Origin of the sequence: Halalkalibacter urbisdiaboli, from assembly GCF_002156385.1 — a bacterium.
In the GTDB taxonomy this organism is placed as follows: domain Bacteria; phylum Bacillota; class Bacilli; order Bacillales; family Bacillaceae_D; genus Halalkalibacter_A; species Halalkalibacter_A urbisdiaboli.
Map to the genome: position 1 here is coordinate 1325272 of NZ_MVJM01000002.1, position 43606 is coordinate 1368877.

Here is a 43606-nt window from a genome sequence, read left to right on the forward strand (position 1 = left end):
AGGCTGAAACGTCCATAGCTGCCAAGTCAAGATAATGCTCAACCCTACTAAACCAATGAGTAAGCCAGTCTTGAAATGCTCGTAATTCACGCCTCTCCCCCCCTGAATGTTGAATATGGTAGCGTAAAGTATATCGTTGTTCCTTGCCCATCCTCACTTTCAACCCAGATTTCTCCACCGTGAGCGTGTACCATTTCCTTTGCAATAGCCAAGCCTAATCCAGTCCCGCCGACACTGCGTGCACGCGCTTTATCAACACGATAAAAACGGTCGAAAATTTTCGACTGACTTTCCCGCGGAATGCCCATTCCTTCATCAGAAATGCTAACCCGAACATTATGTCCTTGATGAAGCAATGTTACCGTGATGTTCCCCCCCTCTGGTGAATATTTCATCGCGTTTGAAATAATATTATCGAGTACTTGTGTTAACTTGTCGCGATCAATATCAACATAGGTTGGATGTTCCGTAATTTGTCTTGTAATCACAATGTTCTTATCCTGGGCAACCATTTCAAAACGATCGATAACATCATTAAGAAATTGTCTAAAATCAACCCAGTTAAATGTAAGACGATAATCACGACTATCTAGTTTAGAAAGCTGTAATAGGTCATTAACAAGACGGATCATACGCTCTGTTTCATTTTGTGTAACACTTAAAAAGCGCGGTGCTAGTTCCTCGTCGCGAATGGCGCCATCTTCTAACGCCTCTAAATAACTTTTCATTGTCGTTAAAGGGGTTCTGAGCTCATGTGAAACATTGGCAACAAATTCTCTGCGGTCTGTTTCGATTTTCTCCTGCTCCGTTACATCATGAAGAACAGCAATTAAACCGTTAATTGGACCATCTTCCTCCTGAATAATTGTAAAGTTTGCTTCCAAGAGAAACTCATTAACGTCACTACTAAAATCTAGAATCATTGAATCTGTCTGCTCATATAAATCATCAATTGTTGTTGTGTCTGATAAGCCAAGCACATCAGGTAAAAATGCTCTCATTACTTGACTGCTCGTAACGCCGAGAAGCTCCTCAGCTCGTTTATTCATCAAAATGATTTGACCGGTCTCATCCGTAGCAATCACCCCATCTGTCATATGAGTTAAAACGGAGCTCAGCTTCTTTTGCTCACGGTCCCTTGTCACTGTCGCATCATGAAGCTTAAATGTTAATTCATTGAAAGATTTTGCTAATTGACCAATTTCATCAGTACTATAAACCGTAACCTGTCTTGAAAAGTCTCCATGCCCCATGCGAAGCGCTTGCCTTCTCATATCAACAATAGGACCGGTTATCGTTCGTGCTAATAGGATAATTAACACGACCGTTATTGCCAGGGCAATAAAAGTTCCACTTGCAAAGATATTATTGATTTGCTGCAATTGCTCATAGATTTCTTCCATTGAAGCTTCAATATAAACAGCTCCAATTGTCTCGTCATTTGCTTTAATTGGGACGGCCATGACACGCAACAGATGACCCGTTTTAGGATCACGGAGAACATCCTCATAATCGGTACCAATTAGTGCTCTTTTAACACGTACCTCTGCACTTTGCTGCCCCACAAAATGACGATTCGTAACATTAGATGTACTTAATACAATGCCATTTTTATCAATAACTTGGACCTCTGCATTTTCAATTCCAAAAATTTCACTAAGCAACACATTAATATCTGAACTTAATGTACTTCGTTCCTCACCCGTCTTGACTAATTCCTGAGCAAGATTATAAACAAGGAGATTAACACGTTCATCAACCATCTCAAAGTGATTAGAAACGAGCTGATCTTCTAATTGTCTAGTAAAATAAACGCCTATAATTTGCATCGCAATTAAGATGAGGAGAACATATATGATAATTAACTTAAATTGAACTGACTTAAAAAAGCCAACCTTTCGTTCCATTAAGAATTCTCCTGTTGATCAGGCGGACACAAATAATAGCCAACCCCTCTTCTCGTAATAATCCATGTTGGATAGCTTGGATTATCCTCCACTTTTTCACGTAAACGGCGAACCGTTACGTCAACCGTACGTACATCTCCAAAATAATCATAGCCCCACACAGCTTGAAGAAGGTGCTCTCTTGTCATAACCTGTCCAATATGCTTTGCTAAATAATGAATCAATTCAAATTCGCGATGCGTTAATTCGATTGTTTCCCCACGACGCTTTACTTGATAGGCATCAGGATAAATCGTTAAATCTCCGACTGATAATTCCTTTTGTGATGATAGATCCTCACCACTCACTTTATGTCTGCGTAAATTAGCCTTAACGCGAGCTAAAAGCTCTCTCGTACTAAAAGGCTTCGTGACATAATCGTCTGCGCCAAGCTCTAAGCCCAAAACTTTATCTATCTCCGAATCTTTTGCTGTTAGCATAATAATCGGTATGTCATATTTTTTTCTTACTTCTCGACACACTTCCATACCATCCTTATGGGGAAGCATAATATCAAGTAATATTAAATCTGGCTCAATTTTTTGAACACATTCAATAGCTTCAAGGCCATCGTGTGCGCAAGTCACTTCAAATCCTTCTTTTTCTAAATTAAACTTTAAAATGTCTGCAATTGGTTTTTCATCATCAACGACTAATATATGTTTATCCATGTCAAAATCGCTCCCGTCTCCAATTGAATCTCTCTCCATATTCTAACATAAGTCTACTCATCTCGTCGGTAGGAACCGTTGGTAATTACAATATAACAAAATCGCCCCTGCATAACAGAGACGATTACATACGTTCTTAGTTTAAATAATCCATCGGATCTTTTAAGCTATTATTTTCATAGACTTCAAAATGGAGATGAATCCCCGTTGAATTCCCTGTTGACCCCATCACTCCAATTTTTTGTCCCTTTGTTACCGTTTGGCCAACATTAACATCAATTGAACGCAAATGAGCATATAAGGTTTCCATGCCGTTGTTATGATTAATACGAACCATGTTCCCATAGCCACCATTGTTACCAGCATATGTAACGACACCATTATCAGCTGCTAAAATATTATAATTACTCGGTCTTGCAATGTCTACCCCGCGGTGAAAACGCCCCCAGCGATTGCCTTGATAGCTAGATATATAACCACCTACTGCCGGCCAGCCTAGACTTCCACTTCCACGAGAAGGCATTTCCTTCGTCCCTTTTACAATTGTTTTCGTAACAGGTTCTTCGATGACTTCTTCAGCTATTAACTCTCGTTTGATTGTTTGACCGTTTTTTCGAAGAGTCTCATATTCAGAGATTTGGTAGCCTATTTCTCCTTCTTGCTTTACTGTTTGTTCACCTTTCCACATCGTATCATCTTCAATGACTTCAATTTGAAAAGGAATCTCTTCTTTCACTTTTCGTGCCTCTTCAACGAGGACTTCAATCACTGGCTCATAGGCAGTTACATGAAGCTCCTGACCAATTTGCAACACACTATCTTCTTTTAAATCTTTATTTAACTTTAACAATTCATTAATCGTAAGAGAATGCTTGCTTGCAATGGCTCCTAGGACATCTCCTTCTTTTACCTGATAAAGCTGTTCTTCTAATACTCCTAAATTAAGAAGCTGAAGCCCCTCTTCAATCGATAAAATGTCTTTCGGATCAACGCTAACTGCTTTAAAAGCTACATCACGTGTGAATGATACATCTGTAATACGTTTTTCGTCGACATCTAACGTTTTGGCTTGTCCATTTCGTTCAAATTGCAAATACTGTTCATAATCAGCTTCATCAATATATTGTAATGTAAAAGCATTTAACAGTTGTTCCGCTTTTTCTTCCGATCGCAAATAAAGAACATTTTTATCTTCCACTACAAGTGCAATAGCGTTTGCTTCAACCGATAAACTTGACTTCAAGGTTGAGATTGTTTCTTCTGTATTCGCACGTGCGCTAAAGACGTATTCAGGTATAATGTCGACTTTCTCTCCTATTTGTAAAGATAATCCTGGATCCTTTTCTTCATAGGATTCAAATAACTCTTCAACTAACCGATCGTAATGTTCCTTATTTTCTATCGAACCGATATGCTTTTGATTCACATATACATGGTAAATGACATCAATATCTGAATTTGAGTCCGCAGCCAGCGTAAGTTGACCCCAGCCCCCTAATATCCCTAGCATTAGTATGCTAAATAATACAATAGTAAAACGGTTTATCGTATTAGGGTGACGATCTATTAGATGCTGTTTACGATGCTTTAACAACCACCTCATACCCTTCTCCTCCTACACAGGTCCTAAACCCTTCATTCATAGATTTACTAAATGTTACTCTATCTCTCTAATTTTCTTATTTTTTGACAGCATTCCACAACCTTTTATATTCTAGCATATGTAATCATTCCTGTGCAGATTAAATCATTTTGAAAAAAGATTGTAATGTTTTTGTCATGTATTTTCCATCAGTTTCCCAAAATTGTCATTCCAATAAAAAAAGTTATCCCTAGAGCGTAAGGGATAACCTTTGTACATATTAAGCCATTGCCTTCTTCGATTATGCTTTCACTTATCAACAAACCTGTCATCTGTAGTTTCCTAAACAATAAAAAAAGCGTATGAAACGCTTTAAGGATGCCGGCCAGAGGACTTGAACCCCCAACCTACTGATTACAAGTCAGTTGCTCTACCAATTGAGCTAGACCGGCATGGTTTTATGGATCTCACTTTATGCTTTGTGTCTCTTCCTCTGCTAGCTTTGCTTCGTTGTTTGCTGTGTCGAGACAACTCGACGTTTACCCGACGATGCCACTGCTCGTCTCTACCAATTGAGCTAGACCGGCATGGTTTTATGGATCTCACTTTATGCTTTGTGTCTCTTCCTCTGCTAGCTTTGCTTCGTTGTTTGCTGTGTCGATACAACTCTTAGTCGACGTAAAAAATGCTCGTCTCTACGAAATGAGCTAGACCAGCAAGTATAATAAATGGTGGCTTGGGACGGAATCGAACCGCCGACACATGGATTTTCAGTCCATTGCTCTACCGACTGAGCTACCAAGCCAGATAAAATGAGAAATTAAGCTCATTATTGATTTCTATAAAAATGGCGGTCCGGACGGGACTCGAACCCGCGACCTCCTGCGTGACAGGCAGGCATTCTAACCAACTGAACTACCGGACCAATATAAAGTTAATGGTGACCCGTACGGGATTCGAACCCGTGTTACCGCCGTGAAAGGGCGGTGTCTTAACCGCTTGACCAACGGGCCATTCTAAAATGAATGGTGAGCCATGAAGGACTCGAACCTTCGACCCTCTGATTAAAAGTCAGATGCTCTACCAACTGAGCTAATGGCTCTTGTATTTTGAAGATAATTCACTTTGTGTCTCTTCCTCTGCTAGCTATACTTCGTAGCATGCTGTGTCGAGACAACTCGTTGTAATTCGACGAAGTAATGCTCGTCTCTACCAACTGAGCTAACTTTGTGTCTCAGTCGCTTAACTTGTCTTATCAGCGACAAGATTTATAATAACACAACAAAAAACATGACGCAAGTACTTTTGAAAACTTTTTTTATTCATTATGAAATCAGTGTTTTTTCTTTCTAAAGGATAGCGAATAGTAGGAAAGAACGCAAGTGTTTTCTCGCTTGCGTTCTTTCTAACTTTCAATTAGGCAAAAACACCACGTACTTGATTCGTTTGATTACGGTCAGGACCTACTGAGAAAATTGATAGAGGAATACCTGTTAGCTGTGATACTCGCTCGATGTAATGACGAGCATTTACAGGAAGTTCATCAAGTGATTTCACTCCAGTAATATCTTCATCCCAACCCGGTAATTCTTCATATACAGGCTCACATTCTGCTAATACTTTAAGGCTAGCAGGGAATGATTCAATGATTTCTCCACGGTATTTATATGCCGTACAAATCTTTAGAGTAGGAATGCCTGTTAGTACATCAATTGAATTTAAAGATAAATCAGTTAAACCACTAACACGACGTGCGTGGCGAACAACGACACTATCAAACCAACCAACTCGACGCGGGCGACCTGTTGTCGTACCATACTCATTACCAACCTCACGAATACGGTCACCGATTTCATCATGTAATTCCGTTGGGAAAGGACCATCACCAACACGTGTAGTATAAGCCTTTGAAACCCCAACAACATGATTAATCTTTGATGGACCGACACCTGAACCAATTGTAACTCCACCAGCAATTGGATTAGATGAAGTAACAAATGGATATGTTCCTTGATCGATATCAAGCATCACTCCTTGAGCACCTTCAAAAAGCACACGACGTCCATCATCTAAAGCATCGTTTAGGACAACAGAAGTATCAGTTACGTATTTCGCAATTTGCTGTCCATATTCATAATATTCTTCTAGAATTTCTTCTTTAGTAAAGCCACTAACTTCATAATATTTTTCAAAAAGACGATTCTTTTCAGCAAGGTTACGCTCAAGCTTTTCTTCAAAAGCTTCTTTATCTAATAAATCAGCGATTCGAATTCCATTACGTGCTGCCTTGTCCATGTAAGCAGGGCCAATTCCCTTTTTCGTCGTACCAATTTTGTTTTCACCTTTACGCTCTTCCTCAACAATATCAAGCTTCAAATGATAAGGAAGAATCACATGTGCACGATTACTAATACGAAGATTACTTGTATCTACATTACGTTCATGCAAATAAGCCAACTCTTCGACAATTGCTTTCGGGTCGATAACCATTCCATTACCGATTACACAAATTTTCTCTTTATAAAAAATACCTGATGGAATTAAGTGAAGCTTATACTTTTCTCCACCAAAAACAATCGTATGTCCTGCATTATTTCCACCTTGGTAACGAGCAACGACTTCAGCCTTTTCTGAAAGATAATCTGTAATCTTTCCTTTACCTTCATCGCCCCATTGTGTACCTACAACAACAACTGATGACATCTGTTGCACCTCCGCCTCGACGTACGAGCCGAGAAATTTTCCAAAACCATTACATAGTATACCAAGGTCTGCTAATCAAAGTCAATGAAACACGAACATTATTATTCTTAACTTTTACTTTTGTTCGTATACATAAAAAATGCAAAGCTACCCTGAGAAGCCTTGCACTAAGCAATATAACCTATAAATATTTATGAATCTACGTTAAAGTAATCTCATTATATAATAAAAACCAGCTACATCAAAAGCTGGTTTCATTCACATATTAGGCGCCTGGTGGCATATCTCGTTCATCATGACGACGATCTAAATTAACAAATTTATTATATTCTTTTACAAACGCTAATTCAACTGTACCGACTGGACCATTACGCTGCTTAGCAATAATAATTTCAATAATATTTTGATTTTCTGATTCTTTGTCATAATAATCATCGCGATATAAAAAGGCAACAATATCGGCATCCTGCTCAATACTTCCCGATTCACGAATGTCTGACATCATTGGGCGTTTATCTTGGCGAGATTCTACCCCACGTGAAAGCTGAGAAAGAGCGATAACAGGAACCTCTAGTTCACGGGCAATCGCTTTTAATGTACGGGATATTTCCGAAACTTCTTGTTGGCGGTTTTCTCCGCCACGTCCGCTTCCTTGGATGAGCTGTAAATAGTCTATCATAATCATTCCAAGTCCATGTTCCTGCTTAAGACGGCGGCATTTTGCCCGAATGTCATTGACTTTAACACCAGGTGTATCATCAATATAAATTCCCGCTTTAGCTAGACTCCCCATTGCCATTGTAAGCTTCTGCCAGTCCTCGGCATTAAGTGCTCCGGTCCGCATACGTTGGGCATCAATATTCCCTTCTGCACAAAGCATACGCTGCACAAGCTGGCTCGCTCCCATCTCTAAACTAAAGATTGCCACATTCTCTTGCGTTTTCGTCGCCACATTTTGAGCAATGTTTAAGGCAAAAGCTGTCTTACCAACAGATGGACGAGCGGCAACGATTATTAAATCATTACGTTGGAATCCAGCTGTCATTTTATCTAGCTCTACGAAGCCAGTAGCTATCCCAGTAATATCCCCTTTATGGTTTTGAAGCATTTCAATTTTATCATATGTTTCAACGAGAACATCCTTAATCGAAATAAATGCACTCGTATTTTTACGTTGAGAAACATCCAGAATGGTTTTTTCTGCTTCATTCAGGATGGCATCTACTTCTTCTTCACTTTGATAGCCTTCTGCGGCAATATTGGTCGCTACCTTAATTAAACGGCGCAAAACAGACTTTTCTTCAACGATGCGACTATAGTACTCAATGTTAGCCGCTGTCGGAACAGCATTCGCTAAGTCACTTAAATAAGGAACACCACCAATATCATCTAGCCACTTTCGATCCTGCAGTTCAGATGTAACCGTGACAAGGTCAACAGGTTCACCTTTTCCCGCTAAATCTAGCATCACTTGATACACACGTTGATGCGAAGCACGATAAAAGTCTTCTGGCATTAATCGCTCTGATGCTGTTACAAGCGCTTCATCAGCCAAAAATATAGCCCCTAGCACAGCTTGCTCAGCTTCAATATTTTGAGGAGGGGTACGGTCAGCAAATAAATCGCTCATGTGCGTTCTTCCTTTCTACAATCTATTAGAAGCTATCTACTAGAATAACAGGTTTTCAAGAAAAGTGGGTTTGTATTTTAAGGAAAATGACTAACTTGTCTTATTTATAGAGGTGTAACTTTCAAAAAAGGATGTCACAAAGGTCTGAAATCAACCTTTTGTAACACCCTCTCAAAAGCCTGCTATTATTCCTCAACAACATGTACTTTTACTTTTGCAATCACTTCAGGATGAATCTTAATCGGTACATCGGTATACCCTAGCGTGCGAATTGGGTCATCTAATAAAATCTTACGCTTATCGACCTTCTTTTTCATTTTCGCAAGCGTTTCTGCTATTTGTTTTGTTGAAACAGCCCCAAATAAACGGCCACCTTCACCAGACTTTGCCTTTATCTCAACGGTTAATGCTTCTAGTTCCTCTTTATACGCTTTTGCTGCATCTAACTCTTGCTCTGCTTTTTTTTGTTCGCTCTTTTTTTGAGCTTCTAAATTTTTCATATTTCCTTTTGTTGCCTCAGCAGCTAGATTGTTAGGGAGAAGATAATTTCTTGCGTAACCCTCTGAAACATTTTTAATTTCCCCTTTTTTCCCTTTACCCTTTACATCTTCTAAAAAAATAACTTTCATCGGTCGTTTCCTCCTCCATAATCTATCTCTATTGCTTCTTGAAGCATATGCTTTGCTTCCTCTAACGAAATATCCTCTAATTGGGTAGCTGCATTTGTGAGATGCCCGCCACCATCCAGCCTCTCCATAATGACTTGAACATTAATCTCACCTAATGAGCGTGCACTAATACTAACAATGCCATCCTGTCTTTTCGAAATAACAAACGATGCAACAACATCCTTCATCATTAGTAGCGTATCAGCAGCCTGGGCAATGATAATTTGATTAAAGGTTTCACCTTCTCTTGCTGTCGCAATTGCAAACCCTTCAAGATAATATTCAGCCGATTCTACAAGCCGTGCCCGTTTTACATATTGGTCCAAATCCTCTTTAAGCAGCTTTTGCACGAGTGTTGTATCAGCACCGTTAGAACGTAAAAACGATGCAGCGTCAAATGTACGAGCGCCCGTACGCACGGCAAAGCTCTTTGTATCGACAATTATCCCAGCAAGAAGCGCTGTCGCTTCAAGACGATCCATCTTCAGCTGCTTCGGCTGGTATTCAAGAAGTTCCGTTACCAATTCCGCTGTTGAGGATGCATAGGGCTCCATATAAACGAGAACAGGATCCTCAATAAATTCTTCACCACGACGATGATGATCTAGAACAACAATTCGCTCAACCTGGTCTAAAAGCTTCGGTTCAATAACAAGTGAAGGCTTATGTGTATCAACAACAACTAAAAGCGTTCGGTCTGTAATTTCATTCTCTGCCTCAGCAGGTGTCATAAACTGTGACCATAAATGATCATGCCTTTCAACCTCTTCCATTAACCTTTGAACATCATGGTTAACGTCATCTGGGTCAAGGACGATATAGCCCTCCTTACCATTCACATCCGCAATCTTTAACACACCAATGGCCGCCCCAATCGCATCCATATCAGGATTTTTATGACCCATAATAATAACGCGATCACTTTCAAGAACAAAGTCACGTAACGCATGAGAGATGACCCTTGCCCTCACTCGCGTTCGCTTTTCCATTGCATTTGACTTTCCACCATAAAAGCGGACTTTACCGTTCTTTCTCTTAATTGCAACTTGATCGCCGCCGCGTCCAAGTGCTAAGTCTAGACTTGATTGTGCTAATTTTCCGAGCTCCCGTAACGAGGTTTCGCCTGTCCCAACACCGATACTTAATGTAATCGGTACCTTTTCCTTCGCAGTTGCCTCCCGAATCATATCTAGAATATCAAATTGATGTTCTTCGACGAGTTGTAATGATTTCTGGTTAAGGACTGCGACAAATCGATCCGATGCTGTTCGTCTTAGTAATATGTCAAATTCATTTGCCCACTGATTTAATGATGAGGTAACCTGACTCGTTAACCTACTACGGACCTGGTCATCCATTCCTTGTGTCACTTCATCATAATTATCAAGATAAATAAGGGCTATCACCGTTTTGGTTTCTTCAAATAACTCTTTCGTTTCTTCTTTTTCAGTAACATCAAAGAAATAAATAAGTCGTTCATCTGCTTTAAAATAAACGTGATAATAAACTTCATTTAATTGAATAATTTCTTCACCTATGTCTTCTTCAACAAGAGAAACAAGCTCTTCACTAAGCTCTTCTAACGGCCTATCAACTAAATCTGCCCCGATGTTCGTTGCCACAAATGGATTTACCCATTGAATAATAAATTCCTCGTTATAAAGGACCATTCCAACAGGCATTTTTGTAACAGCCTCTTCCCCGGCTTTATTTACCCTGTAGGAAAGGGTCGAGATATATTTTTCTAAATCGCGTTCAAAGCCGAGTCTTGCTTGAATCGTAAAAATCGCCATTACACCCAATATGAAAAAGCCCAAAACCCCGATTTGCCACTGATATAACGCTAAAATACCAATGAAGAGAGCCGTAATAACATATAGGGTAATAATGTGGTAGCCATGCCACCGTTTCATCAAAAACTTTGGCATAATGTCAGCTCCTATTTTTTCTGACTAGTCAATCGATTTCGTAAATCAAAGCCTAAATCAATAATACCTAAAATCCTTATTAAATAGAGTAGAGGTGATAAAATAAAGGCTGCGAATACAATAAGGATTGGTAATGCCTTATTCATCTTTTTATAGTGACAGTAATAGAAGATGACAGCAAACCCTTGTACTGCCAAAATCATCTCCAGCAGAGGATACAAGTTCCAAATAATTAGAAATAGTGTCGTACCTTCCTCAACCCCTATCATAGCAATAACCATGACAATTAAATAATACCATAGAAATGATTTTGGAAACCTCCACTCACGAAATGGTGGTAAGCCTTTTACTTCATGCCCTAAACGTCGTAATATGAGCGTCGCTAGCGTGATTGTAATGACCGCTAAAATTAGTCCCATCAAAATAATCATAACAGGAGCTAAATAGACGAGCATATCCATTATGTCATACATCGCTTTTAAAGACTCATCTGGTACTTGTCCAAAACTCTCTAATGTTGACTCGGTAAGTTGAATTTGTTCCCGAATGATAGTAGCGAAAAAACGCATTGGGTTTTCATCCATGAACAAAACTAAGGCCAAATAAGCCATTAACATATTAAACGTATAAATCAGACTTCCACCAATAAGAATAGAAAACCCTTCAGCCTTTCTTCGATACAGTTCACCAATCACAAGTCCAGCACTTCCGAAAACAAGCGGTTGCGGTAGTGCAGGTAGACTCCCAACAATTAGTGCGAGTATCAATGTAATCGCCCACAGCATAAGTCCAGGCTTCAATCCTCTTCTTACAACGAAGACAATAAAAGGAAGTGGAAGCACCCATAATGTTACAATACTAATGAGCGGAACATAAAGATTCACTAGTAAAAAAACGGTAAACAGAGACGCTAATATTGCCCCCTCTGTAAGTATTCTCGTTCGTTTCACATATTCACCTCATTTTTTTAAACCAAAAACTGTCTCTTACATATTTTTCACAAGCCCTTTGACAGTTTCCCATATCCTTGTTTATTTTAGCGTACTTAAAGGGAAAATTAAAGTCTAGTCACTATGTCGTCATACAACCTACAAAAAAAGCCTCTCCCCAAATGGAAAGGTCCATACCGAAATACCTAATAAGAAGAAAATCATATTACTTTCGACTCTCTCATCAGCTTAAAAAGCAAGGACTTTTTTATTAATATTTATATTAAACTATTTTTATTATTGTTAATCAAATAAAGCTAGATTATAATCAAATTTGAAATTACCCGATGGTGTTTGTTATCTATATTTGTTAACGCTTACATCAGGGTGATTATTTTTAGGAAAGGAGACCTCTGCAAAAAAAACTTATTAACATGTTAATTAATGGGAGGGATTATGATGCTACATTTAAAGATGAGAGGTAAGTCAATTTTATTAACACTATTTATGGTTTTTGCTCTTTGTCAAACAGTTTCTGCTGACTTTTGGGATTTATCTGGTGAACTGATGTTACATGATCCATCAATTATTAAAGAAGGTAACACATGGTGGGCTTTTGGAACAGGCGAAGTCGATAAAAATGGAATTAGAGTTTTGACATCAAATGACGGAAAAAATTGGTCTGTTGCCCCGACTATCTTTCCACAGCCCCTATCATGGTGGAAAACCTATGTTCCTAACCACACAAGTGCACAATGGGCACCTGATATTCAATTCTACAACGGGAGATATTGGCTCTATTACTCCGTATCTTCGTTCGGCTCCAACACTTCCCTCATTGGTCTTCTTTCAACTACTAGTATTAGCTCAGGAAACTGGAGAGATGATGGACTAGTCATCCGCTCGACAACTTCAAATGACTACAATGCCATCGATGGTGATTTAGTGATAGATGCCAATGGTGACCCATGGCTATCCTTCGGTTCATTTTGGTCCGGTATTAAACTCACGCGTTTAGACAAAAGCACTATGAAACCAACTGGACAGCTTTATTCGATTGCTGCAAGACCTAATCATCCTGAAAAAGCGATTGAAGCTCCTAATATTACGTATAAGGATGGATACTATTATTTATTTGTTTCCTTTGACAAATGCTGCCAAGGTACAGACAGTACGTATAAAATCGCATACGGTCGTTCTACTTCTATTACTGGTCCTTACTTAGATAAAAATGGCGTAAATATGATGAACGGTGGAGGTACGATTTTAGATGCCGGTAATGACCGTTGGATTGGACCTGGACATCAAGATGTGTATAACAATATCCTCGTTCGCCATGCCTATGATGCCGAAAAGAATGGTGAACCAAGACTATTAATAAATGACTTATATTGGGATATAAACGGCTGGCCTACTTATGATAAAAATGCAGCCGTCATTCAGACTGGTTCTAGATATAAATTAGTAAACCGTGCATCTGGTAGATTAGCAGAAGTAAGTGGAAAAAGCACAGCTGACGGAGCCGATGTTGTACAGTGGTCAGATAATGGTGGAACGAATCAACAATGGACGATCACGGATTTATATAACGGGTATCATAAATTAACAAACGTAAACAGTCAAAAAGCGTTAGAAATTTTCCAATGGAGTACAAGCAATGGAGGCGATGCTGTTCAATTTTCAGACCTTGGTGGTAACAACCAACAATGGAGCTTAGTGCCTTTAGGGAATGGCTATTACAGAATCGTAAACCGTCACTCTGGAAAAGCACTTGATGGATACGGTACTTCAAATGGTTCTGATATTATCCAATTTGACTATCACGGTGGTAATAATCAGCAATGGCAACTAGTTAGAATTAACTAATACAAGCACCTAAAAAAGCATGATAGAGGAATCCTCTATCATGCTTTCACTTTATTAGTTAACATCGTTAACATAAGGCAATAAAGCGATTTGACGAGCACGCTTAATTGCAGTTGTTAATTGACGTTGGTATTTTGCAGATGTTCCAGTTACACGACGAGGAAGAATTTTTCCACGCTCTGAAATGAAACGTTTTAGTAAATCTACATCTTTATAGTCAATCTTTTCGATTTTGTTTACAGTAAAGAAACAAACCTTACGACGCTTTGGACGACCACGACGAGCCATTATACAGCACTCCTTTCATTCAAGATTCTATATCGGGTTACTTGTTTGTCTAAGAGTGGAAAAAGGGGTTAGAACGGTAAATCATCATCTGAAATGTCAATCGGTTTGCCATCATTAGCAAATGGATCATCATTAAATCCACCTGATTGACGATTTTGATTTTGATTTGGCTGCTTTCCGAAGTCATTGCCACCCATTGGCCCAGGACCACCGGCTCCACCAAAATAATCGTTTCCTTGCCCTTGCCCTTGGTTTGCACTTCGAGGCTCAAGGAATTGTACACTATCTGCTACAACTTCAGTAACAAAGACTCGACGACCTTCATTGTTGTCATAGCTTCGTGTTTGGATTCGGCCATCAACACCTGCCAAGCTACCCTTTTTTAAATAGTTGGCTACATTTTCTGCTGGTTTTCGCCATACGATACAGTTAATAAAATCTGCTTCGCGCTCCCCCTGCTGGTTAGAAAATGCTCGGTTCACTGCAAGCGTAAAGTTTGCAACTGCCACTCCATTTGGCGTATACCGTAGTTCTGGATCTCGCGTTAAGCGTCCAACAAGTACAACACGGTTTAGCATCCGTACCCCTCCCACATCTATTTATTACGCTTCGTCTTTTGTAATTAAGACACGGATAACGTTGTCGTTAATTTTGATAAGACGATTAAATTCAGCAATCGCTTCTGAGTTAGCTTGTACCTTTAGTAGCACATAGAAACCTTCACGAAAATCATTGATTTCGTATGCTAAACGACGCTTACCCATCTCTTCAACCTTTTCAACTTCAGCACCATTCGTTGTAAGAACACCATTGTAACGTTCAATGATCTCTTTATTAGCTGCTTCTTCTAGGTTGGGAGCGATGATGTACATAATCTCGTACTTACGCATTCCAGTCACCTCCTTTTGGTCTAACGGCTCCAGTTTCGGAGCAAGGAGCAAAACTCATCTTATGAGTCATTTCACTCGCATTATCAGATTATAACAGAACCAATCATCGGGTTCAAGAGAAAAGCAGAGCAATCTTTTCTTGCTCTGCTATTTTAATAAGTTATTTACATCTTTACATGAGATTAACGAACTGAGTTAAGTTAAAACACATTCTGCTATACGTTAAATCTAAAATGAATAACATCTCCATCTTGAACCGTATAATCTTTTCCTTCTAAACGGACTTTTCCTTTTTCTTTAGCTGCGTTCATTGATCCCGCTTCCATTAAATCATCATAAGAAACGACTTCTGCCCGGATAAAACCACGCTCAAAATCGGTGTGAATGATGCCAGCAGCTTGCGGAGCCTTTGTGCCTTTGCGGTATGTCCAAGCACGCACCTCTTGAACCCCAGCTGTGAAATATGTTTCTAGACCTAGTAATTGATACGCTGCACGAATCAACTGATCTAACCCCGATTCCTCAATGCCTAATTCTTCAAGGAACATTTGCTTTTCATCACCATCTAACTCAGCGATTTCTGATTCTATTTTTGCACAGACAACAATGACTTCACTGTTTTCACCAGCTGCAAATTCCTTTACTTGTTTCACATACTCATTGTCTTCATCACCAAGCAAATCTTCTTCACTTACATTCGCAACATAAAGAACAGGCTTACTCGTTAATAGATGGAGCTGCTTTACGATTTTTTGTTGCTCATCTGTGAAGTCAATACTTCTTGCAGGCTTTTCATTTTCAAATGCCTCTTTTAGAAGCTCAAGTACTTCCAATTCAGCAACAGCTTCTTTATCTTTGGCCTTTGCTAGCTTGCCAACCCGTGTAATTCGTTTTTCAATTGATTCATAATCTGCCAAAATTAATTCTAAATTAATAACGGAAATATCACGAAGTGGATTCACACTTCCTGATACGTGGGTAATGTTTTCATCAGCAAAGCAACGTACAACATGAGATATCGCATCTACTTGACGAATATGTGAAAGGAACTTATTTCCTAACCCTTCACCCTTACTTGCCCCTTCAACAATTCCTGCAATATCTGTAAACTCAAATGCAGTTGGTACTGTCTTTTTAGGATCTACTAATTCTGTTAACTTCTGTAGTCGAACGTCAGGGACCTCTACAATCCCGACATTTGGGTCGATAGTACAGAACGGGTAGTTTGCAGATTCAGCACCTGCTTGTGTAATTGCATTAAATAACGTTGATTTCCCGACATTCGGCAAACCAACGATTCCAGTTGTTAACGCCATAACGGCTCACTTCCTTCTTTATATTCAGAGTTTCATCGCTTTTTCATCCCTTCCAATTATAGTGAGAGCTTGTCAAAAAAACAAGGCAATGAAGAGGAATTACTTCCTCATCATTGCCTTTACTTATTATGATTCATTGGCATGCTCAAGTACTTTTTTTAGTTTCTTACTAAATTCTTTTCGTGGCAGCATGACACTATGCTGACAGCCAAGACATTTTATACGAACATCCATTCCCATACGGATGACTTTCCAACGATTTTCCCCACAAGGGTGCTGCTTTTTCATTTCAACAATGTCATGTAGAGCAAATTCCTTTTCTACCATGCATCATGCCTCCCTTCCCGAGCGTCACTTGTTTGTATTATACACGAAAATGGGCAATGATGGGTAATGGATTAGCCAGCTTTGTTTAATGAAGCATGATGAAATATCGGATAGAGTAATATCGATGCAAATACATATAAATTTAAAACACCATATAACGGATATAGAACCGCGATTAAATTGGAAAATCCAAATGTCGTTAATGGGGCCATTAATGCGATTAATAACATTGCAATCATCCAAGCTGGACCTTTAATGTATTCCCTCGCTCTAGAAATTAATCCAAAAACACCTGCTGCGGCTGTTGTATAAATCGCAATCCAAAGTAAGGCTGACATAATTAGAACCATAAAATACGGGTAATATTTTAATATCGCAAATAACGGAATTTCATAAAACATAATATCCCCCGCTACTTGCAAAAGTGATTCATTATATAAAAATGAGATTCCCCCAAGGATTATTCCGCTTCCGACACTACCAATCCAAATTTCTCCTTTTGTTTTAATCTCAGTACCTATCGCCGCTAAAATTGCAATTAACGGTAAAATATTTAAAGCGGTAAATGTAAGAGCCGATGGCCAATTTCCTTGTTCCTGTAACGTAAATTGAATTGGAAACCCCTTTAGTGACTGAAAGGCAAGCAAAAGTCCAATCAATGAGATAATCAATATTGGAATGATGACTGCATTCATGGATGTCATGCCTTTTGTATCCCAAATGAATAAAACAACAACTAGTCCTCCAATAATAATTGTCCCGATCCAATAAGGTAAATGAATAACCTCAAGTGTCGCTCCTCCCCCTGCAAGCATAATGACTGTCGTAGAAAATAAATACAACATAATCATTGTATCGTATAGCTTTGATAACCGTTTTCCTAATAATAGTTCGAGAACTGGCAAATAGTGAACGGTTTTTTTGTTATAGCTGATTGTCATAATAACCGTACAGCAAACACTAAATAAAATGGTAAATAATACAATTGCTAGTCCACTTTCAGCACCAAAAAACTCCCAAAGTTCGCGTCCCGATGCATAACCAGCACCAATCATTGTTCCTATAATCAAAAACATCCATTTAAACCCGCTTGCCCACATATTAACCACTCCCCCCTTCTCTTTTTAGTCTTTTTGGACTCTTTATGTATAGAAAGGAAAAAATATCCGTATACTGTTACTACTATGGTAAAGGAGCCCAAGATATGAGTACAAACCATCGTCTTTTTGGAAAAAAACATGACTCGATTCGAGTTCATATGGATGAGGAAGGAGCTAGTCAACAGCTCGCAGACAAAATTCAACAAATGACTGAAATCTATCACCGACGAGAGTTTGTTATTGTCTGTATTGGGACAGATCGCTCGACTGGTGATTCATTAGGACCACTAGTTGGCTCAAAGCTAGAATCTACTAATTTAAGACGTTTTCAAGTGTACGGTACGCTAGAATCTCCTGTTCATGCTGTCAATCTAAAAGAAAGACTAAATGAAATTTATTTAAAGCATCCACGCCCTTTTATCCTGGCGATTGATGCTTGTTTAGGACAATCTTCAAGTGTTGGTCATATCTCACTTGGACATGGGCCACTTAAGCCTGGGGCTGCGGTGAATAAGCAGCTTCCAGAGGTTGGCGATATTCATATGACTGGGATCGTGAATATTGGTGGAATGATGGAATACTTTGTTTTACAGAATACGAGATTGCACACGGTAATGAAAATGGCTGATATGATTGCTACGGCCATTCAAAAAGCAGATTTAACATTACCAGAACGAAAAGAAACACCAAGTCTTTTAGAAGCATTTAAGCCGAGTATCTTTTTAAAAGCAAAAAAAGAGACGCAACTATAACCACTGGTTATAGTGCGTCTTTTTTCTTTAAATCGGGAAACGATATAATATCGTAACGAGGATGGCCACGACGATAATACTAGGGAGTAGATTAGCAACTCTAATTTTTAAGATACCTAAAATATTTAGACCGATGGCAATAATCATGACTCCGCCAGTTGCTGTCATTTCAACGATAAAAGCATCCATTAAAGCTTGTGGAATAAGTTCGTTAATTTGTGTAGCTAATAGCGCAATACCACCTTGATAAAGGATAACTGGTATCGCCGAAAAGATAACACCATATCCTAAAGTCGATGTGAAAATAATCGCTGAAAATCCATCTAGCATAGCTTTCGTATATAAAATAGAATGATCCCCTCTTATGCCACTATCTAATGCTCCTAAAATCGCCATTGCTCCCACGACATAAATAAGGGTTGTCGTAACAAAAGCCTTGGCTACAGACCCCTCCTGCTTAGAACCCAGCTTTTTCTCTATCCACGTCCCAATATAGTTTAATTTACCTTCTAAATCTAGCTGCTCACCTACAATTCCACCAATGACAAGACTGCCGATAACAATAAGAAATTGTTCACTTTTCAATCCCATTCCAATTCCTAGAACAACAACAGCAAGGCCAATTGCTTGCAAAATCGTCGTTTTCATTTTTTCCGAGATCGTTGGGACGAGTAATCCTAAAAAAACGGCTATAATAATGGCTAATCCATTTACGACTGTACCTGTTAGTACCATTTGTACTCCCCTATCTAATTGAATGCTTGAGCAATTTCTTGTAATGCGTGCAATAATTTTTCGACTTCAGCTGATGTATTATAAGGGCCAAAACTTACCCTTACTAACCCTACATCAACTGTATTTAAATAATGATGCGTTTTAGGTGAACAATGCAAACCTGCACGTACAGCAATATTGTAATGTTCATCTAAAATCATGGCTAGCTCATGACTTTCAATTTCAGCCATACGAAACGGAATAACAGCGACTCGCTTTGATAAGTTAGTTGGCCCATAATAGATGATGCTCTTTATTTCATTTAGACCTGCTATAAATTGCTCCATTAACTTCTGCTCATGTAAATAAATCTGCTCTAACCCGATACGATTTATTTCATCAATCCCAGCTAATAATCCAGCAATTCCAGGTGTATTTAAAGTCCCTGCCTCATAACGATCAGGCCATTTTTGTGGTTGCTCCATAATTTCAGAATAACTACCTGTCCCACCATGAACTAATGGCGCCAATTGGTAATCGGAACGACTTATTAATACTCCTGTTCCTTGTGGTCCTAACAAACTTTTATGACCAGCAAATGCTAGTAAATCAATTCCGATCTCTTCCATATGAATTGGTAGTGTTCCTGCTGTTTGAGAAGCATCGACTACTAGGATAGCACCTGCCTTTTTAGCCACTTCAGCAACTGGTTTTAATGAAATAAATGCACCTGTTACATTTGATGCATGTGATAGTACGATCATTTTCGTATTTGCGTTCAGCTTTTCCTTAACTTCTTCAACTGTAATGACACCATCTTCGCCTGGATCAATATATGTTATATCAATCTGTCTATTCCGTCTTAATTGTTCTAACGGTCTTAAGACAGAATTATGTTCATACGTTGAGGTTATAACATGGTCTCCTTCGTTAAATGGAAAACCAATAATTGCTTGATTTAAAGCCATCGTTGCATTTTGATAAAACCAAACATGCTTCTTACTAGGGGCTCCAAATAAAGTCGCTATTTTTTCTCTCGCTTCGCTAATAACTTCACTTGCTTTTTCAGCTAATTGATGTCCCCCTCTTCCAGGGTTTGCACTGTATTCATTGACTGCTTCAAGCATTGCTGCTCCAACCGATTTTGGTTTCGGATAGGATGATGCTGCATGGTCAAAGTAAATCATGTATTCTTCTCCTTTATAGTTTAACTTTACACGCATTTTCGATATATTTTCAGAAAAATAGCAGTGGCTTCGTTGCACACTGCTTCAAACTTTATTATAAATTTATTGTTCTTCTTGAACAAGAAGTTGTAAAATCCGCTCCAAATCTTCTTCAGAAAAGTAATCAATCTCAATTTTTCCTTTTTTCTTACCTTGTTTAATTGCAACAGATGTTCCTAAATGCGAACGCAAAAAGTCTTGTCTCTCCTTTAACAAAGGAGGTAATTCAACTTTTTTTCGTTTTGTTTCACGTGAAACACGTTCATTTAACTGATTGACCAACTGCTCCACTTCACGAACACTTAATTTCTCTTGAAGTACTTTTTCTAATAGAGCCGACAGCTTTTGCTTTTCTTTTAAACCTAGCAATGCCCGTCCATGACCCATAGTCAGTTTTCCATCTGAAATAAATTGTTGAACGACGTTTGGAAGCTGGAGAAGTCGTAAATGATTTGCAATATGTGGTCGGCTTTTTCCTAATCGCTTCGCTAATTCCTCTTGTGTAATTGATAAATGCTCAAGAAGTTTTTCATAAGCAACTGCTTCTTCAATTGGATTTAAATCTTCACGCTGAAGGTTTTCAATCAGCGCAAGCTCCATCATTTTCTGTTCATTAAGTTCACGAACAACAACAGGTATTGTTTTTAAACCAGCCTTTTTAGCTGCACGAAAACGTCTTTCTCCAACGACGATTTCATACCCTTTTATACTTTTACGTACAATAATCGGCTGTAAAATGCCGTGTTGTTCAATTGAATCAGCTAATTCTTGAATCGCTTCATCTGTAAATGTTTTTCGAGGTTGATACGGATTAGGACGAAGCTGAGACACCGATACATCCTCAACTTTATCCTGTCCTTCATTTTCATGTTCTGGAAAGAATGCTTGCAATCCCTTACCTAACCCTTTAGCCACTAGCCACCACTTCCTTCGCTAAATCTACATACACTTCGGCACCTCGTGACTTTGCGTCGTATATAATAATAGGTTTCCCATGGCTTGGCGCTTCACCTAAGCGAACATTTCTTGGAATAATCGTATCAAAAACTTTTTCGCGAAAATATTTTTTCACTTCGTCTATAACCTGTATTCCTAGATTTGTTCGTGCATCAAGCATCGTCAGTAAGACACCTTCAATTGCTAAATCGGTATTCAAATGTTTTTGTACAAGTCTTACCGTATTCAATAATTGACTTAAACCTTCAAGGGCATAATATTCACACTGTACGGGAATCAATACAGAATCAGCTGCTGTTAATGCATTAATAGTTAATAAGCCCAGTGATGGTGGGCAATCAATAAAAATATAATCATAATTTGTAGCTACACCTGTCAACGCACGCTTTAAACGGACTTCCCTTGAAATCGTTGATACAAGTTCAATCTCTGCACCAGATAATTGAATCGTTGAAGGTAATACATCTAAGTTTTCAACCGCTGTTTTGCGAATAATTTCTTGTGCGTCGACATCCTCAACTAAAATGTCATACACACACTCGTCTACATCACCTTTTTCAACTCCAACACCACTTGTTGCGTTTCCTTGGGGATCTGTATCGACTAAAAGAACTTTTTTTCCTATATAAGCTAAGCATGCACTTAGATTGACAGCTGTCGTCGTTTTTCCGACTCCACCCTTTTGATTTGCTACAGCAATGATTTTGGCCACGCTGTCACCTACTTTCCGTTCAAACATCACATCGCTTTTTATTTTAACACAAAATCTATGAAAACATTTTAGAAATCTATTCGTTCTTTAAAGTTAGTTCTATTTCATCACATTGTTTTAATAACTAGATAAGTCTCCCCTACTACTTGTAAAGTGACAATAGCTAGCGCTGAATTTTTGAATTCTGAAAATACATCAAAAAAATAATCTATCGTTCATCGATAGATTATTTCTTCGGTATACGGATCGTGAATTGATAAAAGTCATCATGTTCTTCTTCATCAGTATCAACATGAAGTCCGCTTTTTAGAACCATATCGACTGACTGTCTTATTGTATTCATTGCAATTCTCATATCTTTAGAAAATGATTTACGAGTCGCCTTTTTTTTGACTGGTTGGTGACCTTCAAGAATTTGTTTGACACGTTCTTCCGTTTGTTTCACATTCAAATGTTTTTCGGTAATTTCACTTAAAAGCTTTGTTTGCAAGTCTGCATCCTTTAAAACAAGAAGTGCCCTTGCATGACGTTCAGAAATTTCACGTTCAAGAATTGCTTGTTGAACGATTTCAGGCAGATGAAGCAAGCGAAGTTTATTGGCAACCGTTGATTGGCCCTTTCCTAATCGTTGCGCTAAGCTTTCTTGAGTTAACCCATGAAGCTCAATTAATTTCGCATACGCAATGGCCTCTTCAATGGCTGTCAATCCTTCTCTTTGGAGGTTCTCAATTAGAGCGATAGAAGCGGTTTGCGAGTCGTTGAATTCCTTAATTAAAGCCGGTATTGAATCCCAACCTAACTTCGTAACAGCTCGCCATCTTCTTTCACCAGCAATAATCTCAAACTTACCATCTCGTTCACGTACGACAATCGGCTGGATAACACCATGTGTTCTAATTGTCTGAGCAAGCTCTTCAATACGCTCTTCATCAAATATTGTTCGTGGCTGAAATCGATTTGGTACAATATCTGCAATAGCAATTTGTCTTACTTCTTCATTCCCACTTGCTTCAATTTCAATTTCTTCATCTTGTTTGTCACTAAAGCCAAATAGGCGTGAAAACGGTTGCTTCATCGCCTGACACCACCTTCTGATAATAACCGTCTTACTATATTCGACATGCCTAGCTACAAATCCTTCTTTTCTTCCTAGTTCTTTTATATCTCGCTATTGACTCGATCGTCAAGTGAAAATTCATCAAATGAAACTTTCCGTTTCACGTGAAACACTATAATGGCTGTTTATTCGGGGTTCCAGGCTTTCTCGGATATTTTTTAGGCGTTTTTTTCTCTTTCTTCACTAATACGATATGCCGCTCACTTTCTTCAATTGGCAATGTAAATCGATAATCACTCATGACCTTTCCACCTAATTGTTTTAAGGCCCCTTCTGCATCTGCTAATTCATCACCACTTCCTGCACCTTTCATTGCTACGAAGTCCCCTCCTACTTTCACTAAAGGTAAACATAGCTCTGAAAGAACCGACATTCTCGCCACTGCACGTGCAGTGGCTACATCATAATTTTCCCGGTGAGCAGGATTTTGTCCAAACGTTTCCGCACGGTCATGAAAAAACGCCACATTTTCTAGTTTTAGTTCTGAAGCTAAATGCTCAAGAAAACCGATTCTCTTTTTTAATGAATCAACAATACTAACGTGAATATCAGGATGTACAATTTTGATTGGGATACTTGGAAAACCAGCTCCTGCGCCGACATCAATAATTCGTTGACCAGGTTGGAAATCATAATAAAAGCTAGCTGAAATGGAATCATAGAAATGTTTTAGATAGACATCATGTTCTTCTGTCAACGCAGTTAAATTCATTTTTTCATTCCATTCAATTAACACTTCAAAATAACGCTCAAATTGAGCTAATTGTGTTGAAGAAAGTGAAATCCCTTTTTCTTTCAAAAAAGGGATGAATTGTTCTTTGCTCATAAGCAACCTTCAAACCTCCTAGTGGATTTTCGCCAGACGTCCTTGTTCTAAATAAACAAGCAAAATAGAAATATCTGCTGGGTTCACACCCGAAACCCTGGAAGCTTGACCAACTGACAGTGGACGTACCTCACTAAGCTTCTGCTTCGCTTCGGTAGCCAGACCATTGATCGCGAAATAATCAAGATCCTCAGGAATTTTTTTACTTTCCATCTTTTTAGAACGTTCAACCTGTTGCAGCTGTTTCTCAATATATCCTTCATATTTAATTTGGATTTCTACCTGTTCAGCAACATCATCATCCATTGCATATGGCGCTTCAGGAATTACTTTCGCTACGTCTTTATAGGTAAGTTCTGGTCTTTTTAATAGTAGAGACGCACGAACAGCTTCTTGCATTGGCGATGAATTTACTTCCTCTAAAAGAGTCTTCACTTCCTCTGAGGGTTTTACAATAATGTCTTGGAGGCGTTTTTTCTCTTTAGCAATTAGCTCTTTCTTATTCAAAAATCGCTCATAGCGTTCCTGAGGAATTAAGCCAATCTCATAACCAATTTCTGTCAAACGCAAATCAGCATTATCATGGCGTAATAACAGTCGATACTCAGCTCGAGATGTTAGCAATCGATAAGGCTCATTTGTCCCTTTTGTTACTAGATCATCGATAAGAACACCAATATACGCTTCGGATCGATCTAAAATTAAAGGATCGCGATTTTGGGATTTTCTAGCTGCATTTATTCCAGCAATAACTCCTTGCCCAGCAGCTTCCTCGTAACCTGATGTCCCATTTATTTGACCTGCTGTAAATAAACCTTCAACCGATTTCGTTTCAAGAGATGGCCATAATTGTGTAGGTACAATAGCATCATATTCAATCGCATAGCCCGGACGCATCATTCGAACATTCTCTAATCCAGCAATCGATTTTAATATGTCTAATTGAACATCCTCAGGTAAACTTGTTGACAAGCCTTGAACATAAACCTCTTGTGTATTGCGTCCTTCAGGCTCTAAGAAGATCTGATGACGTGGTTTATCGTTAAATCGGACAATCTTATCTTCAATCGATGGACAATATCGAGGCCCTGTACCTTCAATCATTCCCGAATACATAGGTGAACGTCCTAAATTATTTGAAATAATTTGATGCGTTTCCTCCCCTGTATACGTCAACCAACAAGGAAGCTGGTCAGTAATATACTTCGTTGTTTCATAAGAGAATGCACGTGGTACATCATCTCCTGGTTGAATTTCTGTTTTATCATAATCAATGGTGCTACTATTAACACGAGGTGGGGTCCCAGTTTTAAATCGGACTAAATCAAAACCTAATTCCTTTAAATGATGAGAAAGCTCAACTGAAGCCTTCATATTATTAGGTCCACTTTCGTATGACAGTTCACCTATAATAATTTTACCTCTTAAATATGTTCCAGTTGTTACGACGACAGCTTTACTATAATATTTAGCCCCCGTATTCGTAATCACTCCACGGCAAACACCATCTTCAACAATGAGGCGTTCTACCATCCCTTGACGAAGAAGTAAATGATCCGTTTCTTCTATCGTTTTCTTCATTTCATGCTGGTACATAAATTTATCCGCTTGTGCACGTAATGCTCGAACTGCAGGCCCCTTCCCTGTATTAAGCATCCGCATTTGAATATGTGTTTTGTCAATATTCCGCGCCATCTCACCGCCAAGAGCATCAATTTCACGTACAACAATCCCCTTTGCCGGACCACCGACTGACGGATTACAAGGCATATAGGCAACAGCGTCAAGGTTTAACGTAAGCATTAATGTATTGGCACCCATTCTCGCTGATGCTAACCCTGCCTCAACACCTGCATGGCCGGCCCCGATGACGATGACATCAAATTCACCACCATTGTAACTCATCTTCATTACCTCCTTTTTTAGATTATTTCCCTAAACAAAATTGTGAAAACAACTGGTCAATTAAGCTTTCATGAACACTATCACCAATGATTTCCCCTAACAGTTCCCAAGCTCTAGTAATATCGATTTGTACTAGGTCAATTGGAACACCTGATTCGATAGCAGCAATTGCATCCCGAATCGTTGTTTTCGCCTGTTCTAACAAAGCAATATGTCTAGAATTAGAGACATACGTTACATCTCCACTTTCAAGTTCCCCTTCAAAGAATAACGAAGCAATTGCCTGTTCTAACTCATCAACACCTTCATCCTCGATTAACGAAGTTGTGACAATCGGACGTCCTTCTGCAAGCTCTTCAACTCGATTTCGATTGATTTGTTGCGGAACATCCGTTTTATTAATAATAACAATAATATTCATATCTTTTACAGCTTCAAATAAGGCTTCATCTTCTTTTGAAAGTGGCTCCCCATTGTTCAATACGAGTAAAATTAACTCAGCCTCTTTTAATACTTGCCTAGATCTCTCAACCCCAATTCGTTCAACAATATCCTCCGTTTCACGAATACCAGCAGTATCAACTAATCGAAGCGGAACCCCTCTAACATTGACATATTCCTCAATGACATCACGCGTCGTTCCTGGAATATCGGTTACAATGGCTTTATTTTCATGAACAAGACTATTTAATAATGATGATTTCCCTACATTTGGACGTCCAATAATAACAGTTGATAAGCCTTCACGCAATATTTTACCTTGAGCTGCTGTGCCGAGAAGCTTATCAATTTCTACAGCAACTTTATTGGCTTTTTCTAAAAGTAGATCATGAGTCATCGTTTCGGCATCATATTCCGGATAGTCAATATTGACTTCTACATGAGCAACCGTTTCTAATAATTCCTGTCTCAATGTTTTTATCTTATGTGAAAGCCGACCTTCAACTTGACTCAACGCAACATTCATTGCTCGGTCCGTTTTGGAACGAATCAAGTCGATAACGCCCTCCGCCTGTGATAAATCAATCCGCCCATTTAAAAAGGCTCGCTTTGTAAATTCACCAGGTTCTGCGAGACGGGCACCGTGCTTAAGAGCTAGTTGAAGCACCCGATTAACAGAAACAAGCCCCCCGTGACAATTAATTTCGACTACATCTTCACGCGTAAAAGTTCGTGGTGCACGCATAACCGAAACCATTGCCTCTTCCACTCGTTTTCCTGACTGCTGGTCAATAATATAACCATAGACAATGGAATGCGATGCTACCTCCGCTAGTGGCGTTTTCCCACTATAAATTTTATCAGCAATCGAAATAGCATCGTCGCCACTTAAACGAACAATACCAATTGCTCCTTCACCTAATGCCGTGGAGATGGCTGCGATTGTATCAAATTCCATTTAATCCACCTCACAATCGTTATTTCGTTCTTCCTTATATTATTGACATATATCATACGATTCTAAGCTTCATTTTTAAATACTCCTAAATAATTAGGATAGCATAGCACTGTTTGAAAAGCTACGACAGTACATAGAAAATCCTCTACCTTTTAGTCAGGTAGAGGATTCGTCATCCTACTTCGGTGCAATAATAATGTGGCGATTGGCCCCTTGGCCTTGTGAATAAGTTTGAACACCACGTTCTTTTTGTAATGCAGCATGGATAATTTTCCGTTCAGCTGCATTCATTGGTTCAAGTTTTGTTTCTTCATTAGAAGAACGAACTTTATTTGCCACCCGATTCGCTAACTGAATCAACACTTGCCTCCGCTTCTCACGGTAATTCTCCGCATCTAATTCAATCCGAAGATAAGACTCCTTTTGACGATTGGCAACAAGGTTGGTTAAATACTCAAGGGCATCTAATGTTTGTCCTCTTTTTCCAATCACACGACCAACATCTTCAGGTCCAGTAATTTCAAACTTATTTATATCACCTTTTAAACTTTTAGAAACGTTTGCCTTGATGTTCATTTTCTCAAGCGTTTCTTCTAGGAAGTAAAGTGCTTCTTCGACAGGATCAGGTTTGACATAAGCTTCTATTTTTGCAGGCTTTGAGCCGAGAAACCCTAGAAAGCCTTTTTGCGGTTCTTCTAGTACTCGATAAGAGAGACGTTCCTTTGTTGTCCCAAGTTCTAAAATAGCCTTTTCAACTGCTTCTTCAATCGTTTTACCTGATACAGTCAACTGACTCACTTTTTCTTACCTCCTGTACCGGTCTCTGCGGTTTTTGATTTTCCAACATTAGGCCCGGTAATAAAATACGTTTGTGTAATCATAAATAAGTTACCTACGACCCAGTAAAGCGTTAATGCCGCTGGGAAAAACATTGCAAAAACAAAAATCATAATTGGCATGACATACAACAAAATTTTCATTTGAGGGTTATCCGTAACCATCATCATTTTCTGTTGAATGAACGTCGTCGCCCCTGCAATGACAGGTAATAAAATTGGATCTGGTGCATCTAAAGCAAACCAAAGGAAACTATGTCCACCAATTTCTTCTGTACGCATAATGGCATGATATAAAGCTAAAAGTATTGGCATTTGGATAAAAAGTGGCAAACAGCCCGCTAACGGATTGACGCCCTTTTCTTGAAACATTGCCATCATTTCTTGCTGTAACTTCTGTTGTGTCTTCTGGTCTTTAGCGCTATATTTTTCACGAAGCTTTTGCATTTCAGGCTGAATTGCTTGCATCGCTTTTGCACTCTTTGTTTGCTTAATCATCAGTGGCAAAATAAGAAGACGTAACAAAATGGTAACAATAACAATAGCAAGACCGAAGTTATCATTAAAGACATCTGCAAAATAAATAATCAACCATGATAACGGATACACAAAATATGAATCCCAAAATCCTTCACTCTCTTTAGTTATCGGTGCTTCAATATTAAAGCACCCAGTCATAACAAAAAGTAAAGCAATGACCATTGTTACTAGGCCTAACTTTTTAAGCACACGTTCTCCTCCTCTAAACCTATCTTAATCCTTCTATATTATATGATTGCATGTCCAATTAAGAACACCTATCGCTGATTAGTCCCTCTTTTGCTTCGATGAACCAGTCTTCTTTATTAAACGTGCTTTTCGAAAGACGTGCAAGAGACTCTTTTCAACTTCTTGGTACTCCATGTCAGCTACCGGTCTCCTTGCGATAACAACGTAATCAAATCCAGACTTTATTTCTTCCTTATATAATTGAAAGAAAGTACGAACTAAACGTTTGATTCGGTTTCTTGTTACTGCATTCCCTACTCGTTTACTGACAGATAAGCCAATCCGAAACTGGTCTTGTCCCTCTTTTTTTAATGAATATAGAACAAACTGACGATTTGCAACGGATTGCCCTTTGTCGAATACTAGCGAAAATTCATCATTTTTTTTAATCCGCTGCTCTTTCTTCATCGAAGGTCACACCTCAAGACAAAATTTGCTTTTCTTATTTTAATGTAAGAAAAGACCACTGATTTTCAGTGGCCTATGCAGATAATACTTTTCTTCCCTTACGACGACGACGCGCTAATACTTTACGACCATTTTTCGTGCTCATACGCGCACGGAAACCGTGTACTTTTTTACGCTTGCGATTATTCGGTTGGAATGTTGGTTTTCCCATTTATTACACCTCCCTGAGGATATACTCATCTCTAAAGACATTCTTGTAAATTATAAGGAACTTAGCGTCAATTGTCAAGAACGTCTTTAAACTAGCCCTTCTCACCAAATTCTACAAAACCAAACTGTAATTTTACATTTTTCTTTGTGGATAACCTATTTTCGACAATATTCGAACTATCCCCATTCTTATCGACAGGTTATTCACATATCTTGTGTTGTGGAAAACAAAGAACCACAAGATCGTGTGTCTTGTGGATAAATCCAATAAATCGTTGCGACTCAAGCTTTTTTTTGCTATGATTATATTGTTTTCACTCGTGGATAGTCTTATCGAATGTATAACCTGTCCACAGCCTGTGGGTAAGGTTGTGGACAGGTTATTTATTTTGTTAAAAACCTTGTCCACAGTCTGTTCAGAATTGCCAAAACGACATTTTTCTACTATATTATATATTTCCCACAATACTTGTGTATATGAATAATTATACGGTCGCTTATACAAAGTGAACAAAGGTTGTACAAGAGCTTGAATCTTGTATTCTTTCGTTTTTCCAAAACGATAAATTTATGATCAATTGTCATAGCAGAGGAGGTAGGAAATTGGAGAATATTCATGACTTATGGGAACGTGCTTTGGCCGAGATGGAGAAAAAGGTTAGCAAGCCAAGCTACGAAACATGGTTAAAATCAACAAAAGCAAATGACATACAAAACGATGTCATCACCATTACGGCCCCGAATGAATTCGCCAGAGATTGGCTTGAAGATCACTATGCGGAATTAACTTCGGATACGATTGAATTACTTACGGGCGCTCGCCTTACTCCTAAATTTATTATTCCTCAAAATGAGCTTGAGGATGATTTTTTATTGGAGCCCCCGCCTAAGAAGCAACAAAAACAAGAACCTGTGAGCTCGAATCATTCGACTAAAACGATGTTAAACGAAAAATATACGTTTGATACGTTCGTAATTGGATCAGGAAATCGTTTTGCTCATGCTGCTTCATTAGCTGTTGCCGAAGCACCAGCTAAAGCATACAATCCGCTCTTTATATACGGCGGAGTTGGACTTGGTAAAACCCATCTTATGCATGCGATTGGCCACTATGTTATGGATCATAAACCAGATGCGAAGGTTGTCTATTTATCATCAGAAAAGTTTACAAATGAATTTATTAATGCAATCCGAGATAATCGAGCTGTTAATTTCCGTAATAAATACAGAAGTGTCGACGTGCTTCTTATAGATGATATTCAGTTTTTAGCCGGAAAAGAACAAACACAAGAGGAATTTTTCCATACATTTAATGCTTTGCATGAGGAATCGAAACAAATTGTGATTTCAAGTGACCGACCACCTAAGGAAATTCCGACACTAGAAGATCGTCTTCGTTCTCGATTTGAATGGGGACTTATCACTGATATTACACCTCCAGACCTAGAGACACGTATTGCCATTCTACGAAAAAAAGCAAAGGCAGAAAATCTTGATATTCCAAATGAAGTTATGCTTTATATTGCCAATCAAATCGATACTAATATTCGTGAATTAGAGGGAGCTCTCATTCGAGTAGTTGCCTATTCTTCATTAATTAATCAAGATATGAACGCAGATCTGGCCGCAGAAGCATTAAAGGACATTATTCCAAACTCCAAGCCGAAAGTTTTAACGATTACCGATATTCAAAAGTTAGTTGGCGAATTCTATCAAGTGAAATTAGAGGATTTCAAGGCAAAAAAGCGGACAAAGTCTGTTGCGTTCCCACGACAAATTGCCATGTATCTTTCTAGAGAAATGACAGATTCCTCTTTACCGAAAATCGGTAGTGAGTTTGGAGGACGGGACCATACAACAGTCATCCATGCGCATGAAAAAATTTCAAAAATGCTAACTACCGATCAAGAACTACAACAAAAGATTCAAGAAATAATGGACCAGCTTCGTTCGTCATAGTGGATTATGTGAATAACTTGAACACCCTTATCAACATATTGCCCACATGTGGATATCTACTCGGCGTTAGGTTTAGATGAGTTATTCACAAATTCACAGCGCCTATTACTAGTACTTCTACTTATTTATAAAAAGATTAATTAATAAAGGAGATTTTCAAATATGCATTTTGTTATTAATCGAGAGCGCTTTGTTCATGATGTTCAACATGTTGCAAAAGCCGTTTCATCTAGAACGACAATTCCAATTTTGACGGGGATTAAAATTGTCGCTACTCATGAAGGTGTTACGTTAACGGGAAGTGACTCTGATGTATCGATAGAAACATTCATCCCTAAAGAATCGGACGGGAATGAAATTGCCACTATTTCTGAAGAAGGTAGCATCGTTCTTCAAGCTCGTTTTTTTGCGGAAATTGTTAAAAAGTTACCTGGTGAGGAAATTGAGATTATCGTTAAAGACCAATTTGCAACAACGATACGTTCCGCTTCATCGGTATTTAATCTAAACGGACTCGATCCAGAAGAATATCCTAGATTGCCTCAATTGGAAGAAAATCTTACATTTCGTCTACCGCAGGATATGTTAAAGAACATGATTCGACAAACGGTTTTCGCGGTGTCCACTCAGGAAACACGCCCTGTGTTGACAGGTGTAAACTTAGAGACAGAGGAAGGTGAGTTAATCTGTACTGCAACAGATAGCCATCGTTTAGCAATGAGAAAAGCGACAATTGAAAAAAACGATGAAAACCTGTCGTTTTCGAATGTGGTTATCCCTGGAAAAAGTTTAAATGAATTAAGTAAAATTTTGGATGATACAAATGAACTGATAGATGTTGTAGTCACAGAGAACCAAGTATTGTTCAAATTAGAGAACTTGCTTTTCTTTTCAAGATTGTTAGAAGGAAAATACCCAGTTACAAAAAACATGATCCCAACACAATCCAAAACATCGTTTAAATTAAAAACAAAACCTTTTCTCCATACATTAGAGCGAGCATTGTTACTTTCAAGAGAGGGAAAAAATAATGTTATTAACTTGAAGACGCTAGAAGATGGCCTGATTGAAATTACATCCGTTTCTCCAGAGGTAGGAAAGGTTACGGAAAATATCCAAAGTGATGGAATGGAAGGCGAAGAAATGAGAATTTCTTTTAACGGAAAAAATGTTATCGATGCTTTAAAGGTTGTTGATAGTGAAGATATTCATATCGTCTTTACTGGTGCGATGAGCCCGTTTGTTATTCGCCCAACAGACCATAATCATTATCTTCACCTATTTTCACCAGTTCGTACGTATTAGTACATGTTGAATGATCCATTTGCTTCTTGAAAAACCACTTTTATTAGAGAAGTTTGCTAAGATGGGGACTTGGCTAGTTGGCTTTAGTCTAGTACAATAGAGTAAGATAGAAAAATCGAATGAACGAATGTTGGAAGGCAGCAACTCACATATTGAATTGCTGTCTTAACTTTGATACGTGTGAATTAGCCCAAAAAGGGATAGAAAGAGTGGTTTTGACATGGAACAGCTTACGATTTCGACAGCTTACATTACACTTGGTCAGGTATTAAAAGAGGTAGGAGCAATCGATACCGGTGGGATGGCGAAATGGTACCTTGCTGAACACGAAGTTTATGTGAACGGTGAGCTTGAAAATCGTCGTGGCAAAAAACTCGTTGCTGGTGACTTTGTAAAGCTTGCTGATGAAACGGTCATTGAGATTGTCTCTGTGTAGGAGGAGTCTCATTGTATATTAAAACACTGCAAATACGACAGTTTCGGAACTATCATCAGAGTGAACTTACATTTGATGAAAAGATAAATGTTTTTATTGGTGAAAATGCACAAGGGAAAACAAATGTTATTGAAGCCATTTATTTTTTAGCGTTGGCAAAATCACACCGAACGACAAAAGACAAAGAACTCATTGGATGGGGTAATGAATTTTCGAGAATCCAAGGAGATATTGTGAAAAAGTCGGGACCATTAACGTTGGATGTTATCATTTCAACAAAGGGAAAAAAGGTAAAATTGAACGGACTAGAGCAACGGCGATTAAGCGATTATGTTGGTGCTGCAAATGTCGTGATGTTTGCCCCAGAGGACTTAAATCTTGTTAAAGGAAGTCCACAAGTTAGACGGCGCTTTATTGATATGGAGCTCGGACAAATTAGTAAGACCTATCTCCATCAGCTCGGATTATATCAAAAGATTTTATTGCATCGAAATCACTTATTAAAGGGCCTCCAAATAAAAAAGGGGTCATTGGATATGCTTGATATCCTTACTGACCAGCTAATTGAGGTTGCTGCTACGATTATTAAAAAACGTTTCTCATTTTTAATGCAGCTTCAAAAATGGGCAGAAGGGGTTCACCATGATATTAGTAGAGGCAAGGAACGCTTAGAAATCATTTATAAACCAACGATTAACGTATCAGACGAGATGGACTTGTCAAAAATAAAAGAAGAACTCTATGAATCGTATAAAATAAAAAAACAACGAGAAGTTGCCAGAGGCGTCACATTATTTGGCCCTCATCGGGATGACCTAGGCTTTCTAGTAAATGGGAATGATGTGCAAACTTATGGTTCACAAGGTCAACAACGAACAACAGCACTTGCTTTAAAGTTAGCAGAAATTGAGTTAATCCACTCAGAAATTGGGGAGTATCCTATTTTGTTACTAGATGATGTATTATCGGAATTAGATGATTATAGACAATCCCACCTTCTTAAAACAATCCAACAACGAGTCCAAACATTTGTCACAACAACAAATATCGATGGATTAGATCATGAGACCTTGCATAATGCTGCCGTTTTTAGAGTGGAGCAAGGGACGATTATAAAATCATAGGCGGTGAGATGATTGTTTATTCATTTAGGCGGAGATATCATAATACGTTCAAAAGAAATTATTACGATATTAAATCATGATGTCCAAGAAATGTCTTCCGTTACAAAGGGCTTTTTAAAACAGGAAGAAAAGAAAAAAAAGAATGTTACCATTTCAGCAGATTTTATAAAATCGATTGTGATTACCGATGAAGCAATTTATTACTCACCTGTTTCTTCAGTTACGTTAAATCGACGAGCACAAGTGGTCTCTGATTTTGAATCCCAATTGGATAAAGAGCAAGAAACAGAGTTAAGTGAGTCATAGTTTAGAAACACACGGCTGAAACGTGTAGATATATGGAATGAAGGTGAAGAAAGTGGCAGAACAACAACATTCTGAACAACAATCCTATGATGAAAGTCAGATTCAGGTCCTTGAAGGTCTTGAGGCCGTTCGTAAACGTCCGGGAATGTACATTGGGTCCACTAGTGGCCGTGGTTTACATCATCTCGTATGGGAAATCGTTGATAATAGTATTGACGAGGCGATGGCTGGGTACTGCGATACAATTAGCGTTGCAATTGAAGAGGATAATAGCATTACTGTTGAGGATAATGGTCGTGGTATACCAGTTGGGATTCACGAAAAAATGGGACGACCAGCGGTGGAAGTCATTATGACCGTTCTCCACGCAGGAGGGAAATTTGGCGGTGGTGGCTATAAGGTTTCAGGTGGACTTCACGGAGTTGGAGCATCGGTTGTAAATGCTTTATCAACTTCACTTGAGGTTTATGTTCACCGTGAAGGCAAGGTATATTACCAACAATATCATCGAGGTGTACCAGCAGCTGACTTATCAATTATCGGAGAAACGGACAAAACAGGTACGGTTATCCATTTCAAGCCTGATAGCGATATTTTTACAGAAACAACGGTTTATGAATATGATACGCTAGCATCGCGGTTAAGAGAACTAGCCTTTTTGAATAAAGGGTTGACGATTCATATTAAAGATAAACGCGAGGGAGGAAAGCAAGCCACTTATTTCTATGAAGGTGGAATTGCATCCTTTGTTGAGCATTTAAACCGTTCAAGAGAAGTATTACATGATGAACCGATTCACATTGAGGGCGAAAAAGAGGGGCTTACTGTTGAAGTCGCTGTGCAATACAACGACGGGTATGTAAGCAATATTTATTCGTTCGCAAATAACATTAATACACATGAGGGTGGCACGCATGAATCTGGTTTTAAAACAGGCTTAACGCGTGTCATTAATGACTATGCTCGTAAAAATAATTTATTTAAGGAAAATGATCCAAATTTAACAGGTGAGGATGTCCGTGAAGGCTTAACGGCAATAATTTCTGTTAAAATTCCTGATCCTCAATTTGAGGGCCAAACGAAAACAAAGCTTGGAAATAGTGAAGCCAGGACAATTACAGATTCATTATTTAGTGAGTATTTTGCCCGCTTTTTAATTGAAAATCCACAAGTTGCCCGAAAAATTATTGATAAAGGTTTAATGGCTTCTAGAGCAAGAGAGGCTGCTAAAAAGGCAAGGGAACTAACAAGACGTAAGAGTGCACTTGAAGTAAGTTCACTACCAGGTAAATTGGCGGATTGTTCTTCTAAGGATGCAACAATTAGTGAGATTTATATTGTTGAGGGTGATTCTGCAGGAGGTTCTGCAAAGCAAGGACGGGACCGCCATTTCCAAGCAATCCTTCCGTTACGTGGGAAAATTATTAACGTTGAAAAAGCACGATTAGATAAAATTCTTGCTAACAATGAGATTCGTGCAATGATTACGGCGTTTGGTACTGGAATTGGTACTGATTTTGATATTGAAAAAGCAAGATATCACAAGATTATTATTATGACAGATGCCGATGTTGATGGAGCTCATATTCGCACCCTTCTTTTAACCTTCTTCTATCGTTATATGAGACCTCTTATTGAGAGAGGGTATATTTACATTGCGCAACCACCTTTATATAAAATCTCGCAAGGTCGAGATATTCAGTATGCGTATAGTGATCGTGAACTAGACGAAGTGTTAAAAACAGTTTCTGATCGTTCGAAGGTAGGTATTCAGAGATATAAGGGATTAGGTGAAATGAATCCAACTCAACTTTGGGAAACAACAATGGACCCTGAATTCCGTACGGTTCTTCAAGTAACATTAGAAGATGCGATGAAAGCGGATGAAGTGTTTGAAGTGTTAATGGGAGATCGGGTTGAGCCGCGACGTGATTTCATCCAAGAAAATGCTCAGTACGTAAAGAATCTTGATATATAGGTGGAGGTTTGTTTAAATGGCCGAACAGGACCAATCAAGAGTTAAAGAGATAAATATTAGCCAGGAAATGCAAACGTCCTTCATGGATTATGCGATGAGTGTAATTGTTAGCCGTGCATTACCAGATGCACGTGATGGGTTAAAGCCCGTACATCGTCGTATTTTATTTGCCATGAATGATTTAGGAATGACGGCTGATAAAGCTTATAAAAAATCAGCTCGTATCGTCGGAGAGGTTATCGGGAAATACCATCCACATGGTGATTCTGCTGTTTATGAAACGATGGTGCGGATGGCCCAAGATTTTAGTTTCCGTTACATGCTTGTAGATGGACACGGAAACTTCGGTTCAATCGATGGTGATGCAGCTGCAGCTATGCGTTATACAGAAGCGAAAATGTCGAAAATTTCGATGGAACTTCTTCGTGATATTAATAAAGACACGATTGACTATCAAGATAACTATGACGGTTCTGAACGTGAGCCTGTTGTCTTACCTGCTCGTTTTCCAAATCTTTTAGTTAACGGTGCTTCTGGAATTGCTGTTGGGATGGCAACAAATATTCCCCCTCATCAATTAGGAGAGGTTATTGATGGTGTACTAGCGTTATCAAAAAATCCTGAGATTAGTATTCCAGAATTAATGGAGTTTATTCCAGGACCTGATTTTCCGACTGGTGCAGAGATTCTAGGACGCTCTGGTATTCGAAAAGCATACCAAACGGGTCGAGGCTCGATTGTGCTACGTGCAGTTACAAATATCGAAGACAATAATGGGAAGGCACGAATTATTGTAAGTGAGCTCCCATATCAAGTGAATAAAGCAAAGTTAATTGAAAAAATTGCAGAATTAGTACGTGAGAAGAAAATTGATGGGATTACAGACTTACGTGATGAATCAGACCGTACCGGAATGAGAATTGTCATTGAAGTTCGCCGTGATGCAAACCCGAATGTACTTCTTAATAATTTATATAAGCAAACAGCGTTACAAACAAGCTTTGGAATTAACCTATTAGCGTTAGTAGGCGGACAGCCAAAGGTATTAACACTAAAAGAATGTTTAGAGCACTATTTGAATCATCAAGTTGAGGTGATAAGACGCAGAACTGCCTTTGAGCTTCGAAAAGCTGAAGCTAGAGCTCATATATTAGAAGGGTTACGTATTGCACTTGACCACCTAGATGAAGTCATTTCATTAATTCGTAATTCTCAAACGACGGATATCGCTCGAAACGGTTTGATGGAACGTTTTGAACTAAGTTATGAACAAGCCCAGGCGATTTTAGATATGCGTTTGCAGCGTTTAACTGGTTTAGAACGTGATAAAATTGAAGGTGAATATCAGGAGTTACTTGCGAAAATTGCAGAATATAAAGCGATTTTAGCTGATGGTGAAAAAGTGTTAGAAATTATTCGTGAAGAGCTGACAGAAATCAAACAAAAATTCAATGATCAACGCCGAACAGCGATTTCTGTAAGTGAGGATCAACTTGAAGATGAAGATTTGATTCCACGCCAAAATGTAGTTATTACAATTTCACATAATGGCTATGTTAAACGACTTCCTATTTCAACGTATCGTAGTCAGAAGCGTGGAGGAAAAGGAATTCAAGGGATGGGAACCAATGATGATGATTTCGTCCAGCATTTATTTACGACGAACTCTCATCATACGATTCTTTTCTTTACAAACAAAGGGAAAGTCTATCGTCTAAAAGGATACGAAATTCCTGAGCTAGGTCGGACAGCAAAAGGCATTCCGATTATCAACCTTCTACAAATTGAACCAGGAGAGTATATTAGTACGGTCATCCCAATTGAAGAATTTGATGATAACTCGTACCTCTTCTTCTTAACGAAACAAGGAATAGCCAAACGTACTCAGCTTTCCTCCTTTGCAAATATTCGCCGCGGTGGTTTATTTGCTATTAATCTTCGTGAGGATGATGAGCTACATGGTGTTCGTTTAACGGATGGAGACCAAGAAATTATCATTGGGACAAAGCAAGGAATGGCGATTCGTTTTCATGAGTCAGATGTACGTTTAATGGGGCGTACTGCTGGTGGCGTAAAAGGGATTTCATTATCGGATGATGATTGTGTTGTTGGAATGGACATTATTGAAGAAGACCACGATGTATTAATCGTAACGGAAAAAGGGTATGGAAAACGTACACCAATTGAGGAGTATCGTATCCAAAATCGTGGAGGAAAAGGAATTAAAACATGTAATATCACGGAGAAAAATGGTCCACTTGTTTCTTTGAAAATTGTTTCAAATGACCATGATATTATGATTATAACTGCTAGTGGTGTGATTATCCGTACACATGTAGAAGGGATTTCTACTACAGGGCGAAATACACAAGGGGTTACCCTAATTAGAGTAAACGAAGGCGAGGAAGTCGCAACAGTTGCTCGTGTTGATATTGATGATGAAGAAGTCGATGAATTGGATGAGAATGAAATCGACACAGAAACAGAAACAGAAACAGAAGATTTAGCGAGTGAAGAAGAACCTACAGATGAATAGTTGAGCTAACACCGGCGATTTAAATCGTCGGTGTTTTTTGATTGTTTATTGAGAGATAGAGTTTTTTTTACAAACTTCACACTAATGATACAAATATTTACAAGTTGTTAATCTAGTATAAATATAAATATTTTACTATTAAAAATGATAAATAATTAAAAACAAAGAGGTGTTTGTTTTGGAACAATTAAATCGTCGCAAATTTTTAACTTATGTCGGAACCGGTGTAACAGCTTTAACTGTAGCTTCAACTGGTTTAGGGGCATTAACTGAAAAAGTCAGTGCTGCAGAGAAGGTAAAGGCAAACAGCCACTTGTTTGGTTTCAAGAAAAAAGTGTCTGGTTTAGGTTTTACACCAATCGATGTAAGTACAAAGGACGAGCTTCGTCTACCAAAAGGCTATAAATATGATGTCATTGCTGCTTACGGTGATAAGATTAACAAAAAAGGCGACACTTTTGGTTTTAACAATGATTTTACAATGTTTTTTCCAATCGATGGTTCCAATGATCGTGGGTTACTATGGGTCAATCATGAGTATTCAAGTGAATTGTTTGTTCATGGAAAGAAACAAGGTGATACGTATACAAAGAGTCAAATTGAAAAATTGCTTTATAACCAAGGTGGTTCAATCATTGAAGTGTACCGAGATAGTGAAGGGATTTGGAAAATGGATACCGATTCTAAGTATGCCCGACGGATTACCGGCTTAACTCCTTTTAATTTAACAGGGCCGGCTAAAGGTTCAAAGACTGTTGGAGGGGCAACCACTGTTCAAGGTACTTTTGCAAACTGCTCTGGCGGTATGACTCCTTGGAACACAGTACTATCTGCAGAAGAAAATTATGAATACACAGCTGCTGATGCAGGATTAAATGACACTCATTATGGGTGGATTGTAGAGGTAGACCCGTTTAACGAGAAATTTACACCACGAAAACATACAGCATTAGGGCGCTTCCATCATGAAAATGCAGCCGTAGGAACTACAAACGATGGACGCATTGTCGTCTACATGGGTGATGATAAAAAAGACGCCTGTGTTTATAAATTTATTAGTAAATATAAATATGTTAAATCAAGAGGGACAGATAATTCCAAACTTCTTGAAGAAGGAACACTTTATGTTGCAGATATGAAAAACGGAAAGTGGTTACCTTTAACAATTGATGCTGTTCGAGAAGCAGCAAAGGGTGACTCTGAACTTTTGGATAAATTCCAAACACAAGCTGATGTACTTGTTCATACTCATGATGCAGCGATCTTACTTGGAGGAACTCCAACAGATCGTCCAGAAGATGTTGAAATTAGTCCATTTGATAAAACTGTATTTATTGCTCACACAAATAATGATAAGCATGGAAATATTCACGGTCATATCACTCGTTTTATTGAAGAAAAGGATGATTTAGGTTCATTAACATTTGATTTCCAAATCTTTGCCGCTGGCGGTAGTCAGAATGGTTTTAGCGCACCTGATAATTTGACATTTGATAGTGAAGGGAACTTATGGACTGTAACTGATATGTCAGGAAGTGCAATGAATAAAGGAGTATTCACTTCATTTGGAAATAATGGTATTTACGTTATCCCGACAATGGGAGAAAACCAAGGAGAAGCCTATCGTTTTGCGACTGCACCAGTAGACTCAGAGATTACTGGACCTTGTTTTACACCGGATGAAACGACCCTATTTGTTGCAGTTCAACATCCGGGTGAGCGCTCAAAAGACTTAAATAACTTAACGAGTATGTGGCCGCATCGTTCAGGTGATACTATGCCACGGCCAGCTGTTGTTGCGATAACAGGCTTTAAGTATTAATCAATTACATATTTTAAAAGGAGAATAGTTATGTTACAAAATATCGGTGTTCCCGGGCTAATCCTTGTGTTAGTTATCGCCTTAATCATCTTCGGACCTTCAAAGTTACCGGAAATTGGACGAGCATTTGGTACGACGTTGAAAGAATTTAAAAAGTCAACACGTGAGTTAGTTTCCGATGAAGAAAAGAAATCGGAAAAAGATCAAATAAATTAATCAAGGTAGAAGATATAAGTAGATTTACTACTTATGTCTTCTATTCATTTATTATGAGGTGGAGGTTGTAAAATGGATGATCGTGAAATGGATTTAGTTACTCATCTAGAGGAATTAAGAAAAAGACTCATGATAACGTTTGGCTTTTTTACATTATTTTTTGTTGCAGCTTTTATTTACGTTGAAGATATCTATTTAACGTTAGTCAATGATTTACCAATGAAACTAGCGATCTTAGGTCCAAGTGATATCCTGTGGGTTTATTTTATAATTGCAGGTGTTATTGCTATTGCAGGAACGATACCAACTGCTGCCTATCAAATTTGGTTATTTGTTAAACCAGCCCTTTCGGAAAAGGAAAGAAAGGTTACGTTAATGTATATCCCATCACTATTCTTGCTTTTTTTATGTGGAATCAGTTTTGGTTATTTTGTGATTTTCCCTATTGTACTTAATTTCTTAATGAGTTTATCCAGTGATATGTTTGAAACCTTCTATACTACTGAAAAGTATTTTCGGTTTTTACTACATTTGACCTTACCATTTGGTTTTTTATTCGAATTACCTGTTATTATTATGTTTTTGACAAGCTTAGGAATTCTTAACCCATATCGCCTTCAAAAAGTAAGAAAGTATGCATATTTCGTATTAATTGTTGTCTCAATTCTTATTACACCACCTGATTTTCTATCAGATATATTAGTTATTATACCTTTGCTTTTTCTATACGAAGTTAGTATTTTACTTTCTAAACTTGTGTTTAAACGAAAGCAGCATACAACTGTGGCGGCTTAGCTATAAATTAATATTTTTATAAAATCGTATTTGATTAAACTTTAAATTCGAACTTTCAAATCGTATAATAGGTTTAATATGAATGTGGCTGTCATTATGTAGGAGTGAATAAGCTATGAAGGTTAAACCGCAGCAGTTAGTTGAAGGATGTATTTTAGCAGAAGATATTTTCAGTTCTACAGACTTTCCGATTTTAAAAGAGAAGACGGTTTTATCAAAAGAGCATTTAACTATTCTTGATGTTTTTTTAGTCCCAGCTGTAGAGGTTGAATCCTTTTTAGTTGATGGGGAAAAATTTGTGCCAGTTGAAATGGGAGAAGATGGTATCCAAGAGGAAGAAGTAAAGGTAAAAGAGGATTCTACTCTACTTGATTATTATATGGAGGCAGTGAAACAGTATAAAAAGTTGTTTCAATCATGGCAAGCTGGTAAGCGTGTTGAGATGATTGAAGTTAGAAATTGTCTTCTTCCTCTATTTGAACGAGTTATTGAACATCCAAGAGATTTATTGACTCTACATCATTATAGTACGGCTAAAGACTATATTTACAATCATTCTGTTTCGGTCGGAGCTCTCGCTGCTTTTCTAGGGAATAAGCTAAATTATGAAAAAGGAGAATGGATGCAAATTGGTTTCGGTGGTGCATTAGCTGATGCAGGAATGGCTAAGCTGTCTCCGAAAATCTTGGAGAAAAATGGTCCGTTAACTGCTTCGGAATTTGAGGAGATGAAAAAGCATCCTATTCATAGCTATAAAATGTTAAAAGGAATTACTGGGGTAACTGATTCGGTATTACTAGCAGTTCTTCAACACCATGAAAGACATGATGGAAGTGGATATCCACTTGGTACCGATTCTCAAAAAATGCATATCTTTAGCCAAGTTGTTGCTGTGGCCGATGTTTATCATGCGATGACGTCTGAGCGTCATTATCGTTCAAAGCGATCACCGTATCAAGTTTTAGAAGAAATATCTAAAGAAGAATTCGGAAAGTTTGATCATAGAATTGTTCAAACATTACTTGATAGTTTAATAAAAATTTCAGTTGGTAGTAAAGTAAGATTGACGACAGGGGAAGAAGCTGAAATTGTTTTCTTTGATAATTTATCTCCAACGAGGCCGATGGTTAAGTTGAAGAAATCAGGGGATATTATTCACCTAGCTCAACAACCTGATATACATATTGAGGATATCATTTCCTGATATCCCTTTATTTATCGGTTGAAACAAAATAGCAAAACATGATATATTATTTCTTGTCGCAATAAGTTAGTCTTTTTTTAAAAAACTTATTGACGTCTTTGATTATTTTTGATATATTATTAAAAGTCGCCATTGAGCGATGCATAAGTTCTTTGAAAACTGAACAAAAGCCAAGCGAAAAAGAGATTGTTTTATTTCGATAAAATCAAATCTCGTCAATTTATTATTTATTCGAGCTAATCAGCTCACCA

Annotated in this window: 40 protein-coding genes, 5 tRNA genes and 1 pseudogene; 14 read left to right on the plus strand and 32 right to left on the minus strand. The window is 38.3% G+C overall.

The annotated features are described in order from the left end of the window. The 14 genes from yycH to B1R93_RS14185 all read right to left on the minus strand — a co-directional run. The coding region (gene yycH / locus B1R93_RS23970) for a two-component system activity regulator YycH (RefSeq protein ID WP_425348962.1) at positions 1-90 on the minus strand (90 nt) is incomplete at its 3' end. After that, positions 87-1907 (minus strand): cell wall metabolism sensor histidine kinase WalK, encoded by a 1821-nt coding sequence (gene walK / locus B1R93_RS14125; protein WP_088104584.1) that lies wholly within the window; start codon positions 1905-1907, stop codon positions 87-89. The genes walK and yycH, both read right to left, overlap by 4 nt. Further along, a complete protein-coding gene (yycF, locus tag B1R93_RS14130; RefSeq protein WP_088104585.1) occupies positions 1907-2617 on the minus strand; it encodes a response regulator YycF in 711 nt (236 codons plus the stop codon). Before yycF ends, walK begins: the two co-directional genes overlap by 1 nt. Before the next feature lie 136 nt (positions 2618-2753). After that, entirely contained in the window at positions 2754-4220 is a 1467-nt protein-coding gene (locus B1R93_RS14135; protein ID WP_088104586.1) for a peptidoglycan DD-metalloendopeptidase family protein, read from the minus strand. A gap of 358 nt (positions 4221-4578) precedes the next feature. Continuing rightward, positions 4579-4651, minus strand: a tRNA-Thr gene (locus B1R93_RS14140). 277 nt (positions 4652-4928) lie between these two features. Further along, positions 4929-5004: transfer RNA gene (locus B1R93_RS14145), tRNA-Phe, on the minus strand. Between the two features lie 43 nt (positions 5005-5047). Further along, a tRNA-Asp gene (locus B1R93_RS14150) sits at positions 5048-5124 on the minus strand. A gap of 13 nt (positions 5125-5137) precedes the next feature. Next, positions 5138-5212 (minus strand) — tRNA-Glu (locus tag B1R93_RS14155). Positions 5213-5225: 13 nt separating this feature from the next. Further along, a tRNA-Lys gene (locus tag B1R93_RS14160) sits at positions 5226-5301 on the minus strand. Positions 5302-5615: 314 nt separating this feature from the next. Further along, complete coding sequence (locus tag B1R93_RS14165; protein ID WP_088104587.1) at positions 5616-6902, minus strand: adenylosuccinate synthase; 1287 nt, start codon at positions 6900-6902, stop codon at positions 5616-5618. Between the two features lie 265 nt (positions 6903-7167). Then, positions 7168-8532, minus strand: a complete 1365-nt coding sequence (dnaB, locus tag B1R93_RS14170) for a replicative DNA helicase (RefSeq protein WP_088104588.1) — start codon at positions 8530-8532, stop codon at positions 7168-7170. A gap of 185 nt (positions 8533-8717) precedes the next feature. Then, complete coding sequence (rplI, locus tag B1R93_RS14175; RefSeq protein ID WP_088104589.1) at positions 8718-9161, minus strand: 50S ribosomal protein L9; 444 nt, start codon at positions 9159-9161, stop codon at positions 8718-8720. Then, the gene (locus B1R93_RS14180; RefSeq protein WP_088104590.1) at positions 9158-11128 is read right to left on the minus strand and encodes a DHH family phosphoesterase; all 1971 of its coding nucleotides are present in this window, start codon (positions 11126-11128) and stop codon (positions 9158-9160) included. Before B1R93_RS14180 ends, rplI begins: the two co-directional genes overlap by 4 nt. A gap of 11 nt (positions 11129-11139) precedes the next feature. Then, positions 11140-12078: a YybS family protein gene (locus tag B1R93_RS14185; protein WP_088104591.1), complete on the minus strand. Its 939-nt coding sequence runs from the start codon at positions 12076-12078 to the stop codon at positions 11140-11142. 453 nt (positions 12079-12531) lie between these two features. Between B1R93_RS14185 and abnA the strand changes: the two are divergent. Next, a pseudogene (gene abnA, locus B1R93_RS23460) lies at positions 12532-13476 on the plus strand (arabinan endo-1,5-alpha-L-arabinosidase AbnA); the annotation flags it as partial. Between the two features lie 18 nt (positions 13477-13494). Beyond that, on the plus strand, positions 13495-13923 hold the full coding sequence (locus B1R93_RS23465) for an RICIN domain-containing protein (protein ID WP_245308305.1): 429 nt from the start codon (positions 13495-13497) through the stop codon (positions 13921-13923). Between the two features lie 54 nt (positions 13924-13977). Here the strand turns inward: B1R93_RS23465 and rpsR are convergent, their stop codons facing one another. From rpsR to B1R93_RS14220, 6 genes are all read right to left on the minus strand, one after another. Next, a complete protein-coding gene (gene rpsR / locus B1R93_RS14195) occupies positions 13978-14211 on the minus strand; it encodes a 30S ribosomal protein S18 (protein ID WP_088104592.1) in 234 nt (77 codons plus the stop codon). A 68-nt stretch (positions 14212-14279) separates the two neighbouring features. Beyond that, entirely contained in the window at positions 14280-14789 is a 510-nt protein-coding gene (gene ssb / locus B1R93_RS14200; RefSeq protein ID WP_088104593.1) for a single-stranded DNA-binding protein, read from the minus strand. Between the two features lie 24 nt (positions 14790-14813). Beyond that, positions 14814-15101: a 30S ribosomal protein S6 gene (rpsF, locus tag B1R93_RS14205; protein ID WP_088104594.1), complete on the minus strand. Its 288-nt coding sequence runs from the start codon at positions 15099-15101 to the stop codon at positions 14814-14816. A gap of 215 nt (positions 15102-15316) precedes the next feature. Continuing rightward, on the minus strand, positions 15317-16417 hold the full coding sequence (ychF, locus tag B1R93_RS14210) for a redox-regulated ATPase YchF (RefSeq protein WP_088104595.1): 1101 nt from the start codon (positions 16415-16417) through the stop codon (positions 15317-15319). Positions 16418-16543: 126 nt separating this feature from the next. Further along, on the minus strand, positions 16544-16744 hold the full coding sequence (locus B1R93_RS14215; protein ID WP_088104596.1) for a DUF951 domain-containing protein: 201 nt from the start codon (positions 16742-16744) through the stop codon (positions 16544-16546). A gap of 71 nt (positions 16745-16815) precedes the next feature. Next, positions 16816-17844, minus strand: coding sequence for a YkvI family membrane protein (locus B1R93_RS14220; RefSeq protein WP_088104597.1), 1029 nt, complete (start codon positions 17842-17844; stop codon positions 16816-16818). 104 nt (positions 17845-17948) lie between these two features. On the opposite strand from B1R93_RS14220, the gene yyaC reads away from it, so the two are divergent. Continuing rightward, positions 17949-18596, plus strand: coding sequence for a spore protease YyaC (yyaC, locus tag B1R93_RS14225; protein WP_088104598.1), 648 nt, complete (start codon positions 17949-17951; stop codon positions 18594-18596). Positions 18597-18623: 27 nt separating this feature from the next. Here the strand turns inward: yyaC and B1R93_RS14230 are convergent, their stop codons facing one another. From B1R93_RS14230 to rpmH, 12 genes are all read right to left on the minus strand, one after another. Beyond that, positions 18624-19331: a DUF554 domain-containing protein gene (locus B1R93_RS14230; RefSeq protein WP_088104599.1), complete on the minus strand. Its 708-nt coding sequence runs from the start codon at positions 19329-19331 to the stop codon at positions 18624-18626. 14 nt (positions 19332-19345) lie between these two features. Then, a complete protein-coding gene (locus tag B1R93_RS14235) occupies positions 19346-20497 on the minus strand; it encodes an aminotransferase class V-fold PLP-dependent enzyme (protein WP_088104600.1) in 1152 nt (383 codons plus the stop codon). 102 nt (positions 20498-20599) lie between these two features. Beyond that, positions 20600-21451, minus strand: coding sequence for a ParB/RepB/Spo0J family partition protein (locus B1R93_RS14240; RefSeq protein ID WP_088104601.1), 852 nt, complete (start codon positions 21449-21451; stop codon positions 20600-20602). Next, complete coding sequence (locus B1R93_RS14245) at positions 21444-22205, minus strand: ParA family protein (RefSeq protein WP_088104602.1); 762 nt, start codon at positions 22203-22205, stop codon at positions 21444-21446. The genes B1R93_RS14240 and B1R93_RS14245 overlap by 8 nt, the downstream gene beginning before the upstream one ends. Before the next feature lie 226 nt (positions 22206-22431). Further along, positions 22432-23280 carry a nucleoid occlusion protein gene (gene noc / locus B1R93_RS14250; RefSeq protein ID WP_088104603.1) on the minus strand — a complete coding sequence of 283 codons (849 nt, stop codon included), beginning with the start codon at positions 23278-23280 and terminating at the stop codon, positions 22432-22434. Between the two features lie 154 nt (positions 23281-23434). Beyond that, a complete protein-coding gene (gene rsmG, locus B1R93_RS14255) occupies positions 23435-24148 on the minus strand; it encodes a 16S rRNA (guanine(527)-N(7))-methyltransferase RsmG (RefSeq protein ID WP_088104688.1) in 714 nt (237 codons plus the stop codon). Between the two features lie 18 nt (positions 24149-24166). Beyond that, a complete protein-coding gene (mnmG, locus tag B1R93_RS14260; RefSeq protein ID WP_088104604.1) occupies positions 24167-26053 on the minus strand; it encodes a tRNA uridine-5-carboxymethylaminomethyl(34) synthesis enzyme MnmG in 1887 nt (628 codons plus the stop codon). A 22-nt stretch (positions 26054-26075) separates the two neighbouring features. Further along, positions 26076-27452 (minus strand): tRNA uridine-5-carboxymethylaminomethyl(34) synthesis GTPase MnmE, encoded by a 1377-nt coding sequence (mnmE, locus tag B1R93_RS14265; RefSeq protein WP_088104605.1) that lies wholly within the window; start codon positions 27450-27452, stop codon positions 26076-26078. A 177-nt stretch (positions 27453-27629) separates the two neighbouring features. After that, positions 27630-28250, minus strand: coding sequence for an RNA-binding cell elongation regulator Jag/EloR (gene jag / locus B1R93_RS14270; protein WP_088104606.1), 621 nt, complete (start codon positions 28248-28250; stop codon positions 27630-27632). Then, complete coding sequence (spoIIIJ, locus tag B1R93_RS14275; RefSeq protein WP_088104607.1) at positions 28247-29017, minus strand: YidC family membrane integrase SpoIIIJ; 771 nt, start codon at positions 29015-29017, stop codon at positions 28247-28249. The genes jag and spoIIIJ overlap by 4 nt, the downstream gene beginning before the upstream one ends. A 78-nt stretch (positions 29018-29095) precedes the next feature. After that, a complete protein-coding gene (gene rnpA / locus B1R93_RS14280) occupies positions 29096-29464 on the minus strand; it encodes a ribonuclease P protein component (RefSeq protein ID WP_088104608.1) in 369 nt (122 codons plus the stop codon). Positions 29465-29537: 73 nt separating this feature from the next. Then, positions 29538-29675, minus strand: a complete 138-nt coding sequence (gene rpmH, locus B1R93_RS14285; RefSeq protein WP_003323480.1) for a 50S ribosomal protein L34 — start codon at positions 29673-29675, stop codon at positions 29538-29540. A gap of 602 nt (positions 29676-30277) precedes the next feature. On the opposite strand from rpmH, the gene dnaA reads away from it, so the two are divergent. The 11 genes from dnaA to B1R93_RS14340 all read left to right on the plus strand — a co-directional run bounded on the left by dnaA (position 30278) and on the right by B1R93_RS14340 (position 43355). Continuing rightward, positions 30278-31633 carry a chromosomal replication initiator protein DnaA gene (gene dnaA, locus B1R93_RS14290; RefSeq protein WP_088104609.1) on the plus strand — a complete coding sequence of 452 codons (1356 nt, stop codon included), beginning with the start codon at positions 30278-30280 and terminating at the stop codon, positions 31631-31633. A gap of 162 nt (positions 31634-31795) precedes the next feature. Further along, complete coding sequence (dnaN, locus tag B1R93_RS14295; RefSeq protein ID WP_088104610.1) at positions 31796-32938, plus strand: DNA polymerase III subunit beta; 1143 nt, start codon at positions 31796-31798, stop codon at positions 32936-32938. A gap of 220 nt (positions 32939-33158) precedes the next feature. Continuing rightward, on the plus strand, positions 33159-33374 hold the full coding sequence (yaaA, locus tag B1R93_RS14300; RefSeq protein WP_088104611.1) for a S4 domain-containing protein YaaA: 216 nt from the start codon (positions 33159-33161) through the stop codon (positions 33372-33374). An 11-nt stretch (positions 33375-33385) separates the two neighbouring features. After that, positions 33386-34498, plus strand: a complete 1113-nt coding sequence (gene recF, locus B1R93_RS14305; protein ID WP_088104612.1) for a DNA replication/repair protein RecF — start codon at positions 33386-33388, stop codon at positions 34496-34498. Positions 34499-34510: 12 nt separating this feature from the next. Further along, positions 34511-34804, plus strand: a complete 294-nt coding sequence (gene remB / locus B1R93_RS14310; RefSeq protein WP_088104613.1) for an extracellular matrix regulator RemB — start codon at positions 34511-34513, stop codon at positions 34802-34804. A gap of 37 nt (positions 34805-34841) precedes the next feature. Continuing rightward, positions 34842-36782 carry a DNA topoisomerase (ATP-hydrolyzing) subunit B gene (gene gyrB / locus B1R93_RS14315; protein ID WP_088104614.1) on the plus strand — a complete coding sequence of 647 codons (1941 nt, stop codon included), beginning with the start codon at positions 34842-34844 and terminating at the stop codon, positions 36780-36782. 16 nt (positions 36783-36798) lie between these two features. Then, the gene (gene gyrA, locus B1R93_RS14320; RefSeq protein WP_088104615.1) at positions 36799-39318 is read left to right on the plus strand and encodes a DNA gyrase subunit A; all 2520 of its coding nucleotides are present in this window, start codon (positions 36799-36801) and stop codon (positions 39316-39318) included. Between the two features lie 178 nt (positions 39319-39496). Beyond that, positions 39497-41140, plus strand: coding sequence for a PhoX family protein (locus B1R93_RS14325; RefSeq protein WP_088104616.1), 1644 nt, complete (start codon positions 39497-39499; stop codon positions 41138-41140). Positions 41141-41170: 30 nt separating this feature from the next. Further along, positions 41171-41356, plus strand: coding sequence for a twin-arginine translocase TatA/TatE family subunit (locus tag B1R93_RS14330; protein ID WP_088104617.1), 186 nt, complete (start codon positions 41171-41173; stop codon positions 41354-41356). Positions 41357-41428: 72 nt separating this feature from the next. After that, entirely contained in the window at positions 41429-42151 is a 723-nt protein-coding gene (tatC, locus tag B1R93_RS14335) for a twin-arginine translocase subunit TatC (protein WP_088104618.1), read from the plus strand. Between the two features lie 115 nt (positions 42152-42266). After that, positions 42267-43355 carry an HD-GYP domain-containing protein gene (locus B1R93_RS14340; RefSeq protein ID WP_088104619.1) on the plus strand — a complete coding sequence of 363 codons (1089 nt, stop codon included), beginning with the start codon at positions 42267-42269 and terminating at the stop codon, positions 43353-43355. Positions 43356-43606: the final 251 nt, after the last annotated feature.

What these genes read in the sequence shown, in the direction of transcription:
- walK (WP_088104584.1), bottom strand. Translation starts at nt 1,907, where the DNA reads ATGGAACGAAAGGTTGGCTTTTTTAAGTCAGTTCAATTTAAGTTAATT.
- yycF (WP_088104585.1), bottom strand. Translation starts at nt 2,617, where the DNA reads ATGGATAAACATATATTAGTCGTTGATGATGAAAAACCAATTGCAGAC.
- B1R93_RS14135 (WP_088104586.1), bottom strand. Translation starts at nt 4,220, where the DNA reads ATGAGGTGGTTGTTAAAGCATCGTAAACAGCATCTAATAGATCGTCAC.
- B1R93_RS14165 (WP_088104587.1), bottom strand. Translation starts at nt 6,902, where the DNA reads ATGTCATCAGTTGTTGTTGTAGGTACACAATGGGGCGATGAAGGTAAA.
- dnaB (WP_088104588.1), bottom strand. Translation starts at nt 8,532, where the DNA reads ATGAGCGATTTATTTGCTGACCGTACCCCTCCTCAAAATATTGAAGCT.
- rplI (WP_088104589.1), bottom strand. Translation starts at nt 9,161, where the DNA reads ATGAAAGTTATTTTTTTAGAAGATGTAAAGGGTAAAGGGAAAAAAGGG.
- B1R93_RS14180 (WP_088104590.1), bottom strand. Translation starts at nt 11,128, where the DNA reads ATGCCAAAGTTTTTGATGAAACGGTGGCATGGCTACCACATTATTACC.
- rpsR (WP_088104592.1), bottom strand. Translation starts at nt 14,211, where the DNA reads ATGGCTCGTCGTGGTCGTCCAAAGCGTCGTAAGGTTTGTTTCTTTACT.
- ssb (WP_088104593.1), bottom strand. Translation starts at nt 14,789, where the DNA reads ATGCTAAACCGTGTTGTACTTGTTGGACGCTTAACGCGAGATCCAGAA.
- rpsF (WP_088104594.1), bottom strand. Translation starts at nt 15,101, where the DNA reads ATGCGTAAGTACGAGATTATGTACATCATCGCTCCCAACCTAGAAGAA.
- ychF (WP_088104595.1), bottom strand. Translation starts at nt 16,417, where the DNA reads ATGGCGTTAACAACTGGAATCGTTGGTTTGCCGAATGTCGGGAAATCA.
- B1R93_RS14215 (WP_088104596.1), bottom strand. Translation starts at nt 16,744, where the DNA reads ATGGTAGAAAAGGAATTTGCTCTACATGACATTGTTGAAATGAAAAAG.
- B1R93_RS14220 (WP_088104597.1), bottom strand. Translation starts at nt 17,844, where the DNA reads ATGTGGGCAAGCGGGTTTAAATGGATGTTTTTGATTATAGGAACAATG.
- yyaC (WP_088104598.1), top strand. Translation starts at nt 17,949, where the DNA reads ATGAGTACAAACCATCGTCTTTTTGGAAAAAAACATGACTCGATTCGA.
- B1R93_RS14230 (WP_088104599.1), bottom strand. Translation starts at nt 19,331, where the DNA reads ATGGTACTAACAGGTACAGTCGTAAATGGATTAGCCATTATTATAGCC.
- B1R93_RS14235 (WP_088104600.1), bottom strand. Translation starts at nt 20,497, where the DNA reads ATGATTTACTTTGACCATGCAGCATCATCCTATCCGAAACCAAAATCG.
- noc (WP_088104603.1), bottom strand. Translation starts at nt 23,280, where the DNA reads ATGAAGCAACCGTTTTCACGCCTATTTGGCTTTAGTGACAAACAAGAT.
- rsmG (WP_088104688.1), bottom strand. Translation starts at nt 24,148, where the DNA reads ATGAGCAAAGAACAATTCATCCCTTTTTTGAAAGAAAAAGGGATTTCA.
- mnmG (WP_088104604.1), bottom strand. Translation starts at nt 26,053, where the DNA reads ATGAGTTACAATGGTGGTGAATTTGATGTCATCGTCATCGGGGCCGGC.
- mnmE (WP_088104605.1), bottom strand. Translation starts at nt 27,452, where the DNA reads ATGGAATTTGATACAATCGCAGCCATCTCCACGGCATTAGGTGAAGGA.
- rnpA (WP_088104608.1), bottom strand. Translation starts at nt 29,464, where the DNA reads ATGAAGAAAGAGCAGCGGATTAAAAAAAATGATGAATTTTCGCTAGTA.
- rpmH (WP_003323480.1), bottom strand. Translation starts at nt 29,675, where the DNA reads ATGGGAAAACCAACATTCCAACCGAATAATCGCAAGCGTAAAAAAGTA.
- dnaN (WP_088104610.1), top strand. Translation starts at nt 31,796, where the DNA reads ATGCATTTTGTTATTAATCGAGAGCGCTTTGTTCATGATGTTCAACAT.
- yaaA (WP_088104611.1), top strand. Translation starts at nt 33,159, where the DNA reads ATGGAACAGCTTACGATTTCGACAGCTTACATTACACTTGGTCAGGTA.
- gyrB (WP_088104614.1), top strand. Translation starts at nt 34,842, where the DNA reads ATGAAGGTGAAGAAAGTGGCAGAACAACAACATTCTGAACAACAATCC.
- gyrA (WP_088104615.1), top strand. Translation starts at nt 36,799, where the DNA reads ATGGCCGAACAGGACCAATCAAGAGTTAAAGAGATAAATATTAGCCAG.
- B1R93_RS14330 (WP_088104617.1), top strand. Translation starts at nt 41,171, where the DNA reads ATGTTACAAAATATCGGTGTTCCCGGGCTAATCCTTGTGTTAGTTATC.
- tatC (WP_088104618.1), top strand. Translation starts at nt 41,429, where the DNA reads ATGGATGATCGTGAAATGGATTTAGTTACTCATCTAGAGGAATTAAGA.
- B1R93_RS14340 (WP_088104619.1), top strand. Translation starts at nt 42,267, where the DNA reads ATGAAGGTTAAACCGCAGCAGTTAGTTGAAGGATGTATTTTAGCAGAA.